Genomic DNA, 53,130 nt, shown 5'->3' with positions numbered 1-53,130 from the left:
GGTATGACAGATGCCGGTGGCCTTGATCTCCACCAGAACCTCGCCGGCCTTCGGCCCTTCGAGGTTCACCTCCATCACTTCCAGAGGCTTGCCCGCCTCAACCGCTACCGCAGCACGTGTCCGCATCTCGTCTCTCCTTGTCCCGGTCATATTTGCCCCGACCGCAAAGGCCGGGTTTCTTGGATACCGGTTTCGTGTCAGGTTTCGCCCGCACCTGACCACACGGAACCGACATTTGTCAAAAAGGGAACGCCAATGCACCGATTTACCCCGATCCTTGTTCTGCTTACCGCCTGTACCGGCCCCATCGAGGAGGTACCTGTATCCGATCCCGCACCGGTCGATCTGAGTTTCTGCAAGGGGGATGATCTGGGAGAGATCGTGGGCCAACCGGTTGCGGATGTAGCGTACCTTCTGCCCGTAGGCGCGCGGGTGATTGACCCTGATTCCCCTGTAACACAGGACTACCGGCCCAACCGCCTGAATGTCTTTGCTGACAAGGCGGGAGTCGTGATCCGGCTGACCTGCGGCTGAACCCGCAGGAACCGGGTCGCCAGTGCCCGCCCGACAGGGCGATAAGACGCGGCATAACTCGACAGGAGGGCCGCATGATCCATATCACCGCACTTGACACCGGCACCGTTCGCGCATGGCAAAGAGGCGCGCCCGATGCCTATGGCAATCCGCCCGAGCGCGCGGTGTCGGATGGCGGTGGCAACCCGTGCCGCCATTGCCTGCGCTACATTCCGCAGGGGGCACCGATGCTGATCCTGGCGCATCGGCCCTTCGAGGGGCTGCACCCCTATGCCGAGACCGGGCCGATCTTTGTCTGCGCCGAGCCATGCGCCCGCCATCCCGAGGATAGCCCGCTGCCCGTGGTGCTGACCAGTTCGTCCCACTATCTGATCAAGGGCTATGCGCGCGACGACCGCATCGTCTATGGCACCGGGCAAATGGTTCCCGCCAGAGAGTTGCTCGTGGCTGCCGAGACCATGCTCAAACGGTCCGATGTCGTCTATGCGCATGTGCGCTCGGCTCGCAACAACTGTTATCAGGCGCGCGTCGACCGGGCCTGATCCGGGTGACAACCGCGCGCGCCTCTGTAGACTGACCTCAAGGGATAGCAAGAGGCGCGCTTGGACGCAGATCTGATACGTTTTGTGGTCGAGGAATCGCTGCGCATCGTGCAGCGCTACCTGTTCTTTGCAGCTGGGGCCTTTGCCCTGTTCTATCTGTTGCTGAGACGGGTGATGTGGTCGCGCAAGATTCAAAAGTGCTGGCCCCAGCTGACTGACTATGGTCGGGACTTAGTGTTTTCCCTGATCTCGGTCGGTATCTTTGCGGTGATCTCGTCGCTGATCTTTTTCATATTTCTCAATCACACCAATATCTATGGCGGGTCGATGGGCAGCCGGGGATGGGGGTATCTGGCCTTCACTTTTGTCTGGATGCTGGCGCTGCACGACACCTATTTCTATTGGATACATAGGCTGATGCATACGCGGGCGTTGTACCGACACGTGCATCTGGTACATCATCGCTCTACCAACCCCTCGCCCTGGACGGCCTATGCCTTTCACCCGATCGAGGCGGTTCTGGAGGTGGGCATACTGCCGATCATCGCCTTTACCCTGCCGGTGCACTGGGCGGCGGTGATGTATTTCTTCATCTTCCAGATCGCCTATAATGTCTATGGCCATCTTGGGTTCGAGCTCTATCCGCGCGGGTTTCACAAGCATTGGTTGGGCCGCTGGATCAACACCTCGGTCGCGCATAACCAGCATCACGGGCGGTTCACTGGTAATTACGGTCTGTATTTCCTGTTCTGGGACCGGGTGATGGGTACGCTACGCAGTGACTATGACGCGGCCTTTGAAAGGGCGACTGGAGCTGCGGTGCCTGTCACCCCGCCGAGGTAAGCGCCAGAAATACATCCTCGAGATCGGCCTGTTCGGTGCGCACGTCGCGGATGCGGATGCCAGCGGAACGGACTGCTTCCAGCACAGATTCTGCGCTGGTGCTCTGGCTGTGATAGCGCAATGCCAGAGTGCCGTCGTCGCGCGCCTCGGCCTCGATCCCCGGGCCTTGCGGCAGATCGGTGATGGGCCCTTCGGGCAAGATCACCATCGCGCGCGCGTCGAGGCGGCCGAGCAGGTTGGCGGTGCTGTCCCGTGCCACCACCTGACCCTGATTGATGATGGCGATCTGGTCGCACATCTCCTGTGCCTCTTCCAGGTAATGGGTGGTCAGGATGATGGTCATGCCTTCGGCGTTCAGTTTGCGTACATTGGTCCAGAGCATTTGGCGCAGCTCGATATCGACGCCGGCGGTGGGTTCGTCCAGCACCAGAACCTGCGGCCGGTGCACCAGCGCCTTGCCCAGCAACAGCCGCCGCCGCATGCCGCCCGACAGGGTACGAGCATAGGCCTCGGCCTTGTCGCTGAGGCCGATCATGGCGAGGATTTCGTCACTCCAGCGCCGTGATTTGGGCACACCGTATAGACCGGCCTGAACTTCCAGCGCGGCACGCGGGGTGAAGAACGGGTCGAGGTTCAGCTCTTGCGGCATCACCCCGATGGCGGCACGCGACTGGCGCGGGTTCTGATCCTGGTCAAATCCCCAGATCGTGACCCTGCCAGAGGTCTTGGTGACCAGCCCGGCAAGGATGTTGATCAACGTGGATTTCCCCGCCCCATTCGGGCCCAGCAGGCCAAAGACAGAGCCGCGCGGCACGCTCAGGTCGATCCCTTTCAGAGCCTGCTTTTCCGGCTGTCCGTGACTGCCGCGATAGGTCTTGGTCAGACCCTCGATCCGGATTGCGTCTTCGGTCATGCGCGGCTCTTGCTCCTGCTCGCCTTGTCGCTCATAAACGGACCTAATCCATGTCCGCAGTGCCGACAACCTGAAGAAAGGCCCCCGCGATGACCATCCAAGCGCCGGAAACCAAGATCGTTGAAAAAAGCCGCGTTGCCTGTGACGGGGGCGAAGGCGCTTTGGGACACCCGCGCGTCTGGTTGCAGATCCCCGAGGATAGCGGCTGGGTCGAATGCCCCTATTGCGATTGCAAATATGTTCTGAAGGGCACAGAGCAAGGCTGATTGCCTGCCCAAACGGGTTCCGCCCAAATCTCGCCCCGATTTTCACTTAGCCGCTTTGCTGTGACCATCGTGGGTAAGTGACATGACAGACATGACCGCTGCTGATACGGGCAACCCGGTTTTTGGTTGGACCGGATTCTTCCTTGCCGCACTGGCCTTGTTCGCGGCGCTTTTCGTGTTCTGGGCCGGGCCGTTTGCACCGCAACAATCCACCGGCGTTTCGCTGGGCGAGCTTGCTGCCGAGATCGGAAAATCGACCTTGAGGGCCGCCGCAGGCATGGAGCAACCCGAACCGGTCGCCCCCACCCGCGACCTGGATGACTACTTGCGTATCGGTGTCGCCATGTTGGGCGGTTTGGCAATTGTTGTCTCGGTGATTGGCATCCTTCGTCATGAAAAACGACGTCCGGCCATCGCCGGAGTGGTCATCGGAACGGGCGCGATCCTGTTCCAGTTTGTTACCGTAGCCTTTTTCGCCCTCCTCGGCGCGTTGGTCATCATGGCGCTGCTGAACAGTTTCTCGGATGTGTTCAGCGGTCTGTTTGGCGGTTAAGGCATGTTCCTGACTGGTCACCCGGCTGACCCTGTGGCAGAACCATCCCTGACCGACAGGGAGAGCGCGCATGAGCAATTTCGGGAAAGGCTGCCATCTGCATCTGATCGACGGATCGGCCTTTATCTTTCGCGCTTTCTTTCAAGCGAGTAACCGCGATGCAAAGTATAACTTCCGATCTGATGGTACGCCGACCGGTGCTGTCAGCGTTTTTTGCAATATGCTTTGGAGCGAACTGAACAAAGACCATGGTAGCGAAGCCCCGACTCACATTGCTGTGATCTTCGACAAGGGCAGTCACACCTTCCGCAACGACCTCTACGACCTTTACAAGGCAAACCGCGAGGCGATGCCCGAAGACCTGCGTCCACAGATTCCGCTGACCCGTCAGGCGACCGAGGCGTTCAACATCCCCTGCAAGGAGCTGGAGGGATATGAGGCTGACGACATCATCGCCACCCTGGCGCATCAGGCGCGCGACGCGGGCGGGCGGGTGACCATCGTCAGTTCCGACAAGGACCTGATGCAACTGGTGGGTGACGGGGTCGAGATGTTCGACGCCATGAAGAACAAGCGCATCGACCGCGATGGCGTGTTCGAGAAATTCGGCGTCTTCCCTGACCGCGTTGTCGATGTGCAGGCGCTGGCGGGCGACAGTGTCGACAACGTGCCCGGCGCCCCCGGCATCGGCGTCAAGACCGCAGCACTCCTGATCAACGAGTTCGGCTCGCTCGAAGATCTTCTGGACCGTGCCGAAGAGATCAAGCAGCCCAAGCGCCGCCAGACCCTGATCGACATGCGCGCCCAGATCGAGCTTTCGAAACGCCTGGTCGCGCTCGATGCGAACACGCCGCTCGACTTCACGCTGGACGATCTGGAACTGCGCGACCCGGATCCAGATACGCTTCTGGGCTTCCTGGCCGAGATGGAATTCCGCACCCTGACCAAGCGGATCGCCGACAAGCTGGGCACCGAAGCTCCGGTCATCACCGAGGCCCCGGCCCCCGCGACAGAGGATGCGCCCGCCCCAGAACAACCGCCCTTTGACGCGTCCAAATACGAATGCGTGCGCGATGCGGCGGCACTGGAAAAATGGATCGCCCAGGCCCGCGAACGCGGCTGGGTCGCGGTCGATACCGAGACCACCGGCCTGAATGAGATGACCGCCGATCTGGTCGGTATCTCGCTGGCGGTAGAGCCGGGCGCGGCCTGTTACATCCCGCTGACCCATCGCGACGGTGACGCGGGTGATCTCTTTGGCTCGGACAAGCTGGCCGAGGGGCAGATGCCGCTGCAAGAGGCACTCGATCTGCTGAAACCGGTGCTCGAGGATCCCGCGATCCTCAAGATCGGGCAGAACATGAAATATGATGCCAAGATCTTTGCCCGCTACGGCGTTGCGGTGTCGCCAATCGACGACACCATGTTGCTGTCCTATGCGATGCATGGTGGTTTGCACGGGCATGGGATGGATACGCTCAGCGAACGCTATCTCAGCCATACACCGATCCCGATCAAGCCGCTCTTGGGTTCGGGCAAATCGGCGATCACCTTTGACAAGGTGCCGATCGACGAGGCGACCGCCTATGCCGCCGAGGATGCCGACATCACACTGCGGCTCTGGCAGCTGTTCAAACCGCAACTACACCGCGCGCAGGTCACCACCGTCTATGAAACGCTGGAACGCCCGCTGGTGCCGGTGCTGGCCGAGATGGAGATGCATGGCGTCAAGGTCGACCGCGAGGTGTTGAGCCGGATGTCGAACGCCTTCGCGCAAAAGATGGCGGGGCTTGAGGCCGAGATTCACGAACTGGCCGGTGAGACATTCAACGTTGGGTCGCCTGCTCAAGTGGGCGAGATCCTGTTCGACAAGATGTCGCTTGAGGGCGGCAAGAAGGGCAAGACCGGCAAGTATTCGACCCCGGCGGATGTGCTCGAAGACCTGGCCACCGAGCATGAAATGCCCGCCCGTATTCTCGACTGGCGGCAACTGAGCAAGCTGAAATCGACCTATACCGACGCGCTCCAGACCCATATCAACCCCGATACCGGGCGGGTGCATACGTCATATGCCATCACCGGCGCCAATACCGGGCGACTGGCCTCGACTGACCCGAACCTGCAAAACATCCCCGTCCGCACCGAAGAAGGCCGCCGCATCCGCGAGGCTTTCGTGGCCGAACCCGGCAACGTGATGGTCAGCCTCGACTATTCCCAGATCGAATTGCGCATCCTGGCCCATATCGCCGATATCCCGGCGCTGAAACAGGCGTTTGCCGACGGGCTCGACATCCACGCAATGACCGCGTCCGAGATGTTCGACGTGCCGCTTGCGGAAATGACGCCCGAGATTCGCCGTCGCGCCAAGGCGATCAACTTCGGCGTGATCTACGGCATCTCGGGCTTTGGTCTGGCGCGCAACCTGCGCATTCCGCGCGCCGAGGCGCAGGAATTCATCGACCGCTATTTCGAGCGTTTCCCCGGCATCCGGACCTACATGGACGACACCATCGCCTTTGCCAAGGAGCATGGCTATGTACAGACCCTGTTCGGCCGGCGCATCCATACACCCGAGATCAACGCCAAGGGGCCACATGCGGGCTTTGCCCGCCGCGCGGCGATCAATGCGCCGATCCAGGGTACGGCGGCGGATGTGATCCGCCGCGCCATGGTGCGGATGCCGGATGCCATTCGCGACCTGCCAGCAAAAATGCTGCTTCAGGTGCATGACGAACTTCTGTTCGAAGTGGCAGAGGACGCTGTCGAGGACACTATCGCCGCAGCTCGCGACATAATGGAGGGCGCCGCCGATCCGGCGGTGCGACTGGATGTGCGGCTGGTGGTGGATGCGGGCCGGGGCGCCAACTGGGCCGAGGCACATTAGCGTCCGCTGCACGCGGTTCGCGTGGCGCCCCGTCAACCTGACCTGGCCGGGTTCAGGTTTCGCTGCGCACCAGGGCGGCGACCAGACGACGGGTCAACGGCGCCACGAACAGCAGCACCACCAGCGCGATGGGCCAGGCCAGCATCCAGGCGCTCATCCATTTGGCGGCCATGCCCGGAGCCACTCCGACAGCTCGGACGGTGGCCACGCATGTCACGATACAAGACATCAGGCCGGACATGATCGCGGCAGAGAGCAGGGGAGCGAACCGGGCGGGAAACATAGATATCTCCTAATGTATTCAAAATACCGCATATAACATCACCATCCGCGATGCAATCGCTTCGGATCAGACGGCGCTGACCCAGGCGATAAAGGCGGGTACGGTCAGGATCGAGACGGCGGTTGAGAGCAGGATCGCCGCCGAAGCGCGCTGTGGCGCCACCCCGTAATGGGCTGCCAGCATATAGACATTGCCCGCCACCGGCAGGGCCGCCGCGGCAATCGCGACCGAGGCCGAGAACGCATCGACCGGGAACACCCACAAGACCGCCAGCGCCACCAGAACCGGGTGGATGATCAGCTTGCACAGGCTCAGCCAGGCGGCGATCTGCACCCGTTCGGCCGAGCGCCCAGCCAGCGAGGCGCCGATGGCGAACAGCGCGCCGGGGGTCGCCGCCCCACCGAGAATGGTCAGAAAATCGTTCAGCGGTCCGGGGATCGGCAGGCGCAGCGATGACCAGATCAGCCCGGCGGAGATGCTGACGATCATCGGGTTCTTGAGCAGCCCCAGACCGATCAGGCGCAGCGTCCCCAGGCTCAGCCGCCCGTCACGCCCGCCATTGATCAGGATCACGATGAGCGAGGAAAACACGATCAGATCGACCGACAGGACCAGCATGACCGGGCCGATCGCCGCCTCACCAAACAGCATGGCCAGCATCGGCAGGCCCAGAAAGCCGACATTGCCGATGGCGGCGCATTGCGCCTCGACCGCCGCGGTCGGCACGTCGAGCTTGCGCAGGAATGCGACCAGTGAGGCGATGCCATAGACCCCGGCGGTGCCCCAGAGATAGCCCATCACCAATTGCCCGTTGAAAATCTCGGCAAAGGGCAGGGTGGCGGCAAACCGGAACAGCATCGCCGACAGGGCAAAGAAAAACACGAACTTGGTCAGATAGGCGGTCGCCTCGGGCGAGAAGAACCGGGTGCGACCGGCCCAGAACCCCAGGCCGATGATCACGAAAAACGGCAATGTGCGCAGAAAGACCTCGACCATGCAAAACTGGTAACATGATTTGACCGGATGACAAGGCCGCTAGCCGCTGCCGATCAGCACCCCGGCGGCCAGCACCAGCGCGCCGCCCACCACAACCTGGAATGCGGCGCGGAAGAACGGCGTTTCCATGTACTTGTTCTGGATCCAGGCAATGGCCCAAAGCTCGAAAAACACGATGAAGATGGCGATGCTGGTCGCGGTCCAGAAATCGGGGATCAGATAGGGCAAGGCATGGCCCAACCCGCCCAGCGTCGTCATGACGCCCGAGGCAAAGCCGCGCTTGACCGGAGAGCCCCGACCCGACAATTCGCCATCGTCCGAGGCGGCCTCGGTAAAGCCCATCGAGATGCCGGCCCCGACCGAGGCAGCGACACCGACCAGAAAGGTGGTCCAGGTGTCCTGAGTGGCGAATGCGGTGGCAAAGATCGGTGCCAGTGTCGACACCGACCCGTCCATCAGCCCGGCCAGTCCCGGCTGTACCCAGGTCAGGATGAACTGGCGATGCGCGGTTGCTTCCTCTGTCGCGCGGGTCTCGTCGTCCAGATGGGTCGATTCAAGATCGGACGCGGTGGCCTGATGCCCCGCCTCTGCGGCGGCCAGATCTCCCAGCAACTTGCGGGTGGCGGCATCGGTCGAGCGGGCGGCGGCGGCCAGATAAAACCGCTCGGCATCGCGCTCCATCGCTGTTGCCTCGGTGCGAATTCGTTCGATCCCGAGGTTTTCGACCAGCCAGACTGGCCTGCGCGCATAATACCCGGCTACATGCTCGCGCCGGATCAGCGGGATCACCGCGCCAAAGCGCCGTTCATGCAGAGCGATCAGTTGGGCCCGGTGTTGATCCTCTTCGGCGGCCATGCCGTCGAACAGTTTGGCCGTGGCGGGGAAATCGGCGCGCAGCATCTCGGCGTAAGAGCGGTAAATGCGCGCATCGTCCTCTTCGGAGGAGATCGCCAAGGCGATCACCTCTTGTTCTGACAGATCGCGAAAGTGTTTGCGATAGGATAGAAACCGCATGCTCGACCTCAAATTAGAATGATTCCAAGATAGCGTGCGCGCCCTTGCTTGCAACCGGTTTCGTCCGAATCGTTGAAACTACAGCCGCCGCAAAATAGGTTAACAAACCGAACATCAGCGGAGACGGAATGACCCAGGCTTCGACCATTCTGCGCACAGGACGCAAATTCGGCCAAGTGCTCAGGGGCGCGCGCGACGTGTTCATGAACGATGGGTTCGAAGGCGCCAATGTCGATGACATCGCGCGGGCGGCCGGTGTGTCCAAGGCGACTCTTTACAGCTATTTTCCCGACAAGCGCCTGTTGTTCGTCGAAGTGGCACAGAATGAATGCCAGTTGATGGCCGAACGTATCCTGTCAATGATCGATGAAACCCGGCCCGCGCGCGAGGTGCTGACCATCACCGCGACGCAACTGGTGGCGTTCCTGATTTCGGATTTCGCTCAGCAGGTATTTCGTATCTGCCTGGCCGAGCGAGAACGCTTCCCCGAACTGGCGCGTGCCTTCTATGCAGCGGGGCCTGAGAACGGCCAGCGCCAGATCTGCGAATATCTGGAAAAGGCGGTAGCGAAAGGCGAATTGGAAATCGATGACATTCCGATGGCCGCAGAACAGTTTTCGGAGCTTTGCAAGACGCGCCTGTGGACGCGTGCGGTATTCGGCATCCAAACGCGGTTTACCAAGTCTGAGATTGATGATGTGGCCTTGGCTGCCGTCGATACATTTCTGGCGCGTTACGGGGCCTGACAGGGGCGAGCGGCCAAATGAAAAACGCCCGCCAGAGGCGGGCGCTTTCCCAAATCCGATCTCGGACCCGATTAGCGGCGCAGGCCCAGACGCTCGATCAGCGACTGATAGCGAGCTTCGTCCTTGCCCTTTAGATAGTCCAGCAGCTTGCGGCGCTGGGCCACAAGCTTGAGCAGACCACGGCGACCGTGGTTGTCTTTCTTGTGGGTTTTGAAATGCTCGGTCAGGGTCGCGATGCGCGAGCTGAGGATGGCGACCTGGACTTCGGGCGAACCGGTGTCGCCGTCCTTGGTGCCATATTCCTTCATCACGCGTGCTTTTTCTTCGGCAGTGATCGACATCGGGGTCTCCTTGTCAGGTTAGAGTGAATGGCGCAGGCCGGGATGTCGTCCAGCACAGGCCCATGGAGAGTTTCCGCATCAGAGCGATTCCGCTGCGGATGCGCGCGTATACGCGGAAAAGAACGAGAGGGCAAAGGCTTTCTGCGGGCGCAGCTCAGGCCGCAGTTCCGGCCAGGGGCAGGTCGCCCGGACGCACCAGTACGATATCATTAATATCGCTCGGCTCGCCACCACGCAGCAGCGCAACCTCGTGTCCATCCACCATGACTCGGCTGATTTCAGGGTTCTCGGCGTCTTTGCTGATCTCAATGTCGGGGCTCTGCCCTTCCGGGCCATCCCAGATTACCATCAAACGGTCTTCCGCTGGATCAAAGTCCATGACCTCGACCGCCTCTACGCCTGACGGCCAATCACTCAAGAGGATATCGTCCTCTCCGTCGCCACCGGTGACGATGTCGCCAGCACCGGCCCAAATTGTGTCGTCACCTTGTCCGCCATTGAGATAGTCGACCTCCTGTTCGGTGTGCGGAAGCATAGCATTGGCTCCACCTTCGAGCCCGAGGATCAGGTCGTTGCCAAAGCCGCCGAACAAGATGTCCCGACCCGCGTCGCCGGACAGGGTGTCGTCGCCATATCCGCCATGCAAAGCGTCGTTGTCGTCGCCACCATCCAGAAGGTCGTCATCCTGACCGCCATAAAGCGTGTCGTCGCCACTGCCGCCTTGCATCTTGTCGTCTCCGAAATGGCCGAACAGGTTGTCATTGCCTGCGCCGCCATCCAGGCTGTCGTCACCATCTTCGCCATGCAACAGGTCGAACCCGCCTTCGCCGCGGATCTCGTCATTCCCGCCGGCGCCATGCAGCGTGTCGTTTCCATCGGCCCCGGCTATGGTGTCGTCCAGATCATACCCGTTGATCTGATCGTCCCCGTCCTCGCCGGTCAGAATATCGCCCTGGTCATCACCGGACTGGACCTGCCCGTTACCGCCGACGATGGCGTCTGCCATCAAAAGAGGTTCAGGCAGCACACCGCCGGAAACCATGCTCAGCGTTTCGGTGCTATCGCTATCCTGCTGGTCCTCTGCCGACAGCAGCTCCTCATCGTCTTCGTCCCCTCCCGTCATGAGAACGACACCGCCAACAGCGGCCAGCCCCAACAGACCTGCGAGCATCAACATCCCACTACTCCAGACACGCGTCGCCCCTGTCCGCAAATATCCCACGATTGCAAGGGGTTCGTCAAAGCTGTTCAGGATGGATGGTTAACGAGTGCCGGGTTCAGGCCAGAGCGCAGGTTGCTGGGCATAGCCGATATAAAGCGGATGCTTGGGATGCCCGTCCTTGGTCAGACCCAGATGGAACAGCGGCAGCCCGGTGCCGCGCAGCAGGCGTTCGACCGCTGGTCCACGGTCCAGATGGGTGCCATGCGTGCCCCAGGCGGCGACGATCTGATCTGCCCATTCGGTGCCCGCCAGGATGGCCGCATCGTTCTCTGGCCCGACCGGATCGGCGGCAGCGCGCATTTTGCGGGGATCGGTGTCGCGCCAGGCAAAGATATTGGTCACCTGAAAGGCGCCAAAGCCCAGCGTGCGCGCCCGCCGCTCGCAGCGTTCAACCGTTGGATCGTTTTGCACCTCGGTCGCGGTCGACGGGTTCAGCATCACGAACAGCGCCTTGCGCCCGGCCGGGTCCCAGACACGGGTCAGGCTGTAGCGGTAGCGCTCGCAGTCGGAATAGATGGCGGTCGACGGTGCGTCGCCCTTGGTATGGGTACGGGTGATCATGGGCGTGCCCTAGCACGCGCTGCGCCTTGCGTCACGCCCCGGAGGTTACTCGGACAAGGCGAAGACCCGCGACGGGTGCAGCTCGCCGGACTTGTATACCCCCACCGCCACCGCGCGCCCCTCGAACGAGGCCCAGGCTTCGTCGCCATATTCGGCGTCACCGGGATAGACCATGCCGGGATTGCCGTTGCGCAGGCGCTGGGCGCCTTCGGGGCTGCATTTCAGCTCGGGCAGGTCGGCCAGACCCTCCTCTAGCGGGCGCAGATAGCTGTCGAGTTCGGGCGTCTTGGCCATCTCGTCGATCTGCTCGATCGTGATGCCGTCCTCGGCCTCGAACGGGCCCGACCAGATGCGGCGCAGTTCGCGCACATGGCCGTGACAGCCCAGCGCGGTACCCAGGTCGCGGGCGATCGAGCGGACATAGCCGCCCTTGCCGCAGGTCATCTCCAGTACAACGTGGTCGGCGTCGGGCCGATCCACCATCAACAGTTCCTCGACCCAGAGCGGGCGGGCGGCCAGTTCCACATCCTCGCCGTCGCGGGCCAGTTTATAGGCGCGTTGGCCATCGATCTTGACCGCCGAGAACTTGGGCGGCACCTGCATGATATCGCCCAGGAACGGTGCCAGCGCTTCCTTGATCTGTTCATCCGTGGGGCGCAAGTCGCTAGAGGCGATCACCTCGCCCTCGGCATCGTCGGTATTGGTGGCCTCGCCCAGACGCACGGTAAAGACATAGGCCTTGAGCGCGTCGGTGATATAGGGAACCGTCTTGGTCGCCTCTCCCAGCGCGATGGCCAGAACGCCGGTGGCCTCGGGGTCGAGGGTTCCGGCATGACCGGCCTTGTTGGCGCCCAGCGCCCAGCGGACCTTGTTGACGACGGCGGTCGAGGTCATGCCGGCGGGCTTGTCCACCACCAGCCATCCCGAAATGTCGCGTCCCTTGCGTTTGCGTGCCATCCTGCCCTCGTCCAGATCTGAGGCGCGCGACCTATCTGATCCGGGCCGGGCTGTCAATTTGTGCCGCGCGGGTGCGATTCAGCGATCGTCGATCGCGACGCCAACGATCGGGCCCATGGAAAAGCCCAGATCGGCACGGTTCAGCGACGGCGCGTAAAGGCGCGAGATATTGCCGTCGAAATAGAGCGCGTTTGGCGTTTTCAGTACATCGCGGAACAGGGTTCCGAATTCGTGAAACGTCACCGAGTTTCCCGAGATCGCAAATACGGCGCGTGTGCCATCGGCGCTGGTGCCAACCCCGTTGCGGATATAGCGCGAGGTCGAATCGGGCAGGAATCGCGGGTGCAGTGCGCCATCGATCACCAGCATCGGCCCGGATTGGGTGGCAAAGCGGCAATCCGGTTTCGCGGCCTGATAGTTGAGTGTCTCGATCACATCCGCCCGGCCCGGACGCAGGCAGAACACCCCGTTCGGCAACAGGCCGAAATTACCCGGCCCGGCATTTGAGATCACCCGCTTTTGTTCGACCCCGTTCTCGACATAATGGCCGACAGGCGAGCGGTCGTCGTGATACATGCCCGCGTTCATGGCAAAGGCCAGCCGCTTCCCTTCGGCCCTCAGGGTCTGATCGACGGTCGAAAACTGACCCAGCAGTGTCCCGTCCGCGTCATTGAGAAACAACCGCAGGTCCGCGTTGCGGGCATCCACCTCGCACACGGTATAAAGGTTGCCGTCATGGGTCAGGTCGCGGCAATCCATCGCCGCTGCCTGACCTGCGCCGGTCAACAGGGCGAGGACAGCCGCCGCCCGGATCACTCGTCCAGATCGCGGCGCACCGCGTCCTGATCGAACAACCGCCTTGTATCGTCGAGCCGGTCGAATGTCTCGTCCAGCCGGAACCGCAGCTCGGGGGTGAATTTCAACCCCAGCTTCTTGCCGATCACCCGGCGCAGCTCTCCCTTGTTGCGGGACAGCAGTTGCACCACGTCCTCTTGCCCCTTGCCACCCAGCGGCAGCACATAGGCGGTGGCGATCTTGAGGTCGGGAGAGGTGCGCACCTCGCCCACTGTGATCGACATCCGGTTCAGGTCGGGGTCATGCACGTCGCCGCGCGCCAGCACCTCGGACAGGGTGCGGCGGATCACTTCGCCGACACGCAGCTGACGCTGCGACGGGCCGGGGCCATCGTGGAACTTGTTCTTTGCCATGGCTTCGATCTAAGCGCAAAGCGAGGCTTTGCCAAGCGGTGCCGAACACGGTAGGAGGCATCACGCGCAGGAAAAGAAGGACCAAGCCATGACCCATATTCCAGGTATCGTGATCACCGGCGCTTCGGGACGCATGGGCCAGATGCTGGTACGGACCGTCACCGACAGCGACAAGGTGCGGCTGGTGGGCGCGCTGGAACGCCCCGGGCACGACTGGATCGGGCGCGATGTGGGCGAGGCGATGGGCGGTCAGGCGCTGGGCGTTGCGGTGACCGACGACCCGCTCGAGGCATTTGCCCAGGCGCAGGCGGTGATCGACTTCACCGCACCTGCCGCGACGCTGGAATTTGCCGCCCTCGCGGCGCAGGCGCGTTGCGTGCATGTGATCGGCACCACCGGCATGACGGCGGAACAGATCGCGGCGTTGGAACCGGCGGCGCGTCATGCGGTGATCGTGCGGGCGGGCAACATGAGCCTTGGCGTCAACCTGCTGGTACAGCTGACCAAGAAGGTGGCCGCCGCGCTGGACGAGGATTTCGATATCGAGGTGATCGAGGCGCATCACCATCACAAGGTCGATGCGCCCTCGGGGACCGCGCTGATGCTGGGAGAGGCCGCCGCCGAAGGGCGCGGCGTGCGTCTGGAAGATGTGGCCGACCGTGCCCGCGATGGCATCACCGGCGCGCGCCAGCGCGGCCATATCGGGTTTCACGCCATTCGTGGCGGCGACATCGTGGGCGAACATGACGTGCTGTTCGCCGCCCCGGGCGAGCGGATCGTGCTGCGCCACGTGGCCACTGACAGGGCAGTGTTTGCGCGCGGCGCGCTCAAGGCCGCGCTCTGGGGTCAGGGAAAGTCCCCCGGCCAATACGACATGGTCGATGTGCTCGGGCTCTGAACCCTGAGCCGTTAAGATTGCACTGTTATTTGGCAGGTGCCCATATCGGTGCCGTTGACCGCAAAACGGAGATTGTGTTTTCCCTTGACCTGCATAGACTTGCTTTCATGGAAAACGCGATTTTTGATGAAATGTGGGGACGGGACGGCGCGCTGCGCGAGGCCTATTCCGATTTCAACGGTTGGTTCGAGCAAGAAGATCCGGGTCGCCTGCGCAAGAAACAGGCAGAGGCTGAACGGCTGTTCCGTCTGACCGGCATCACCTTTAACGTATATGGACGTGCCGAGGCCGCAGAGCGGTTGATCCCCTTCGATATCATCCCGCGTATCATATCTGGCCGCGAATGGTCGCGACTGGCGCGCGGGATCGAACAGCGGGTCCGCGCGATCAACGCCTTTTTGCATGACATCTATCACCGCCAGGAGATCGTGCGGGCGGGTCGTCTGCCAGCCGAGATGATTTCGCGCAATGAAGCATTCTTGCCGCAGATGATCGGGGTCTCGCCGCCGGGCGGGGTGTACACCCATATCGTCGGTATCGACCTGGTGAGGACGGGCCCGGACGAGTTCTTTGTGCTCGAGGATAACGCGCGCACCCCCTCGGGCGTCAGCTATATGCTGGAGAACCGGGAAACCATGCTGCACATGTTTCCCGAGCTGTTCTCGCAGAACCGGGTGCAAGCGGTACAGAACTATCCCCGGCAACTGCGCCGGTCGCTCTCGGCATGTGCGCCCGCCTCCGCCTCGGACAAGCCTACCGTCGCGGTGCTGACGCCGGGCATCTACAACTCGGCCTATTACGAACACAGCTTCCTTGCCGACAAGATGGGTGTGGAACTGGTCGAGGGGCACGACCTGCGGGTGATTGACGGGCGCGTGGCGATGCGCACGACCCGCGGGTACAAGACTATTGATGTCCTGTATCGACGGGTCGACGACGATTTCCTCGACCCTCTCAATTTCCGCCCCGACTCGGCCTTGGGCATACCCGGCATCATGGATGTTTACCGCGCTGGCGGCATAACCATCGCCAATGCTCCGGGAACAGGGATCGCCGATGACAAGGCAATCTATTCCTACATGCCGGATATCGTCGAGTTCTATACAGGGGAAAAGGCACTGTTGAAGAACGTGCCGACCTGGCGCTGCAACGAACCCGACAGCCTGGCCTATGTGCTGGACAACCTGACCGAGCTGGTGGTCAAGGAAGTACATGGGTCGGGTGGTTATGGAATGCTGATCGGTCCTACTGCCTCCAAGCGCGAGGTAAACGAGTTCCGCAAGAAGCTGATCGCCAATCCGGGCAACTATATCGCCCAGCCGACCCTGTCGCTGTCGACCGTCCCGATCTTTACCAAGGCGGGGTTGGCGCCACGCCATGTGGATCTGCGCCCCTTCGTGCTGGTATCGCCTCAGGGGGTCGACATCACCCCCGGCGGGCTGACCCGTGTGGCGCTGAAAAAGGGCAGTCTGGTGGTGAACTCGTCGCAGGGCGGCGGCACCAAGGACACCTGGGTGCTGGAGGACTAGAACATGCTGGGAAAGACCGCCGGCGGGCTCTTCTGGATGTTCCGCTATCTCGAGCGCTCCGAGAATACCGCGCGCCTGATCGAGGCAGGCCAGCGCATCGCGCTGACCAGGTCAGGTTCGGTCGACGATGAATGGACCAGCGTGCTGCAATCGGCCGGCGCATATGCCGGCTATGTCGAAACCCATGGTTCCGAGGTTACCCGCGACGGCGCCATCGACTGGATGCTGCGGGACAAGGACAATCCCTCGTCCGTGCTCAACATGGCCGAAGCCGCGCGCAACAACGGCAAGACGGTCCGGACGGCATTGACGCGGGAGGCCTGGGAAAGCGTCAACGAAAACTGGATGACGCTGAAAGAGGCCCTGAAGCGCAAGGTGCCGGAGCGCGATCTGCCCGACGTTCTGACCCTGATCCGCCAACGCTCGGCCTTTGTGCGCGGGGCGATGCACGGCACGATGCTTCGCAATGACATCTACGATTTTGCCAGGATCGGCACCTTCATCGAACGTGCGGACAACACCGCGCGAATCCTTGATGTGAAATACTATGTGCTGCTGCCTTCGGTCGTTTCGGTGGGCAGTTCGTTGGACAACGTGCAATGGCAGACGATCTTGCGGTCTGTTTCCGCCGAGGGCGGATTTCACATGACCTTTGGCCAGGACCCTCGCCCGCGTGAGATCGCCCAGTTCCTGATCCTTGACCGCCGCATGCCGCGCAGTCTTGCATTCTGCGTCGACAAGATACGGTCGAACCTTGGCTATCTGGCGGACGATTACGGCGTGCGGCTGCGCTGTCATTCGATGTGCGACCAACTGGCCGATCACACCATGTCCCGTGACATCGATGAAATCATCGAAATGGGGCTGCACGAGTTCATCACCGATTTCCTCAAGTCGCTATCCGCCCTCGGTGGCCAGACGGAAATCGATTACAGGTTCTATAACTGACCCATGCGCCTCAAGATCAATCATACCACCCACTACACATATGATGAGCCGGTGCCCTATGCCCTGCAACAGCTGCGCTTGACGCCAAAGACCGGGCATGGGCAGACGGTCCTTGACTGGACAGTGCGCGTTGAGGGTGGCCAGAAGCAGTTGAGCTTCGAGGACCAGCACCACAATACCGTCGATCTGATCAGTTTCGACGCGGGCACGACCGAGATCACGGTGCACTGCGAAGGGACGGTAGAGGTAGAGGACAACCATGGCGTGATCGGCCAGCATGGTGGGTTCATGCCGATGTGGATGTTTCTGCGTTCGACCGATGTAACCCGTGCCGGGCCCCTGGTGCGTCGCTTGGCAAGCTGTGTCGAGGGTGAACCCGGAAGCCTTGCCTGGCTGCATGGTCTTTCAGCAGCGATCCGCGCGGCGGTGGCCTATGAGACCGGACGTTCCGATGTCGGCTGGAGCGCGGAAAACGTGCTGGATGCCGGGCATGGCGTGTGTCAGGACCATTCCCATGTCTTCATTGCTTGCTGTCGGCATCTGGATGTTCCGGCCCGCTACGTGTCCGGTTACCTGATGATGAACGATCGCATCGATCAGGAAGCAACCCACGCCTGGGCCGAGGCCTGGATCGAAGGGCTTGGATGGGTCGGTTTTGATGTCTCGAACGGCATTTCCCCAGACACTCGATATGTCAGGGCCGCAACCGGTCTGGACTATGCCGAGGCTGCTCCGGTATCTGGAACACGATTCGGCACTGCGGGCGAAGCGCTTTCGGTGCAGGTTCAGGTCCAGCAGCAGTAAAGGCATGCGATGACATATTGCGTAGGGATGCGGCTCGAACGCGGGCTTGTCTTCATGTCTGACACGCGCACCAACGCCGGTGTCGACAACATCTCGACCTTTCGCAAGATGTTCACCTTCGAGAACCAAGGCGAGCGTTGCATCACCATCCTGACCGCAGGCAACCTGGCGACCACACAGTCGGTGATCTCGATCCTTGAGGAACGTACCAAGGCACCCGCCGACCGCAAGCCCTCGATCATGGAGGCGCCAACCATGTTTCAGGTGGCGCAATTGGTCGGTCAGACCCTGCGCGAGGTGATTGCCGCGAACTCGGAAGAAGGGCAGCGCGCGGACGCGGCGTTCAACGCGACCCTGATCGTGGGGGGACAGATTGCGGGCAGCCCGCCGCGTCTCTTCCTGATCTACCCCGAGGGGAATTTCATCGAAGCGGGCGAGGACACGCCGTATTTCCAGATCGGCGAGACCAAGTATGGCCGCCCGATCCTGGTGCGCGCCTACGAGCCGGACATGAGTTTCGAGGCGGCGGTCAAGTTGCTGCTGGTGAGTTTCGATTCGACGATAAAGGCCAACCTTTCGGTGGGTCTGCCGCTGGACCTGCAACTCTACGAGGAAGGCAGTTGCGCGCGTGGCCTGTCCCGCCGGATCGACGCTGACGACCCTTATTTCCAGGCCATTTCCTCGGGTTGGGGAACGGCCCTGAAATCGGCCTTTGACAGCCTTCCCGATGTAGAGCTCTGAACACCCGCCGACTGTCGTCGGCGGGTACTGTCGTCATTTCTTGCGGCGCGGCGGTGCATCACCACCCTTGTTCAGCGGCTTTCCCGCTGGCCGTGCAAAGGGCTTGCCCGGGCGGTTGGATTTACCTGCGTCTGCGTTCTTTTTGCGAAACGACTTGCCGGGATCCGATTTGTCCGATTGGTAAGGCTTTGCGCCGCTGCCCAGTGGCTTGCCAGAGCGATTGGGTCTGTCTCCACCACCCTGCGGCTTGTCCGAACGAAAGGGTTTGGCGCCCTTGGGCGCATCCGCACGATATCGTTTTTCTCCCTGCCCGCTCTCGGACTGACGCGGTTTGGCTTCGTCAGCTCGCGCTGGACGGAACGCCTTGGCGCTGCCGGGCTTGGACGGACGCTTGGGCGTATGGTCCGGCCGTCCCTCCGGCTTTGACCGAGCGTAGGCCGGTTTCGACGGCTTGGGTGTCACGGCCCTTGCAGGCCTCGCGCCTTTGTCCCTGGTCCCGCTATCCGGCTTTGGCTTGCTCCGGGGTGCCGCAGGTTCGGAGGCTGGATTTTTCGCTTCCGTCCGGTCCTGGGCCCGGACATCATGCGAAACTTCAGATGCGGTTTCCGTTCTGGGCGCGCGCGGTGTTCTTGGAGCAGGCCGAGCAGGCCGTTCGAAATCACGGTCTCGGCTCTTCTTGGGCGCGCGCGCGCGCGGAGTGTCGGCGGGAGGGCTATCGAGCAGTCGCGCGGTGATCTCACCCTCGACGACACCGGACGGGCCGATCTGGTCGAGGAACCCCTGAACCGCCGCTTCGGCCAGTTCGACATGGGTTTCCTGCGCCTGCATGGTGATCTTGCCGATCTGGCTTTTCTCCAGATTGCCGGCCCGGCACAACAGCGGCAGCAGCCAGCGCGGTTCGGCCCGCTGTTCGCGTCCGACCGACAGCGAGATCCAGCGCGACGGGCCGAAACTGGCCGCCGCCGAGGCCGCGCTGCGCGCGGGTGGCTGGTTCAGTTCCTCGGGCGCGGTCAACCCGGCACGGTATAGACGCAGACAGGCCACAGCGATCTGATCGGGCGTGAATTGTTCCATCAGGCCGGCGGCGATGCGGGTTTCCTCGTCCTCGACCGGATCGGTCCAGAGCGGATCGGAGAGGAGCCGCGCTTCGTCCTTGGCCAGAATGTCCTCGGGCGTGGGGGCCTGGGTCCATTCGGCCTCGATCTTGGCCCATTTCAGCAGGCGCGATGCTTTTTTGGAAATCTTGTCCGGCACGATCAGCGCCGAAATCCCCTTGCGCCCGGCGCGTCCGGTGCGGCCCGACCGGTGCAAGAGCCCTTCGGTATTGGTCGGCAGATCGGCGTGGATCACCAGGTCGAGATTGGGCAGGTCGATGCCGCGCGCGGCCACGTCGGTGGCGACGCAGACCCGGGCGCGCCCGTCGCGCATGGCCTGCAGCGCATGGCTGCGCTCGTCCTGACTCAGCTCTCCCGACAGGCTGACCACAGCAAAGCCGCGATTGGCCAGACGTGCGGTCAGCCGCGCCACGGCGGCGCGGGTATTGGCGAATACGATGGCAGTGGGCGCATCGTGGAACCTGAGCAGGTTGATGATCGCATGTTCACCGTCGCCACCCGAAACCTGCACCGCCTGATACGAGATATCGGCATGCTGGCGTTCGCCCCCAAGCGTCGAAACGCGCGCGGCCTGGCGCTGATAGGTCTTGGCCAGTTCCGCGATAGCCGGAGAGACGGTTGCCGAGAACAGCAGGGTGCGGCGGTCTTCGGGTGCCTCGCCCAGCATGAATTCCAAGTCTTCGCGAAAGCCGAGGTCGAGCATCTCGTCGGCCTCGTCCAGCACCACCGCGCGAATATCGGCCAGATCAAGCGCGCCACGCGTGATGTGGTCGCGCAGGCGCCCCGGCGTGCCGACGACGATATGGGCGCCGCGCTCCAGCGCCCGGCGCTCGGTACGGGCATCCATGCCGCCGATACAGGTGGCGATACGGCCGCCCGCCTTGGCGAACAGCCATGTCAGCTCGCGGCTGACCTGCAGGGCCAGTTCGCGGTTGGGGGCCACGATCAGCGCCAGCGGCGCGGCGGGGGGGCCCAGTGTTTCGGCCTCACCCAGCAGGGTGGGTGCGATGGCCAGGCCAAAGCCCACGGTCTTGCCCGATCCGGTCCGGGCCGAGACAAGCAGGTCGGCGCTGGCCAATGCGGGGTCGGTGACCGCCTGTTGCACATCGGTCAGCGTGTCGAAGCCGCGCTCGGCGAGGGCATCGAGAAGGGGGGAAGTCATCAGGGGAATGTCCAATAGGGCGCGGGACTCACCCCGGCGCAAAGATTGGGCCATCTAACGAAGAGAGGCGCATTTGTCCATGCCTGACGGAACGAATGCAGGGAATACCGGCTATGTCACAATCAGATGGACGACGGCTGGCTGATGGCGCGGCAGACATGATCGGCGCAGGCCAGATCCTGCGCGGCGATGCCAAGCGAGCGGTAAAGCGTGATCGCATCGGTGTCGGGGCGCCCCGGAACCTTGGCCGCGAGCACTTCTCCGATCTCGCCCCTGACATGCGCTTCGGTCATCGCGCCCGTTTCCAGCGCCGAGATGATCTCGCGCGCCTGGGCAAAGGCCGAGGGTCGATAATCGACGAACAGCCCTGATTTCAACAGCAGCGCCTCGTCAATTTCCTGCATCGAAGGGATCGAGGCGCCGACCGCGTTCACATGCGTGCCCGGCCCGATCCAGTCGCCGTGCAGCACAACCGAGGGCGATGAGGTCAGCGTGCAGACGATATCGGCCCCATTGACCGCCTGTTCGGCAGTGGCGGCGGCGGTGAACCTGATGCCGGGATAATGATCGGCCATGCGCCGGGCAAATGCGTTGGCGCGCTCGGGGCTGCGCCCGGCAACCCGGATCTCGGCAATCTCGCGAACCAGCGTCAGCGCCTCGATATGGCTTTCAGCCTGTTCGCCCGTGCCGATCAGCGCCAGCACCCGTGCATCAGGCCGGGCCAGCGCCCGTGTCGCCACCGCGGTTGCGGCGGCGGTGCGGATTGCGGTGATCGCATCGGCATCCAGTGCCGCGCGGGGCTGTCCGGTCTCGGCATCGAACAGCAACACCGTACCGATATGCGAACTGAGCCCCTTGGCGGGGTTGCCGGGAAAAAGGCTGAGAACCTTGATGCCATAGAGCGTGGGATCGCTCAGTGCGCCCGGCATCACACCCAGACGGTTGGTGCCGTCGATGTCCATCACCATGCGCAGCGGCAGGTTGGCCTGTCCCTCGGAGACCCGGATCATCGTCAGTTCCACCACCTCGATGGCGTCGCGCATCGGCAAGTGCTGGCGGATTTCTTCGGCGGTTATGATCTTCATATCAGGCTCTCCTCTCCGGCAGGCCAGATCGCGTGATCGACGGACAGACCCAGCACGTCGCGCAGCAACGCGGTATAGGCGTCGGGACGGGTGACATAGGGAAAGTGGCTGGCCGCCCGGAACCTGTATGCACGTTCAGGGTCCAGCGCGGCGCGCAGGCTCTCGCGCATCGGTGGTGAGATCAGATGGTCGTCATCGCTTTGGACGGTAAAGATGCGGTCGCGGGGCAGGCTTTGCGCGGGCAGGTCCGGCGCGGTTTTCAGCGCCTGCAATCGCGCGCGCAGCTCATCTTCGGGAATGCGTCCGCGCACCTCTTGCAGCAAGAGAGGCGCCAGATCGCGATAGGGGTGGTCGGGTGCCTGCCAAGCGCTCAGCCCGGCCTCGAACCCGGCGCGCAGGTCGTCGATTGGTGTGGTGGCAAGGTCCAGCGCATAGGGCGGCACCTGGTCGATCCCGCGAACCGAGGCCAGCGTGTTGGCCGCCACCAGCCCGCCGCACAGCGCCGGTTCGGTGGCGGTCAGATATTGTGCCAGATAGCCGCCCAGCGACGAGCCGAGAACGGTCCCGCCCTGCATTTCGGCATCCGCGATCATCTGCGACAGATCCGCCGCCCAATCGCTGATCCCGCCCGAGGCCGGATAGCTCACCGCGAGGATCCGTGCCTCCTTCGACAGCACCGCGATCTGTTGCCAGAAGATGTCGGCCCGGCCCAGCGTGCCGGGGATCAGCACCAGCGCGGGGCCGCGCTGTCCTGTCCGGATCACTCCCCAGTCGCGGCCATTCACGAGATGGCGGGTTTCCGGGTGCAGGGCCGCAAACTTGTCGCGTTCGGCTATCAGGTCTCGCGTGCCCACACCTCAGCCCTTTGCCGCCATCTGCGCCAGCGTCAGGCAGGTGCGGGTGGCGGTCGCCATGTCCTGTACCGAAATCCATTCCAGCGGTCCGTGGATGCATTGCATGCCGGTAAAGACATTGGGCGTCGGCACCCCCATCTCGGTCAGGCGCGAGCCGTCGGTGCCGCCCCGGATCGGGACCGAGATCGGCGCGACCCCTTCGGCCTCGGCCGCCGCGCGGGCCAGCTCGACCGGTGTCATGTCCTTTTCCAGCCAATAGCGCATATTGCGGTATTGCGGATAGATCTCGCATTTGATCGCCGCGCGCGGCTCGCCTGCCTGCACGGCGGCGCAGACCTGGCGCAGCAGCTCTCCCTTGGCGGCCAGCCCGTCCCGCTCGAAATCGCGCAGGATGAACTTGATCACCATCTCGGACGAGCCGCCCTCCATATCGGTGGCGTGGATGAAACCGTCGCGCCCGTCGGTGGTTTCGGGGGTCATTGTCGCCTGTGGCAGCGTCTGCACGATCTTCGAGGCGAGGTGGATCGCGTTGACCATCTTCTCCTTGGCCCAGCCGGGATGGATCGACACGCCCGTCACCGTCACCACCGCGCGGTCGGCCGAGAAGCTTTCGTATTCGATCTCTCCCACCTGCCCGCCATCCAGCGTATAGGCGAAATCGGCGCGCAGATCGGCGGGCAGACGCTCACTCACCCCGCGCCCGATCTCTTCGTCGGGGGTAAAGGCGACGCGGATCGGGCCGCGGGCGATATCGGGGTTGTTCAGCAGATGCCGAGCCATGGTCATGACGATGGCCACCCCGGCCTTGTCATCGGCGCCCAAGAGCGTGGTGCCCGAGGCGGTGATCAGGTCGTGACCGATCTTTTCCGCCAGATAGGGGTGTTCGGCGGGAGACAGCACCAGCGCGGGATCGTCGGGAAAGGTGATGTCGCCACCGTTATAGCCGCTGATCACGCGCGGCTTCACGCCGCTGGCGTTGAATTGCGGTGCGGTGTCCACATGGGCCAGAAAGCCGACGGTTGGCCCCGGCGCGGTGCCGGGAATGGTGGCCAGCACGACGCCATAGTCGGTCAGTTCCACATCCTGGGCGCCCATTTCGACAAGCTCGTCACGCAGCAGGTGCAGCATGTCGAACTGACAGGCGGTGCTGGGTGAAGCGGGCGCAGTTTCGTCGCTCTGGCTGTCGATGGCGGCATAGCGCACGAGACGGTCCTGAAGTTCCTGATCGAATGGGTTTTGCATGTCACCTCCTGCGGTTGCCGCGATCAAAGGCGCAGCTCCGGGGCAAGTCAAGCAGGCCGCTACGCTATCACTGAGTGCCGTAAAAAGACGGGCGGACGGGCCAGCATGCTTTACCTCTGGTCTCCGGGCCGCTAGCCATTGCAGGGAACCAGAGGGAAAGGACCGCGTCATGATCGAAACCGTCTCGGAAAACGCCTGTTTCGGCGGTATTCAGGGTGTCTATCGCCATGCCTCTGCTGCAACCGGCTGTGACATGACCTTTGGCCTGTTCCTGCCGGCCGAGGCCAAGGACGGCCCGGTGCCGGTGCTATGGTATCTGTCGGGTCTGACCTGCACCCATGAAAACGCCATGGTCAAGGCGGGTGCGCAGGGATGGGCCGCCGAGCAGGGAATCGCGCTGGTCTTTCCCGATACCTCTCCGCGCGGCAAGGGCGTGGCCGATCACGAGGATTACGATCTGGGCCAGGGCGCCGGGTTCTATGTGAACGCCACGCAAGAGCCCTGGGCGCCGCATTTCCGCATGTGGGATTACGTGGCCGAGGAACTGCCCGCGCTGGTGACCGAACATTTTGCCATCGATTCCGCGCGGCAGGCGATCACCGGCCATTCCATGGGCGGGCATGGGGCGCTGACACTGGCGATGAACCTGCCGGGCCGCTATCGCTCGGTTTCGGCCTTCGCGCCGATCTCGAACCCGACGGGCAGCGATTGGGGCCGCAAGCAGCTGACCGCCTATCTGGGCACGGACGAGTCGACCTGGGCCAAGCATGACGCGACATTGATGATGAAACAGGTGGGCTTTGACGGTCCGATCCTGATCGATACAGGGACCAGTGACCAGTTCATCGACCTGCTTCGCCCCGAGGCGCTGGCCGCCGCCATCGCCGAGCGCCGCCAGCAGGCCACCCTGCGGCTGCAACCGGGGTATGACCATTCCTATTTCTTTGTCTCCAGTTTCATGGAAGACCACGTTTCGTTTCATGCCGAAGCGCTCTATCGCGATTGAGCAGCGGCATGAGCACGTTCGACTATGACCTGATCATCATCGGTTCCGGCCCCTCGGGTCGGGCCGCCGCGATCCAGGCGGGCAAACTGAAACGCCGGGTGCTGGTGATCGACCGCAAGGACCGGCTGGGCGGTGTCTCGGTCCATACCGGCACCATTCCGTCCAAGACGCTGCGCGAAACGGTGCTGAACCTGTCGGGCTGGCGCGAGCGCAGCTTTTACGGGCGCTCCTACCGGGTCAAGGACCGGATCAGCGCCGAGGATCTCAAGGCGCGGCTGCACATGACGCTCGATTACGAGGTCGACGTGCTGGAGCATCAGTTCAACCGCAACCATATCGACACGCTGAACGGGTTGGCCCGCTTTGTCGGCCCGCACGAGATCGAAGTGGCGACCGAGGCGGGCGATACCACGCGCCTAACCGCCGCCAAGTTCCTGATCGCGACGGGTACCAAGACCTATCGCCCCGATTACGTGCCTTTCAACGGCAAGACCGTTGTGGATGGCGACGACTTTCTGGAGATGGAGCGGATCCCGCGCTCGCTGGCCGTGATCGGCGCCGGGGTGATCGGGGTCGAATATGCCAGCATGTTTTCGGCGCTGGATGTGCGGGTGACGCTGATCGAACCGCGCGAGACCTTTCTCGATTTCATCGACCGCACCCTGATCCAGGAATTCACCCATCAGATCCGCGAGAACGGTGTCGACTTGCGGCTGGGTTCTGCGGTGGAGAAGATCGAGGATACCGGCAGCCATATCGAGATCAGCCTGGCCAATGGCCGCCATATCCGGGCCGAGATGCTGCTGTTTGCCGCCGGGCGGATGGGCGCGACCTCGGCGCTGAATCTCGACGCGGTGGGGCTGGAAACCGATCACCGCAACCGGATCACGGTGGATCGCAAGACCTATCAGACATCGGTGCCCCATATCTATGCCACCGGCGACGTGATCGGGCACCCCTCGCTTGCCTCGACCTCGATGCAGCAGGGGCGGGTCGCGGCCTGCCACGCGCTGGAAACCCCGACCCTGCCGGAAAGCCCGTGGTTTCCCTATGGCATCTATTCGGTGCCCGAAATGTCCACCTGCGGCATGTCCGAGGAGGAATTGCAGGAACGCGGCATCCCTTATGAAGTGGGCGTGGCGCGGTTCCGCGAAACCTCGCGCGGGCATATCATGGGGCTGGAACATGGCATGCTGAAGATGCTGCTGAGCCTCAAGACCCGCCGCGTGCTGGGGGTGCAGATCGTGGGCGAGGGCGCGACCGAACTGATCCATATCGGCCAGGCGGTGATGAACCTGAAGGGCACGGTGGACTATTTCGTGCAGAACACGTTCAACTATCCGACCCTGGCCGAGGCCTATCGCACCGCCGGTCTGGACGCGTTCAACCGGATGCCCATCCCCGAGGAGTTCAAGGTGAAGCGCAAGAACGGCAAGGCCGAGACCGCCGACAAGAAACCTTCGGCCAAAGAGAAATGACGACGCTTTATATCGATGCCGATGCATGCCCGGTGAAGGCCGAGGCCGAGCGGGTGGCGACCCGGCACCGGCTGCGCATGGCCGTGGTGTCGAACGGGGGGCTGCGCCCCTCGCAGAACCCGTTGGTCGAAACCGTGATCGTGCCCGATGGGCCGGACGTGGCCGACATGTGGATCGCCGAGCGCGCCGGGCGGGGCGATGTGGTGATCACCGCCGACATTCCGCTGGCCGCCAAATGCGTCGAGGCCGGCGCCCGGGTGCTGCGCCACAATGGCGAGGCCTTTACCCCCGCCAATATCGGCCAGCAACTGGCGATGCGCGACCTGATGGCCGACCTGCGCGCGGCCAACCCGCTGGGCGCGGGCGGTGGCGGCAAACCCTTTTCCAAGGCCGATCGCGCCCGTTTTCTTGACGCGCTGGAGCGCGAGATCCGCGCGGCGCAAAGGGATGCCCAGGGCTGATACCCGGCCCGCAATCCCCTTGGCGGGTGGTATTTGGGGGAAAAGCGACCGCATCCCGCCAGCAGGGGCCAAAACCCCTTGTCAGCCATCCCGACCCCTAGTATAGCGCGCGGGTTCTCGATGAGAATTTGGCGGCGGGGTGATTCCCGCCGTTTGGGTTCGACGAGGGTTTGCGATGCGCGCGGATCCTCCTCTCAACCCCAACGCCTGACAAAAAGGCATGACAATGCAAAGCCAAAATATCCGTATCCGGCTGAAGGCATTTGACTATCGCGTTCTGGACGCCAGCACGCAAGAGATCGTCAACACTGCCAAGCGGACCGGCGCGCAAGTGCGCGGCCCGATCCCGCTGCCGAACAAGATCGAGAAGTTCACGGTTCTCCGTGGCCCTCACGTCGACAAGAAAAGCCGTGACCAGTTCGAGATCCGCACCCACAAGCGGCTCCTGGATATCGTGGATCCGACCCCGCAGACGGTGGACGCGCTGATGAAGCTCGACCTCGCCGCCGGCGTGGATGTCGAGATCAAGCTGCAGTCGTAAGATCGGAGGGTAGAGAATGCGTTCCGGTATTATCGCAAAGAAAGTCGGCATGACCCGGCTGTTCATGGAAGACGGCAAGCAGATCCCTGTGACCGTTCTTCAGCTGGACAACCTGCAGGTCGTCGCCCAGCGCACCACCGAGAAGGACGGCTATACCGCCGTTCAGCTGGGTGCAGGCACCCCCAAGATCAAGCGCGTGTCCAAGGCCATGCGCGGCCACTTCGCCGCACAGAAGGTCGAGCCCAAGCGCAAGCTGGCCGAGTTCCGCGTGTCCGAAGACGCGCTGATCGAAGTTGGCGCCGAGATCTCGGCCGAGCACTTCCTGACCGGCCAGAAGGTCGACGTGTCGGGGACCTCGATCGGTAAGGGTTTCGCCGGTGCCATGAAGCGCCACAACTTCGGTGGTCTGCGCGCCTCGCACGGCGTGTCGATCAGCCACCGTTCGCACGGCTCCACCGGTCAGTGTCAGGACCCGGGCCGCGTGTTCAAGGGCAAGAAGATGGCCGGTCACATGGGTGCTGCCCGTGTTACCACCCAGAACCTCGAAGTCGTGAAAACCGACGCCGAGCGTGGTCTGGTCTTCATCAAGGGCGCCGTGCCCGGTCCGAAGTCCGGCTGGGTCACCGTCAAGGATGCCGTCAAGAAGAAAGCACCGGAAGGCCTGCCCTTCCCGGCTGCTGTGAAATCGGCCGCAACCGAAGCACCTGTTGCCGAAGCGCCCGCCGAAGGGGGTGAAGCATGAAACTCGATGTGATCAAACTCGACGGCTCCAAGGCCGGTGACATCGACCTGGACGAGGCCCTGTTCGGGCTGGAACCGCGTGCGGACATCCTGCACCGCGTGGTCCGCTGGCAGCGCAACAACGCGCAGGCCGGCACCCACAAGGTTCTGACCAAGTCGGAAGTCAGCTACTCGACCAAGAAGATCTACCGCCAGAAGGGCACCGGTGGCGCGCGTCACGGCTCGCGCAAATCGCCGACCTTCCGTCACGGTGGCGTCTACAAGGGTCCGACCCCGCGGTCGCACGGCCACGACCTGACCAAGAAGTTCCGCAAGCTGGGCCTGCGCCACGCGCTGTCGGCCAAGGCCAAGGCAGGTGAACTGGTCGTGATCGAGAACGCCGAATCCGAAGGCAAGACCGCAGCTCTGGCCAAGCAGGTTGCAAACCTGGGCTGGAAGCGCGCGCTGGTCATCGACGGCGCCGCGGTCAACGAAGGGTTCGCCCGCGCCGCGCGCAACATCGAAGGTCTGGATATCCTGCCGTCGATGGGCGCAAACGTCTATGACATCCTCAAGCGTGACACCCTGGTGCTCACCAAAGCGGCTGTCGAAGCACTGGAGGCTCGTCTGAAATGAGCGCGAAAGCACAACATTACGACGTGATCCGCAAGCCGATCATCACCGAGAAATCGACTATGGCATCCGAAAACGGCGCCGTGGTGTTCGAAGTGGCGATCGACAGCAACAAGCCGCAGATCAAGGAAGCGGTCGAAGCGCTGTTCGGCGTCAAGGTGAAGGCGGTCAACACCACCGTCACCAAAGGCAAGGTCAAGCGTTTCCGCGGCCAGCTGGGCAAGCGGAAAGACGTGAAAAAGGCCTATGTGACCCTCGAAGAGGGCAACACGATCGACGTGTCGACCGGCCTCTGAGCGACCCAGCTCTTGCAACAGATCGAACCCCGGCTGCCCCGCGCAGCCGGGGTTTTTCGTTTCGCGGGTTGGTGCGGATGTTTCGGGTTGATCATCCGGCCCGCTCTTGGTTCAGTCCGACGCAGGGCCGCAGGCCCGCATTCATTCAGGGCAAGAGAGATTTCAGATGACAATCGAGGCGGTGGTTTTCGACATCGGCAATGTGCTGATCGAGTGGCAGCCGGAACGGTATTATGACCGCGTTCTGGGCGAGGAGCGGCGGCGGCAGATGTTTGCCGAGGTCGATCTGCATGGCATGAACGACCTGGTCGATCAGGGCCATCATTTCACCGATACGATTTATGGCTGGGCCGAGAAATACCCCGAATGGCGCGATCAGATCCGGGATTGGCACGACAACTGGACCGAACTAGCGTCGCCTGAAATCCCGCATTCGGTGCGCCTGCTCAGGGCGCTAAGAAACAAGGGCGTGCCGGTCTTTGCGCTGACCAATTTCGGGGTGCAGAATTTCGACTATGCCTGCACGGTCTATCCGTTCCTGACCGAGTTCGACCGGGCCTATGTTTCGGGCCGGATGCAGATGGTGAAGCCGCACGCGCCGATCTATGCCGCGGTCGAGGATGATTGCGGGCTGGCGCCCGGGACCTTGCTATTCGCCGATGACCGGGTCGAGAATATCGATGCCGCGCGTATGCGCGGCTGGCAGGTACATCATTTCACCGGGCCTCAGGGCTGGGCCGCGCGCCTGGTGGCCGAGGGGCTGTTGACCGAAGGAGAGGCCGCATGAGCATACCCCATATTCCCTTTGCCGAGGGCGAGGCCAAGCTGGACTGGCTGGAACTGACGCGGGCGCTGGCCGATGGCCACAGCCTGCCCAAGGCGCAGATCGGCGATACGTTCCTATATCGCGATCCCGACACGATGCTGACGCGGTCGGCCTGGATCGACGGGCTGGGCATTGCGGTCAAGACCGCCAATATCTTTCCGCGCAACCCCGAGCGGGGCGACCCGATGATCAACGGGGCCGTGAACCTTTACAGCGACCATGACGGGGCGCTGTCGGCGCTCGTGGATTTCCACCTGGTGACCAAGTGGAAGACGGCGGGCGACAGCCTGCTGGCCGCGCTGCGGCTGGCCGACCCCGACGCGCGCGAGGTGCTGGTGGTGGGCGCGGGCACCGTGGGCCTGTCGCTGTGCGAGGCGTTTGGGGCCGGGTTCCCCAAGGCGGCCCTGAAGATGTGGAACCGCACCCGGTCCAAGGCCGAGGAGGTGGCGGCGCGGTACGACGGGCTGGAGGTGGTCGACGATCTGGCCACGGCGGTGAACCGCGCCGACATCATCGTCACCGCCACCATGTCGAGCGAGCCGGTCATTCGCGGCGAGTGGCTGCGCCCGGGTCAGCACCTGAACCTGATCGGCGCCTATCGGCCCGACATGCGCGAGGCCGATGACGAGGCCATGCGCCGTGCGCGCATCTTTGTCGACAGTTTCGATACTACGGTGGACCATATCGGCGAGTTGATGATGCCGCTGGCCGATGGGGTGATCACCCGCGCCGATGTGGTGGCCGATTACTACGGTCTTGATGCTTTCAAAGCGTCGCGCGACGACATCACAGTGTTCAAGAATGGCGGCGGTGCGCATCTGGACCTGATGACCAGCCGCTACATTCTGGACAAGTGGCAGGGCTGACCCTGCCACACTCTGTTCATGCGGGCACTGGCGCCCGGTTCTCGCGGATCGGCAGGTGGACGATGGCGCTGAAGGCGCCGACGCCGACGCCGATCCACCAGACCATGGTATAATCGCCGTATAGGTCGTACATCCGCCCGCCCAGCCAGACGCCGAGGAACCCGCCCAGCTGGTGGCTGAGGAAGATGATGCCATAGAGCGTGCCCATGTAGCGCAGCCCGTAAAGATGCGCGACAAGGCCCGAGGTCAGCGGCACGGTGGCAAGCCAGAGCGAGCCCATCGCCACCGAAAAGAGGATCACCGACAGTGGCGTGATCGGCAGCAGGATGAATGCGGCTCCGATCACGGTCCGGGCGGTGTAGATACCGGCAAGCAGGTATTTCTTGGGGAAATGCTTGCCCGCCCAGCCCGCCGTCAGGGTGCCTGCGATATTGGCCAGCCCCACCAGCGAGATCGCCACCGCACCCAGCGCCGAGGTGGTGGTGATCCCCATCGAATGCAGTACGCCGCCGGGCAGGATCGGCCCGCACATCTCGGTCACGAAGGCGGGGAAATGCGCGGTGATGAACGAGAGCTGATAGCCGCAGCTGAAAAAGCCCAGAAAGATCAGCGTATAGGACGGATCGCGAAAGGCGCGGGACAGGATCTGGCCCATGCTTTCTTGCAGCTCGGCCTTACTGGCCGGTTCGGGCGCGCGCAACATCGGCAGGGTCAGCACCAGCGCCAGGACCGCCACCGCAAAGACGATGAACACCTGTTGCCAGGGCAGGAAGGTCAGCAGCCATTCCGCCGTGGGCGCGCCGATCACCTGTCCGACGCTGCCTGCGGCGGTGATGAGGGCGAGGCTCATCGAGCGGTTGTCGTCGCTGGAGGCGCGGGCGACCACCGCGAGGATCACGCCAAAGCCGGTGCCCGCGATGCCGAACCCCACCGCCCAGGCATAGATCTGATGTTCGAGCGGTGTGGTCGACCAGGCGCTGAGCACCATGCCGCCAGCATAAAGGAGCGCACCGAGAAAGATCGCCTTGCGGTCGCCGATCTTTTCCGAAATGGCGCCAAAGATCGGCTGGCCGATGCCCCAGGCGAGGTTCTGGATGGCGATGGCCAGTGAGAAATCCGAGCGCAGCCAGCCGAACTCCTCGGCGATCGGGATCTGGAACACGCCGAACGAGGCGCGCACCGCAAAGCTGACGGTGATGATGATGCAGCTGACGATCAGGATCGGATTGATCAGGCGGGCCGAACGGTCCATTGGCGGTCTCCGTGGTATTGTCCGCCGGACCCTAAGCTGAAACATGGCGGCGTCAATTCAGGAGTTTTTCGGGCATCATTAACGAAAATTGATGCGAGCAGCGGTAACGGGCCGCTTCTCAAGGCCGGGCAGGTTGGGTATGGCTGCAAAATGACCGTTGTTTCCGATCTTTACGCCGCCCGTGTGGCCGAGGGCACCCTGCATGCCGATACCGCCCAAGAGGCGGCACTGGCCGAGTTCGACCGGATTCACCAAGCATTGAGCGCCCCGGTAAAACGCGGGTTGTTCCGCAAGGCGCCGCCGCCGCCTCGTGGGGTGTACCTGTGGGGCGGGGTCGGGCGCGGCAAGTCGATGCTGATGGATCTGTTTGTCGAGGCGCTGGGCGATACGGTGCCGGTGCGCCGGGTGCATTTCCATGCCTTCATGCAGGAGATCCACGCCGGCATGCATGCCGCGCGCAATGAGGGTGTCGCCGATGCGTTGGCGCCTGTCGCCGATGCGGTAATCCGCTCGGTCAAGGTGCTGGCCTTTGACGAGATGCAGATCACCGATATCACCGACGCGATGATCGTGGGGCGGCTCTTCGAGGCGTTGTTCGCTGCGGGCGTGGTGGTGGTGACCACCTCGAACCGCGTGCCGGACGATCTGTACAAGGACGGGCTGAACCGGCAGCTGTTCCTGCCGTTCATCGAGTTGATCAAGGAACGGATGCGAGTGTGGGAGATGATCTCTCCCACCGATTACCGTCAGAACCGGCTGGAAGGGAGCCGCGTCTATTTCACCCCGATCGGACCTGCGGCGCGTGGCGAGATCGAGGCGATCTGGCGCGACCTGACGGGTGGTGCAAGCACGCCGCTGATCCTGAAGGTCACTGGTCGCGACGTGGAACTGCCCGCGTTCCGCAACGGGATCGGGCGGGCCAGCTTCTATGACTTGTGCGGGCGGATGCTGGGACCGGGTGACTATCTGGCCATCGCCGGGGCGGTCAAGGTGCTGGTGCTGGAAGACATCCCGCGTCTGAGCCGCAACAATTTCAACGAGGCCAAGCGGTTCGTGACCCTGATCGATGCGCTTTACGAGGCGCGGGTGCGGCTGATCTGTTCGGCGGCGGCCGAGCCGGAGATGCTCTATGTCGAGGGCGAGGGCACGTTCGAGTTCGAGCGCACCGCCTCGCGCCTGCGCGAAATGCAGGACAAGGAGTGGGGTAAGTAGGGGGGCGCAGCCCCCCGGCACAAAATTCGCAGAATTTTGTCGCCTCCCCCCGGAGTATTTGCGGCGGAATGAAGCCTCAGCCGTTTTCGCGCAGGATGTTTCCGGCCAGATAGAGCGAGCCGCAAATCAGGACGCGCGCGTCGGGTTCCACCGCGACGATGCGGGCAAGCGCGGTGGCCACGTCCGGTGCGGTGCTTGCGGCCAACCCGACCGACTGGGCGGCGGCGGCGGTCTGTTCGGCGCTCAGCGTGTTTGCCTCGCCCGGGATCGACACGGCGGTGAGACTGCCCGCCTGGGCGCTGAGCGGGCGCAGATATCCGGTCACGTCCTTGGTGTTGAGCATGCCGCAGATCAGATGGGTGGGGCGTCCGGGCCGGCTGGCCAGCAGAGCGGCCAGCGCCACACCGGCGGCGGGGTTATGACCACCGTCAAGCCAGAGCTCGGCCTGGGGCGCGGATTGAACCAGCGGGCCGGTTTTCAGCCGCTGCATCCGGGCGGGCCAATGCGCGCGGGTGACGGCAGCCTCGCAGGCGGCCTCACCCAGGTTCAGGTGACGCAGCGCCGCCAGCGCCGCGCCGGCATTCTCGATCTGATGAGCGCCCAGCAGGTTGGGTAGCGGCAGGTCACACAGGCCGGTTTCATCCTCGAATACCAGGCGGTCGCGCTCCTGACGCACATGCCAGTGCTGGCCATGAGCCAGGACAGGCGCACCAAGCCGGGCGGCGGTGGCCTCGATCGCCTCCAGCACCTCGTCGGGCTGGGGGCCGACAACAACCGGAACGCCGCGCTTGATGATCCCGGCCTTTTCACCGGCGATCTTGGCCAGCGTGTCGCCGAGATACTGTTCGTGATCCATCGAGATCGGGGTGATGATCGACAGTGCCGGGCGCGCGATCACATTGGTGGCGTCAAGGCGGCCGCCAAGACCGACCTCGAGCAGCGTGTAATCGGCGGGCCTGCGGGCAAAGGCCAAGAGGGCCGCGCAGGTGGTTATCTCGAAATAGGTGATCGTTTCGCCGCCATTGGCGGCGTAACATTCGTCCAGAACGGTCACCAGGTCGGGTTCAGAAATCAGCTCTCCGGCCACCCGGATACGTTCGTGAAACCGGGCCAGATGCGGCGAGGTATAGGCATGCGCACTCAACCCCGCGCCCTCGATCCCGGCACGGATCATCGCCTGGGTCGAGCCTTTGCCATTGGTTCCGGCGATATGGATCACCGGTGGCAGACGGTCTTGCGGATTGTCGAGCGCAGCCAAGAGGCGCCAGACCCGATCCAGCGTCAGGTCGATGATCTTGGGGTGCAGCGCCATCATCCGTTGCAGGATGAGGTCGGAGCCGGGAGTGGTCATGATTTGGCTGGTGCCTCGGGGGTGGCGGTTTGTGTCTTTTTTGCCTCGGGCGACGCTGCCTCGGGCGCGGGCAGGTCGCCGCGCACCGCGGGTGGCAAGTTCAGCAACATGCGGGTGACGGTGATCAGCTCGTCGCGCAGGTCGGTGCGCTTGATCACCCGGTCCAGCATGCCGTGATCCAGCAGGTACTCGGCGCGCTGGAACCCTTCGGGCAGCGTTTCGCGGATGGTCTGTTCGATCACGCGCGGCCCGGCAAAGCAGATCAGCGCGTTGGGCTCGGCGATATGCACATCACCCAGCATGGCATAGGACGCGGTCACCCCGCCCGTGGTCGGATGGGTGAGTACAACGATATAGGGCAGGCCCGCTTCTTTCAGCATCTGCACCGCCACGGTGGTGCGCGGCATCTGCATCAGGCTCAGGATGCCCTCTTGCATGCGGGCGCCGCCAGCGGCCGAGAACAGGATCAGCGGGCGCTTCAGGTCGACCGCCTTTTGTGCCGCCGCGATGATGGCGTTGCCGACATACATGCCCATGGACCCGCCCATGAACGAGAAATCCTGTGCCGCGGCCACGATTGGTGTGCGACCGATCTCGCCGGTGGCGACCAGCATCGCCTCTTTCTCGCCGGTCCCTTTCTGGGCCGCCTTCATCCGTTCGGGATATTTCTTCTGGTCGCGGAAATGCAGCGGGTCGGCGACCGGCTCGGGCACCTCGACCTCGGTAAAGATGCCGCCGTCAAACAGCGCCTGGAACCGGGCGCGCGGCGTGATCTGCATGTGATGGCCGCATTGGGTGCAGACATTCAGGTTATCCGCTAACTCGCGGTGGAACAGCATCGTTCCGCACTCGTCGCATTTCTGCCAGAGGTTCTCGGGCACTTCGCGCCGGGAGAAGATCGAGTTGATCCGCGGCCGGACGTAATTCGTGATCCAGTTCATGTGGACTCCCCGTGATGCTGCACCCGCGTCAAATAAGGTGATGTGCGCGGAAATGCAATCAGCGTCGCAAGGCGAGCCGGGCCAGCAGCCAGGTAACGAACATGGTGGCGAAATCGACAGCCAGCCAGACGCGCAGATGCTCGGCATCGGCCATCGAATAGGGCAGCATATAAAGCGACAGGCCCGACAGGCTGTCAGGCAACGAGACGATCAGCAGGGCGATCATGTTGTTGAACAGATGCAGTGCGACCGCTGGACCCAATGTCCCGGCCCGCGCAGTGATGTCGGCCATAAGGATAGCAAACACCCCGGACCACAGCGCGATGGGCAGCGCGTTGGCGCCTGCCTCTTCGGGCAGATAGTGACCAAGGGCAAAGAGGACCGAGGGCAGCACCATCCAGATCAGCGCCGAACGAAAGCGCGCCGCCAGCGCCTGTTGCACATAGCCTCGAAACAAGACCTCCTCTGCTCCGGTCTGGATCAGCAGCGCCAGGATCGACAGCGGCAGCAACAACAGCCAACGCCCCGGCGGCAGGTTTTCTTTCAGCGGCGCGCCCATGTCATAGGGGGGCAGGATCAAGAGCAGCGCCCCCAGCACCAGCAGCAGGCGAAACACTCGCCAGAACTGTTGCAACGCCAGACGAGGCGGGCCGATGATACCCAGCGGTGCGCGGTGTTGAAACAGCCGTGCGGCGATGCCAACGCCCAGGATGACAAAGCCGAAACTGGCCAGCAGCACCAACAGCCCATCGGCCGTGGTGCCACTGGTGAAGCCGGCAGACCATTCCGGGCTGGCGAGCATGTTGACCAACCCGTAGAGCACCATATTGGCGCCCATCACGATGACCCCGATGGCGATCAGCCCGGCGATCAGTCGCCACAGTTCCGGCCGGGCCCGCCCCGGCGCGACCAGTTGTTCATGCGGGGCATAGGTGCGGCGATCAGGCATCGGGCTCCTTCCCGCCGTTCGGGAGCGGTGCCGGGCGGAGCGATTGGCCGGTGAAGTCGGTGATATTGATCCGTGCCGCGCGCAGGATGTCGCCGGCTTCGACCAGATGTCCTGCCACGGTTTGCAACAGATGCAGCGAGACACCGGCATCGTGTTCGATGACGGCGCGAAACTCCTCGGCACCGATACGCAGGAACCGGCTTTCGGTTTCGGCGATCAGGTCCATCGGGCGCGGCTGGCGCGTGATGATAGACAGATCGCCGATCAGTCGGCCCGGTTCGATCAGTGTTATGGGCCGCTCGCCCGGAGCATCCTCGGGCCAGCGCAGCGCGGCCCGACCCGACAGACAAAGATATGCGGCGTCGGCGGTCTGTCCGCTGGAAAAGATGACCTGTCCAGCCTGCGCCCGATACCATTGCGCCGAAAAGGCCAGTAACCGCTGGTTGCGGGCATCCAACCGCGCAAAGAGCGGTGTCGCGGCGATGATCTTCAGTTTGCGGTCCAGATCGGCGGTGGCACCGGCGGCAAGGTCTGGCTTGGCCCTGGTCACGCCGTCGATGCGGCCGTGCTTGATCTCGACAAAGAGGTCGTAGGCTTCGGGATTGGCGAAACTGTCTTCCATGAAGATCATGATGGCACGGGGCAACAACTCGCGCAGCCGCTGCCTTGTCCGTAGGCGGCTTTCGGAGTCGTGGCTGGCCAGCGCATTGTCCAGTATCAGGATATCGGGACGCTTGATGCTGGCGCGGGAAAACGCGGCGCGCTCCTGAAACACCGTTGGCAGGTTGGCGCCGCCCAGACCGGCGGGCATGTCATAGATCAGCGCGGCAATACGGCGGCGCAGTCCCGCCTCGGCCAGCACTTCGGCGACCGTGTCCTCGATTGCTTCGGCCTGGGCGCCCGCAACAATCGAGACCCGCCCAAAAAGCGCGTTTTCCAGAACCGTCAGCCGGGGGATATAGACCTGTGGATCCACGGCGACGAAATCGCTGCCCACAAGCGTGCGCAGACGGCTGGCACGGTCGCGGCGGATGGCAAGGATCTTGTCCTTGTACTCCTCGGGGAAGGCGGGGCCGATCTGCTCGGCGGTCAACAGAAATGGCACGGTCATCAGCTGAGCGCGTTCCTCGTCGGACAACGCCTCGACGCCGCCGGAGGCGTGGCGGTCGGCAATGTCGAGCAGGCGGAGATAGACCGCGTCCTCCATACCCATGCGCCGGAACAGCGGGTGCTGGGTCCCGTCGCGCCCAAAGGTCTGGCGCAGGGTTGCCACCACACCCAGCGCCATTTCCATTGCCTCGTCGGCCAGACCTTCGTCCCGAAGCATCTGGATGAAACGTCCGTCACCGATCAGTTGTTCTTGCGATATCTCGCGCGCCGGGGCGGCAAAAAGCAGGTTGCCCCCCAGCGGGACCGCGGGGTTGAAACGGTCCGGGTCGAACCGGTGTACCATCGCGGCCAGCCCCCGTTCGGACAGGCGGCGCGCAACGATGTCGCGCTGGGCGACAATCTCGGCGGTGAGGCTCTCATGCAGGCGCGGGTCGATCCGGCTGCGCAGCGTGCGGCGGAACATGAATTCGTCCAGGCCCATCGCCTCGACCAGCTGGAACCACCAGTCGCGGATCTGGTCGCCGTCGGTCAGCCCCGCGAGGCTCGGGTCGACCCAGTCGACATCCAGCGTATCGCCACTGTTGCCGGCCTGGACCGCCTCGACCAGCCGGCGGTCCGGCCTGGCAGGCGCCAAGGGGTCGGTCTGCGGCCGGGTGCGCAGCGGCATCAGCAGGTTGTCACCCAGTGTGCCGTCGAACAGATACGGGCGCGAATGGGCATAGCCGATCCGGGCGGCGATCACCGTCTGGTGCAGCGTGCTGAGGGGATGGCCCGAGATCACCACTTCGCCCCTGCTGGGCAAGATCTCGCGCGTCAGGAGCTGGGCAAGAGCCGCCCGTTCGGCAGGCCGGTCCGAGCGGATCGCCACCCGCGCGCCGGGTGGGATTGTCAGGTCGATATCTTCAAGAATGGTATTTCCATCCTGATCGTGCACCGTCACGTCGCGCAACTCGATGGTGCCGTTCAGACGCGGCACCTCATCAGGTTCCCCATCGAACAGATCAGCCGGTATCATGCCCTGAGGGGCAAAGCGTTCGGTCACCACCTGCCAGCGCAGCGACATGTCCTGCACCTGGTTGTAATAGGTCAGCAGCTCTTTCCACGGGCTGGACAGGTCCTTGTAGGCCGCCAGTGCCGCCACCAGAGCGCCCACCGTGATCTGGCCCTTGATCGCCAGATAGCCACCCACCGAATAGAACAGGAACGGGGTCATCTGCGAGATCAGGTTGTTCAGGAACTTCATGAAGAATTTCTTCTGATAGATCCGGAACCGGATATCGTAGAGCCGCCCAAGCCGGTCGGTGATCTGTGCCAGCCGATAGCGCCAGCCACCATTGGTGCGCAGATCGGCGATACCGGCCGCACTTTCTCCGATTTCGGAACTCAGGCGGCGCACCTGCTGGATGCGGGCCTTGTTCAGCAGGTTGATTTGCCGCTGCAGGCGCGGGATCAGCCAGGCCTGAAGCGGGATCAGCGCCACCGAGGCCAGCCCGAACCAGACATTCTGCATGAACAAGAAGGTCACGATGGTCAGCATCTGGCCGGCCTGGAACACTGGTTGCGCCACCGCATCCCCCATCAGACCGCCCATCGGCTCGGCCTCGGAGGTGATCATCGACACCAACTCTCCCTGACTGGTGTTCGTGTAGTAAGCGCGTGGAAAGCGCATCATCCGCGCGATCAGCTGATAGCGCAGGCGGCGCAGCATCCGCTCGCTCAACACCCCTTTCATGGTGTTGATCTTCATCTTCATCAGCCCGCTGAGGACCACCATCGCGAGAAAGGCAAGGCAGAGCGCGAACAGGTACTCGATCTGGCTCAGTTCGACGCCCCAAAGGTCGATCCGGTCAACCTGTGCGCCGATGGCATCGTTGATGATCCGCTTGGGCAGTTCGAGCGTGGCGTAAAGAAAGGGAAAAGAGATCACCGTCAGCGCCAGCAACGCAATCTGCTGGCGTTTCGAATGTTTCCAGATGAAGGAAAACAAACTGGGCTCCATCACCCACCTCTTGCCGCGGCTGACCCTGAACGACTTTGATGCCGACTGTGCGACCCTGGCCGCCCTTTGGACGGTAAGCACTGACCGGCCCGATTACAAGGTAGCCCCCGCGAGGGGTCGCCGCGGCTGGACGGCGAATTGTTTCCATAACAAGAATTTTTCCCAAGGGATCGAGTTATTGGGTTTATTTAGTTAACATCCTTTCGCTAAACAGAGAAAACAGCGCGACACCAATAGCGGCGGACGGGAATGGGCAGGGTTCTGGACAGATTGTTTCATCTGCGGGAGATGCGGCGCTGGCGCCGGGCTGCCCGCAATGCGCTGTCCACCCCCTTGTCCGAGCTGCGTCGCCAGCGCAACCGGGCGCGCGACCTGCGCACCCATCTGGACCGGCTTATCAACGTGGCCGACGGGCGGCTGGCATTGCCTCTGATCGGCTCGTCCTTCTTTCCCAAGCCGCATGGGACCGACTGGTCCTGGCGTCCCGAGCTGTGGCGAGGGCCGCTGGCATCACCGGGTCTGTCCTCGGTACCGACGCGGTCGACCCTGGGGGGCGAGGTGACGCTGTTTCATGATTGCGAATTCTCCGAGCTGACCCTGCGCCAGCTGCGTAACCTGCGTGAGGCTGACCTGGCGCCCTACGGGTTGCGCATGGATGTTTTCAAGTTCGACGGTTCGTTCCTTTCGCTTGTGATCGACCTGCCTGATACGGCGACAGAGGGGATGACGCGGGCGCATCTGCTGCGGGTCGATACCATCATCGAAAGCGAGAAACCGTTGGAGATCTTTGCCCGTCTCAACATCCGCCACGGCCCCAATACCGAACAGATCGTGCGTGAATTGCCGTTGCACGAACAGGATGTGATGGTGGAATTCGATCTGGCCTATTCGCGGCTGAACGAGAAACGGATCGAGAAGATCTGGCTGGACCTGATCTTTGAAGCGCCCGAGATGAATCAGGTCATTCTGCGCGACCTGACATTCTGCCGCCATCGGCGCGCGGCCCTGTGAGAGGTGACAGAATGAGCGACCTGACCCTGACCAAGATCCGCCTGCGCAACGGTGTGTGGGAGGGGCGGCTGACCGGTGCCCCCACAACCGGCAAACGCCCCAACATCCTGGTCACCCATCTTGATCTGCCAGTCCCGGATGTGGAGCTGGTGGAGGGCACCGACAGCAGCTTCTGGACCCTGACGATCCCGGTTCCGGACTATGCCGTCGCCGATGGGGTGCAAACCTTTCTGATTGTCGATGGTGAAACCGAGACGAAGCTGGGTGACTTTACCCTGATCGCGGGCGAATCCGTTCCCGATGATCTGCGCGCCGAGGTGGAACTGCTGCGTGCTGAGCTTGACATGCTCAAGCGCGCCTTTCGCAGGCACTGCCTGGAGACAGGTTGACCTCAGCACACAGCTGCGCATTCGGTAGGAGCCTAACCGAAAACGGCCGCACCACCGGAAGGTGATGCGGCCGTGATGTCTGGTCTGCTCGGATCAGTCTGCCGGGGCGAACGCCGAGAGACCTTTGAGGATGTCGATGGCATAGGCCAGCTGATAGTCCTCTTGCCGCAGTTCGGCAGTAGCCTCGGCCTTGGCGCGGTCTTCCTCGATCTGGCGGATCTCATCCTCGCTCAGGCTGTCATTGTTCAGGCGTCCGCGCAGATCGGCCTCCGAGCGCGAGCGCGGCGTGACCCGCTCTTCCTCGGCTTCGGGTTGGCGGCGCGGTTGCTCGACCACGATGTCGGGGCTGACACCCAGTGCCTGGATCGAGCGGCCAGACGGCGTGTAGTAGCGTGCGGTGGTCAGGCGCATGGCGCCGTCACCACGCAGCGGCATTACCGTCTGCACCGATCCCTTGCCAAAGCTCTTGGTCCCTACCACGATGGCGCGGCGATGGTCCTGCAAGGCGCCGGCCACGATTTCCGAGGCCGAGGCCGAACCGCCATTGATCAGCACCACGACCGGCTTGCCCTGGGCCAGATCGCCAAGTGTGGCGTTGAACCGCTCGCCGTCTTCGGGGTTGCGACCGCGCGTAGACACGATTTCACCGCTGTCGAGGAAGGCATCCGATACCTTGATCGCCTGCGTCAGCAGACCGCCGGGGTTGTTGCGCAGGTCAAGCACGAAGCCGTTCACCTTGTCGATGCCGCCCGCGGCTTCGACCTGCTTGGCGAGCCCTTCTTCGAGGTTGGGATAGGTCTGGTCGTTGAAGGTGGTCACGCGCAGCACCACGCTGGTGCCCTCGGTGCGGGCGCGCACGGCGGTCAGTTTGATGGTGTCGCGGATGATCGAGACGTCGAACGGCTCGTCCTCGCCCTCACGTACCACGGTGATCACGATCTCGCTGCCCACCGGTCCGCGCATCAGGTCGACCGCCTTGTCCAGGGTCAGGCCCAGCACGCTTTCGCCATCCACATGGGTGATGAAATCGCCCGCCTCGATCCCGGCCTCATCGGCGGGGGTGCCGTCGATGGGCGACACGACCTTGACGAAACCTTCTTCCTGGGTGACCTCGATACCCAGGCCCCCGAACTCGCCTCGGGTCTGCACCCGCATCTGCGCCGCGTCATCGGGCGAGAGATAGCTGGAATGCGGGTCGAGCGAGGTAAGCATGCCGTCAATGGCTGCCTCGATCAATTCGCCTGCATCGACCTCTTCGACATATTGCGCGCGGATACGCTCAAAAATGTCGCCGAACAGGTCGAGCTGCTCGTACACGTTGGAATTTGCCTTTGCCTCTTGTGCGACCAGCGGTCCGGCGACTTGGGTTGTGGCGATGATCCCTGCCAGAGTCCCGGCCAGTCCGGCCAAAACGACTTTTTTCATGCTCGTCTATCCATCCTTGTCGGTTTGGAACCACGTTTCCGGGTCCACCGGGCTGTCGCCCTCTCTGACCTCTATATAGAGCGTTTCTGATCGCTCTGTACCAGAGCCATCACCGCTTGTTGACAGAATCGCGCCGATTTCCTGCGTTGCACCGCCCATCAGGCCCACAGGCGTACCCGCCGGAACCACCTCACCCGCTGCGCCATAGACCTCTTGCAGGCCGGAAAGCACGATCAGCAGATCAGGCTGCGGTTCAAGGATCACGACATTGCCGAGGTCAAGCAGCGGGCCACGATAGCGGATCGTCGCGGCGGTGGGCGTGGCGACCAGCGCGCGGGGACGGGTCGCCACGATGATTCCCTCTCGCGTGATACCGGCGGCATCTGCCTGTCCGGCACGGCGCAGCAGAACCCCCTGTACCGGGAGGGGAAGCTGGCCCTTCAGGGCCGAGATATCAGCCGAAGAGGCGGCGATCTCGCCATCGGCGATCTCGGACAACCCGCTGGCGAACCCTTCGAGCGTTTCGGTGGACGAGACAAGGATGGCGGTGCGGACCGGGTCCTCTGTGAACCGCCGCGGCAGATCGGTGCGGTCGGCGATGGCCTGGCTCAGCTCTGCCCGCGCCTGTTGGATGCCGGTCAACCCCTCTTGCAGGGTGCTCGCGGCGTTCTGTTGCAGCGCGCGCAGGGTTCGCACCTCGGTCAGGTCACGCGCCAGCGCGTTGGCGCGGGCCTGCAATTCCGGGGTCATCTCGGCCAGGGTCATCGCCGAACGCGCGGCACCCAAGGGGCCCGACGGGTGCAGCATCAGCACTGGTGGCGGCGCGGTTTCGATGGTCTGGAGTACCCCGAGAAGCTGCGCCACCTCACCCTCGCGCGCATTCAGTTCCGCGGCCAGTTGCCCCTCGCGGACCGAGGCGCGGCGCAGCCCGTCGCGCATTGCGGCCAGCCCCGCCTCGTAGGCCTGCACGGTGCCGGTCAGGGCGCGTACGCGGTCGCGGGCGCTTTCCGCCTCGGCCAGCGCGACCGAGGCCTCTTCGAGCATTCGCGCTGCCGCCTGTGCCGCCTCGGCAGGGTCACCTTCGGCCGGGGCCATGGTGGACCAGAGCATGAGAGACAGCAAAAGCGCGGTTCGGCGGATCATGTGATCAGGCTCTCTCCGGTCATTTCGGGCGGTTTGGGCAGGCCCATCAACGCCAGCACGGTGGGGGCCAGATCGCTGAGCCGCCCATCGCGCAGGGTCGCGCCCTCCGGGCCGCCGACCAGTGCCACCGGCACCGGGTTCAGCGTGTGGGCGGTATGGGGTCCACCGGTTTCGGGGTCGATCATCATCTCGCAATTGCCGTGATCGGCGGTGACGATCATGGCGCCGCCGGCCCGTTCCAGCGCGTCGATGACCCGTGCCAGGCCCTGATCCACCGCCTCGCAGGCCTTGATCGCGGCTTTCAGGTCGCCGGTATGGCCGACCATGTCGGGATTTGCGTAATTGGTGACGATCAGATCATAGCCCGCGCCGATCGCCTCGACGAACTTGTCGGTCACCTCGGGGGCGCTCATCTCGGGTTGCAGGTCATAGGTCGCCACCTTGGGCGATTTCGGCATGAAACGATCCTCGCCCGGTTCCGGGTCTTCCTTGCCACCGTTGAGGAAGAAGGTGACATGCGGATATTTCTCGGTTTCGGCCAGACGGAACTGGCGCAAGCCGTGTTGCGCCACCCAGGCGCCCAGCGTGTTGACGATGTCGCGCTTGGGAAACACGGTGGTCATATAGGCATTGTGGCCGTCCGAATACTCGACCATGCCCAGCAGCGCCGACAGCGCGGGGCGGGGCCCGGTGTCGAAATCGGCAAAGCCCGGCTCGCCGATGGCACGCAGGATCTCGCGGGCCCGATCCGCGCGGAAATTGAGGCAGAACAGGCTGTCGCCATCCTGTACCCCCTCATAGCCGGTCAGCACCGAGGCGGTGATGAATTCGTCGGTTTCCGACTGGTTATAGGCGTGGTCGATGGCCGAATGGGCAGAGGTGACGCGACGCCCCTCGCCCTTGATCATCGCGTCATAAGCCTCCTGCACGCGCTCCCAGCGATTGTCGCGATCCATCGCGAAATAACGCCCGGTAACAGTGACGATGCGGGCGCCCTGGGGCAGGCGGTCTTCCAGCTCGGCCATATAGCCGTAGGCGGATTTCGGGGCCACGTCGCGCCCGTCCGTTATGGCGTGCAGGGCCACCGGTACCCCGGACTCGGTGATTGCCTGCGCTGCGGCGACGATATGGTTCAGATGTCCGTGTACACCGCCATCCGAGACCAGCCCCATCAGATGCGCGGTGCCGCCCGAGGCCTTGGTCGCGCCGATGAAGTCGCGCAGGGCGGCATTGTCGAAGAACGAGCGGTCCTCGATCGCCAGGTCGATCTGTCCAAGGTCCATGGCGACCACCCGGCCCGCGCCGATATTGGTGTGTCCCACTTCAGAATTGCCCATCTGGCCGCTGGGCAGGCCCACATCCGGACCATGGGTGATCAGCCGGGCATGCGGCCCCCTGGTCATGATCATGTCGAATGTCGGGGTCTTTGCCAGATAGGGCGCGTTTGCGGTCTTGTCGTCGGACAGGCCCCAGCCATCGAGAATGCACAGGACGACGGGTTTGGGGGCGCTCATGTTCGGACTCCGGCAACTGCTCTGGCTGCCTTCTATCCTGTGCCCGGCGGGGGGTGAACCGTCTTTTTCCGCGCAGTCGGGACGTTAGCGTTCACGGCGATAGTGCCGGTGGCAGGCCAGACATGTGGCCATCAGATCCGGCAGGCTGCGGCGCAGCGCCGGAAGAGTGTTGGGGCGCAGGTCGCGCGCGGCGCGCGCGGCGGCCTGGGCCAAGGCGGAAAACTGGCCCCAGTCCTGCCAGATCAGGCTGCGCGCGCGGCTGTGCCTGTCCATATGAGGTTCCGAGAAGCGTTCGGGCAGCGTATCGAGCACGTCGACCAGATCCGCCTGTGCCGCGCGGGCCGTAGGCCGGTCAAAACGGCGGCGCTGGGCGATCATGTCCATCAGCACCCCAAGCGTTGCCTTGGCCTGGCGCATGGTGGCCTGACGCGCGAGCACCGCCTCGTCCCGGACCACCGGCTCATCGGCGCCCAGAGGTGGCAAACCCGAAAGCAAGGGCAGGCAGACCAGCAGAGCGCCCAACAGGCACAATCGCCTGAAGAGACGGCGCAACATATCGGTCTGGATCGGTCGGGGCATGAGCCAGCCCTTTCTGCTTGTTGGCTCTGTCGCGGCTCCAGCATCGGTGCGGCAGGTTACCGGGTGGTTAAACCTGGCGAATTCCCTCAGCCCGCTGGCGAAGCGTTTTTGCTGTCGGGCCTGCCGTGCTTGCGGCTAGTCTGTTCGCATGACCCTGACACCCCGTCTCGATATCCTGGGCGCCGCCCTTGCCGATTCCAGCCGTGCGCGGATGCTGTGCGAGCTGATGGACGGCCGCGCCTATACCAACAAGGAACTGGCCAGCGCCGCTGGCGTCACCCCGCAGACCGCCACCGCGCATCTGCGCCGGCTGGAGGAGGCGGGGCTGATCCGGGCCACCCGCAGCGGGCGGTGCCTGTATCACCGGATTGCCGGGCCCGACGTGGCCGATGCGCTGGAAACCCTTTCGGCGCTGGCGCCCAGCGATCACCTTTATCGCGCGCAACAGCGCAAGGGCGCGCGGCTCAAGATGCTTGAGGCGCGCAGCTGTTATGACCATCTTGCCGGGCGGCTGGGTGTCGCGATTACCCAGGCGTTGTTGGATCAGGGCGATCTTGTGCCGGACGGGGCGCAATACCGGGTCATTCCCTCCGAGCGTTGGGGCAAGCTGGGCGTGACCCTCACCGGGCGCGCGCCGCTGGCACGGCCCTGTCTGGACTGGACCGAGCGGCTGTCACATGTGGCGGGGCCGGTGGGGCGCGAGATGCTGTCTCATGCGCTGGCGGCGAATTGGCTTCGGCGTCTCCGGGGTGAGCGCGGGTTGGATGTGACACCCGCCGGTGCAGCAGCGTTGCGCCAGATCCTCGGCATCAGATGGGAAGGCGGAACATGCTGCCGGCACTGACATCCGACCGCTTCACGACCCAGACAGGCTGGCGGGTGCTGGTGCAGGTGCCCGAGCCGGATTGCCCTAGGGTGATCGCGGCGGTAATCGCCCAGGACCCGCTGGTCTGGGGCGACTATGACCGGGTGACCTTTGCCGCCCCGGGGCAACAGAGCTTCCGCTCGCTGCCCGGCGGCGCCAATGCGCCCACCGCCGATGCGGTGAGCGTGCCCTGTCTGGAGCTTTCGTTTTTTCTGTCGGGGGATGCCGCGCGGCTCGACGCAGTGCTGAACGCGATCTATCATGTTCACCCCTATGAGGAGCCTGTGGTTCTGGTGGTTCCGGCTCTGCGAACCTGTCATATCCGGGGCTTGGACGAGGATAATTCGAACCGGTTCTGGAACCGCGAGGCGGCTGACTGGGTGCCGGACACACATCGCCGCGATGTGGCCGGGCCACCCCAATCACAGGGAACTGTGTCGCGACAGGCTTGATTTGCCCGCGATTTCCGGCAAGCTGGGCGTATGAACATGTCGCCTCCCAGCCCGTTCTCTGCCGGTCAGGCCCCGGCGCAGGTTGCCTTTGACAGACGCGAAATGGCCGTCATCCTTGGTCTATACGGGCGCATGGTTGCTGCGGGAGAATGGCGCGACTACGGCATTTCGATGCTGAGCGACATGGCCGTATTCTCTGTCTTTCGACGGACTGCCGAACATCCCCTTTACCGGATCGAGAAACGTCCGCGCCTGCGCAACCGTCAGGGCATGTACGCGGTGGTCGGAATGGACGGGCAGGTGCTGAAGCGGGGGCAGGACCTGAAATCGGTGCTGCGGGTGCTGGAGCGCAAGCTGATCCGGGTGGTCAACCCGGACTGATTATTCTGCATTCGAGCCGGGGATGCCTCCGGCGGGAGTATTTGCGACCAGAAAGAAGCGTCTCAGCTTTTGCCTGCGTGGCGCCTAGGCGTTGTCTTTGAGCAGGCGCTGTTTCTGCCGGTTCCAGTCGCGCTTGGCCTCGGTCTCGCGCTTGTCGTGGATCTTCTTGCCCTTGGCGATGCCAAGCTTCATCTTGGCGATGCCCTTGTGATTGAAATAGAGCACCAGCGGCACCAGTGTCATGCCCTTGCGCTGGGTTGCGTTCCACAGATTGGCCAGTTCCTTGCGCGAGACCAGCAGCTTGCGCCGCCGCCGTTCCTCGTGCTTGAACATCTTGGCCTGCTCGTAGGGCGGGATATAGGCGTTCACCAGCCACAACTCGCCGTTTTCCACGGCGGCATAGCTGTCGGCGATGTTGGTGCCGCCCGCACGCAGCGCCTTGACCTCGGACCCCTCCAGAATGATGCCGCATTCGAGATCGGACTCGATCGCGTAATCGAACCGTGCCCGCCGGTTTTCGGCGATCACCTTGTAGTTGGGGTCTGAGTTCTTCTTGGCCATGGGGCGCAGATGTAGGCGGCTTGGGCCGCCCTTGCAAGCGCGCCTGTGTGCAAGGGCGGCTGGTTTCAGCTGTTGGGGCGCACGCGCGCTGCGGTCTTGTTGGCGAATGCCTCCAGCCGTTCGCGGGCGGCGGGCTGGGTGTTGACGATGCCGCCGACATAGGCCTCGGCATAGGCGGCGTCCAACCCGGACATGTTCTGCATGTGGCTGATCGCGGAACAGATAGCGAAGTTGGTCAGCGGAAGGTTGCCCGCGATCTTGTTGGCCAGTTCCATCGCCATGTCAAAGCTCGACCCGTCGGTGATGTATTGTGCCAGACCCAGATCGGCGGCCTCTTGTCCCTGATAGACACGGCCGGTCAGGATCATGTCGATCATCCGATATTTGCCGATCATGTCCGACACGCGGATCGTGGCGCCGCCCCCGGTAAAGATACCGCGCTGGCCCTCTGGCAGGGCGAAATAGGTGCTCTGGTCCATCACCCGGATATGGGCGGCGCTGGCCAGTTCCAGACCGCCGCCGACAACGGCGCCCTGAAGCGCGGCGATGATCGGCACACCGCCATATTCCATCTTGTTGAACGCCTCGTGCCAGCGCAGGCAGACATGCATGAAATCGTCCGCGCTGCGGTCGGCCTTCCAGTGTTCGACAAGGTCGAGACCGGCGCAGAAATGATCGCCTGCACCGGTCAGCACCACGGCGCGCACGCCCTTGCGATGAGCCGTGCTGAAGAAGGTGACCAGCTCTTCGATGGTGGCGACATCCAGTGCGTTGCGCTTGGTCGGGCGGTTCAGCGTCACGATGCAGACGCCATTGTCGCGCAGGTCGAGGTCGAGGTTGGTATAGCCGGAAGTTATATCCTGGGTCACGGGCATGTCCTTTCGAATGGGGGCGGGCCCGGTTTGCGGGCCGGTATCGGGTTCTGGATCAGAGTGTTGCGGTCAGCAGGCTGTCGCCGGTATCGGTGATGCGGCTGTGCTCGGCGGCACATTCGACCAGCACCTGCTGGGCAAAGATATCGGCGGTGGCGATCTTGGCCTGCAGGAATTCGGCATCGCCGCCCTTGGCCAATTCGGCCTCGGCGGCCAGCGCCGACAGGCCAAGCTGCCAGCCTGTGGCCAGATTGCCGGTCAGCATCAGAAAGGGCACGCTGCCGGCATAGGCGCGGTTGGGGTCCTGCCCGGCGGTTGCCAACAGATGGTCGAGGCTGGCGGTAAAGGCCAGGCGAGCCTCGGCCAGGCGCTGGGCGATCCGTTGCGCTGCCGCGCCACCGTTGGACAGCTCACCCTCGGTCGCGGCGATCATCTCGGCAAAGCGGCGCGCGGTACGGCCGCCATCGCGCAGCACCTTGCGACCCAGCAGGTCATTGGCCTGAATGGCGGTGGTGCCCTCGTAGATCGGCAGGATGCGGGCATCGCGATAGAATTGCGCCACGCCGGTTTCCTCGATAAAGCCCATGCCGCCGTGGATCTGGACACCCAGCGAGGCGACCTCGACCGCGCGCTCGGTGCAGAACCCCTTGACCAGCGGCACCAGGAATTCGGCCATGGACTGCGCCTCGGCACGCACCGCTTCGGGTCCATGTTCGGCCAGGTCGAGCCAGCCACCGGTGGCAATGGCCAGCGCGCGGCCACCCTCGGTCAGGGCCCGCATCCGCAGCAGCATCCGGCGGACATCGGGGTGCTGGATGATCGGCACCGCATCCTGGGCCGAGCCATCTACGGGTCGGCTTTGTACCCGGTCACGGGCATAGGCCAGCGCATGCTGATAGGCGCGTTCGGCAATCGCAACACCCTGCACACCCACCGCATAGCGGGCCGAGGTCATCATGATGAACATGTAGCGCAGGCCGCTGTTCTCCTCGCCCACCAGATAGCCGGTGGCATTGTTGTATTCCATCACGGCCGTCGGGCTGGCGCGCACGCCCAGCTTGTGCTCCAGGCTGACGCAGCCCAGCGTGTTGCGCAGTGCGGTCTCGCCGCCCTCACCTTCGAGCAGTTTGGGAACCACGAACAGGCTCAGCCCGCGCACCCCTTCGGGCGCGTCAGGGGTGCGGGCCAGTACCAGATGCACGATGTTTTCCGATAGGTCATGTTCGCCAAAGGTGATGAAGATCTTGGTGCCGCTGATCGCATAGGTGCCGTCATCCTGCGGTACCGCCTTGCAGCGCACCCGGCTCAGGTCACTGCCCGCCTGCGGCTCGGTCAGGTTCATGGTACCCGACCAGCGCCCGGTGATCAGCTTGTCGAGATAGAATGCCTTTTGTGCCTCGGACCCGGTGATCGACAACGCGTCGATGGCGCCGTTGGTCAGCAGCGGGCAGAGGCCAAAGCTCATGTCGGCGCTGTTGACGATCTCGGTCGCGGCGGCGCCAACCACCTTGGGCAGGCCCATGCCGCCATGTTCGGTCGGGTGGCTAAGGCTTTGCCAGCCCATTTCGACGAACTGGTCATAGGCGGCCTTGTAACCCTCGGGCAGGACGACCCGGCCATTTTCCAGCCGCGCACCCTCGGTGTCGCCGATGGTGGAAAGGGGGGCGATCATCTCGGCGCAGAAACGGCCGAACTCTTCCAGCGCGGCGCGGGCATCGTCCAGCTCGATCTCGGAATAGGGTTGCAGCGCTTCGACCTGTGGCCATTGCGAGAGGTGTTCGATGGCGAACATGATGTCACGGACCGGCGCCTGATAGGTCATTCCCAATTCTCCATTCCTGTTTCAATGTGCCAGCTAGAGGAGCCGAAACTTGCGATCAACGTCATTGTGAGACAAATTCCTTTCCGATCGCGCCAAACCATTGAGGGGCCCGGACCATGCGCAGACCGGATACCGCCAGCCTGGCGACCGTGTCGCAGCCGTTTATCGAGGATTGGCTGTCGGCGTTGCGCCGCTGCTCGGCCGAGGCCGAGATGGCCAGTTTTCTGGAGCGATCGGGGCTGGGGGCGATCCATGACCAGCCCGGCGCGCGGGTGACGCTGGACCAGATCGTGCGCCTCTACAAGATCGCCGCTGTCGAGACCGGCGACGAGATGACCGGATTATGGAGTCGCCCGATCCGCCATCGGACCTTGCAACATCTGCTGGCCACGGTGCGGGAAAGCGGCTCGCTGCCCTCGGCACTGCACCGGTTTTCGACCTTCTGGAACCTGCTTCTGGATGATTTCCAGTTCGAGTTACGTACCGGCGCTGCGCAGATCGACCTGATGCTGCTGCCGCAGGGCGATGACCAGGTGCAGCGCTTTGGTCACATGCTGATCCTGAAACTGGCGCACGGGCTGCTATCCTGGCTGGCCGGGCACGAGGTTCCGGTGCGGGCGGTGCATTTCGCCTTTGACCGCCCGAGCTTTGCCCAGGATTATTCGGTGATCTTTCCCGCACCGGTGCATTTCGACGCTTCGGCCTCGGGCCTGTCCTTTGATCTGGCGCAACTGTCGCCGCCACAGACACGCAGCAGCGCCGAGATGGATGCCTTTCTGGCGCGGGCGCCGCGCGACTGGATCTTCACCAGCTATCACGAGCACAGCCAGTCGTTGCGGGTGCGCGCCTTTCTGTTTCGTTCCGACTGGGTCGGCTGTTCCCTGTCCGACACGGCGCAGGCGTTGGGCATGAGCAGGCGCACCCTGACCCGGCGGATGGAAGAGGACGGAACCAGCTTTCAGGCGATCAAGGACGCACTGCGCCGCGACATTGCCATCCGCGACCTGCGCGAGGGCCGCAAGAGCATCGAGGAGATCTCGCAGGATGTGGGGTTCTCCTCGGCGGCGAATTTTCACCGGGCGTTCCGCCGTTGGACCGGTTCGACCCCCCGCTCTTACCGGTCGGGGGCGGACCCCTCCAACACGTTATAGACGGCAAGCGCTGCCATGGCCGGCAGACGCAACTCAGTTTCGATCCGTGCCAGCACCATGGCGGGATAGCTCTGTGTCTGGTCGAGCAGGTTTACCGTGGCCACCGTTCTGCCGCCCAGCACGACGGGCAGATTGACCACCGCATCACAGCCCAGCGATGCGATCAGCGGCTGATCGGGGAACACGGCGGCGATCTCGGCCCCGCTATTGGCGACAAAGCTGCATTGCCCTTCGATCACCTGCCGAAACCAGGCATCCCGCGTAACGGGTTTGCGGCCCGAAACCGGATCACTCTGGGGCATGTTGGAATAGACCCGCAGCGCCTGACCGGCATCAAGGTCGATCAGCGTGATCGTGAACAGCCGGGCCGGAGCGTGGGATTGCGCAAGTCGGCAGAGCGCGTCCAGCGCCCCGGTGCCATCCGCCGCCAGGGCCAGGCAGTTGGCGAAGGTCCGAAGGTCTGTCTCTATCATGCAGTTGCTCATTCCCGATGCAGGGACCTGTGAAGGATGTCAGAGCAGTGGTTAGGGGCGATTCCAGCCCGGGTCACGTGATATGCCCTGATGACCTGACTGAATCGGCGACTCGATTCACGACCCTTCCTCCGGGCAAATGGTGGCGCTCTCATGATGGACCACTATATATAGCGTACACCTTGAAAATTCTGCCGGGCACCGGACCACACGGGCGACTGTGGATAGGGTCAGCAGGCTCTGCAGCGCTATTTGCGAGTAAGATAAGTAATTGAATTAGATGTAAAAAATAAGATATTTGCCTGTTTTGTGAGATTTTTGTGAAATTGGGGTTGCGGGTCCCGGGAGGAGAACGTAGATAGCCCCTCACCGGCGCTGCTGAGGCAGGGTTGGACGGAGCGAGCGGCCTCGGCCACGGACTTCGAAATAAAAAATGAGGTGAGGTCGACGCGGTTTGCGCCAGAAAGATTTGGTGCTACGTGTTGGCTTTTTGTCTCGCGCTGTTTGACATTGATGGATGACTGAAGAGATATGTGGGCGGTTTGGTTCGTTTCGACGGATTGAATGTCTGTATATCGCGCTCTTAGGGTTTATGCCCGATGATAGAGTG

55 protein-coding genes and 1 pseudogene are annotated in these 53,130 nt (G+C 63.3%); 28 read left to right on the top strand and 28 right to left on the bottom strand.

Features of this window, described 5'->3' with window-relative positions:
- Positions 1-126: pseudogene (locus tag AC2FNY_RS19105) on the bottom strand (S-(hydroxymethyl)glutathione dehydrogenase); the annotation flags it as partial.
- A gap of 129 nt (positions 127-255) precedes the next feature.
- On the opposite strand from AC2FNY_RS19105, the gene AC2FNY_RS19100 reads away from it, so the two are divergent.
- From AC2FNY_RS19100 to AC2FNY_RS19090, 3 genes are all read left to right on the top strand, one after another.
- Complete coding sequence (locus tag AC2FNY_RS19100; RefSeq protein ID WP_234139105.1) at positions 256-534, top strand: I78 family peptidase inhibitor; 279 nt, start codon at positions 256-258, stop codon at positions 532-534.
- Between the two features lie 74 nt (positions 535-608).
- Entirely contained in the window at positions 609-1,076 is a 468-nt protein-coding gene (locus tag AC2FNY_RS19095; RefSeq protein ID WP_496803421.1) for a DUF1203 domain-containing protein, read from the top strand.
- Positions 1,077-1,136: 60 nt separating this feature from the next.
- The gene (locus AC2FNY_RS19090) at positions 1,137-1,919 is read left to right on the top strand and encodes a sterol desaturase family protein (protein ID WP_496803420.1); all 783 of its coding nucleotides are present in this window, start codon (positions 1,137-1,139) and stop codon (positions 1,917-1,919) included.
- Here the strand turns inward: AC2FNY_RS19090 and AC2FNY_RS19085 are convergent.
- Positions 1,903-2,832, bottom strand: coding sequence for an ABC transporter ATP-binding protein (locus AC2FNY_RS19085; RefSeq protein WP_234139102.1), 930 nt, complete (start codon positions 2,830-2,832; stop codon positions 1,903-1,905). The genes AC2FNY_RS19090 and AC2FNY_RS19085 overlap by 17 nt on opposite strands.
- A gap of 89 nt (positions 2,833-2,921) precedes the next feature.
- On the opposite strand from AC2FNY_RS19085, the gene AC2FNY_RS19080 reads away from it, so the two are divergent.
- The 3 genes from AC2FNY_RS19080 (at position 2,922) to polA (ending at position 6,535) form a co-directional block, all read left to right on the top strand.
- On the top strand, positions 2,922-3,098 hold the full coding sequence (locus AC2FNY_RS19080; protein ID WP_234139101.1) for a zinc-finger domain-containing protein: 177 nt from the start codon (positions 2,922-2,924) through the stop codon (positions 3,096-3,098).
- An 82-nt stretch (positions 3,099-3,180) separates the two neighbouring features.
- Positions 3,181-3,651 carry a hypothetical protein gene (locus AC2FNY_RS19075; RefSeq protein WP_234139100.1) on the top strand — a complete coding sequence of 157 codons (471 nt, stop codon included), beginning with the start codon at positions 3,181-3,183 and terminating at the stop codon, positions 3,649-3,651.
- 70 nt (positions 3,652-3,721) lie between these two features.
- A complete protein-coding gene (polA, locus tag AC2FNY_RS19070) occupies positions 3,722-6,535 on the top strand; it encodes a DNA polymerase I (RefSeq protein WP_496803419.1) in 2,814 nt (937 codons plus the stop codon).
- A gap of 52 nt (positions 6,536-6,587) precedes the next feature.
- Here polA and AC2FNY_RS19065 read toward each other — a convergent pair whose 3' ends face one another.
- From AC2FNY_RS19065 to mbfA, 3 genes are all read right to left on the bottom strand, one after another.
- Positions 6,588-6,818: a DUF2798 domain-containing protein gene (locus tag AC2FNY_RS19065; RefSeq protein ID WP_234145787.1), complete on the bottom strand. Its 231-nt coding sequence runs from the start codon at positions 6,816-6,818 to the stop codon at positions 6,588-6,590.
- A gap of 66 nt (positions 6,819-6,884) precedes the next feature.
- The gene (locus AC2FNY_RS19060) at positions 6,885-7,814 is read right to left on the bottom strand and encodes an AEC family transporter (RefSeq protein WP_234172256.1); all 930 of its coding nucleotides are present in this window, start codon (positions 7,812-7,814) and stop codon (positions 6,885-6,887) included.
- A 39-nt stretch (positions 7,815-7,853) separates the two neighbouring features.
- Positions 7,854-8,828 (bottom strand): iron exporter MbfA, encoded by a 975-nt coding sequence (gene mbfA / locus AC2FNY_RS19055; protein WP_496803418.1) that lies wholly within the window; start codon positions 8,826-8,828, stop codon positions 7,854-7,856.
- Positions 8,829-8,956: 128 nt separating this feature from the next.
- Here mbfA and AC2FNY_RS19050 point away from each other — a divergent pair, with 128 nt between their 5' ends.
- Positions 8,957-9,574 (top strand): TetR/AcrR family transcriptional regulator, encoded by a 618-nt coding sequence (locus AC2FNY_RS19050; RefSeq protein ID WP_234139095.1) that lies wholly within the window; start codon positions 8,957-8,959, stop codon positions 9,572-9,574.
- A gap of 71 nt (positions 9,575-9,645) precedes the next feature.
- Here the strand turns inward: AC2FNY_RS19050 and rpsO are convergent, their stop codons facing one another.
- The 6 genes from rpsO to rbfA form a co-directional block, all read right to left on the bottom strand.
- Positions 9,646-9,915, bottom strand: a complete 270-nt coding sequence (rpsO, locus tag AC2FNY_RS19045) for a 30S ribosomal protein S15 (RefSeq protein WP_234139094.1) — start codon at positions 9,913-9,915, stop codon at positions 9,646-9,648.
- A 154-nt stretch (positions 9,916-10,069) separates the two neighbouring features.
- A complete protein-coding gene (locus AC2FNY_RS19040; RefSeq protein ID WP_496803417.1) occupies positions 10,070-11,086 on the bottom strand; it encodes a calcium-binding protein in 1,017 nt (338 codons plus the stop codon).
- A gap of 90 nt (positions 11,087-11,176) precedes the next feature.
- Positions 11,177-11,698, bottom strand: a complete 522-nt coding sequence (locus AC2FNY_RS19035; protein WP_234139092.1) for a DUF1643 domain-containing protein — start codon at positions 11,696-11,698, stop codon at positions 11,177-11,179.
- A gap of 45 nt (positions 11,699-11,743) precedes the next feature.
- Positions 11,744-12,655, bottom strand: coding sequence for a tRNA pseudouridine(55) synthase TruB (truB, locus tag AC2FNY_RS19030; protein WP_496803416.1), 912 nt, complete (start codon positions 12,653-12,655; stop codon positions 11,744-11,746).
- Between the two features lie 78 nt (positions 12,656-12,733).
- The gene (locus AC2FNY_RS19025) at positions 12,734-13,414 is read right to left on the bottom strand and encodes a phosphodiester glycosidase family protein (protein WP_496803415.1); all 681 of its coding nucleotides are present in this window, start codon (positions 13,412-13,414) and stop codon (positions 12,734-12,736) included.
- A 53-nt stretch (positions 13,415-13,467) separates the two neighbouring features.
- Positions 13,468-13,863, bottom strand: coding sequence for a 30S ribosome-binding factor RbfA (gene rbfA / locus AC2FNY_RS19020; protein ID WP_496803414.1), 396 nt, complete (start codon positions 13,861-13,863; stop codon positions 13,468-13,470).
- Between the two features lie 88 nt (positions 13,864-13,951).
- Here rbfA and dapB point away from each other — a divergent pair, with 88 nt between their 5' ends.
- From dapB to AC2FNY_RS18995, 5 genes are all read left to right on the top strand, one after another.
- Positions 13,952-14,761 (top strand): 4-hydroxy-tetrahydrodipicolinate reductase, encoded by an 810-nt coding sequence (dapB, locus tag AC2FNY_RS19015; protein WP_496803413.1) that lies wholly within the window; start codon positions 13,952-13,954, stop codon positions 14,759-14,761.
- 107 nt (positions 14,762-14,868) lie between these two features.
- Complete coding sequence (locus AC2FNY_RS19010) at positions 14,869-16,290, top strand: circularly permuted type 2 ATP-grasp protein (protein ID WP_234139088.1); 1,422 nt, start codon at positions 14,869-14,871, stop codon at positions 16,288-16,290.
- A gap of 3 nt (positions 16,291-16,293) precedes the next feature.
- Positions 16,294-17,238 carry an alpha-E domain-containing protein gene (locus AC2FNY_RS19005; RefSeq protein WP_234139087.1) on the top strand — a complete coding sequence of 315 codons (945 nt, stop codon included), beginning with the start codon at positions 16,294-16,296 and terminating at the stop codon, positions 17,236-17,238.
- A gap of 3 nt (positions 17,239-17,241) precedes the next feature.
- Positions 17,242-18,042: a transglutaminase-like domain-containing protein gene (locus AC2FNY_RS19000; RefSeq protein WP_234139086.1), complete on the top strand. Its 801-nt coding sequence runs from the start codon at positions 17,242-17,244 to the stop codon at positions 18,040-18,042.
- Between the two features lie 9 nt (positions 18,043-18,051).
- Positions 18,052-18,783 carry a proteasome-type protease gene (locus AC2FNY_RS18995; RefSeq protein ID WP_234139085.1) on the top strand — a complete coding sequence of 244 codons (732 nt, stop codon included), beginning with the start codon at positions 18,052-18,054 and terminating at the stop codon, positions 18,781-18,783.
- Between the two features lie 33 nt (positions 18,784-18,816).
- Here the strand turns inward: AC2FNY_RS18995 and AC2FNY_RS18990 are convergent, their stop codons facing one another.
- The 4 genes from AC2FNY_RS18990 to pepT form a co-directional block, all read right to left on the bottom strand.
- A complete protein-coding gene (locus AC2FNY_RS18990) occupies positions 18,817-21,060 on the bottom strand; it encodes a DEAD/DEAH box helicase (protein WP_496803412.1) in 2,244 nt (747 codons plus the stop codon).
- 122 nt (positions 21,061-21,182) lie between these two features.
- Complete coding sequence (locus tag AC2FNY_RS18985; protein ID WP_496803411.1) at positions 21,183-22,145, bottom strand: ornithine cyclodeaminase family protein; 963 nt, start codon at positions 22,143-22,145, stop codon at positions 21,183-21,185.
- On the bottom strand, positions 22,142-22,999 hold the full coding sequence (locus AC2FNY_RS18980) for an alpha/beta fold hydrolase (RefSeq protein WP_496803410.1): 858 nt from the start codon (positions 22,997-22,999) through the stop codon (positions 22,142-22,144). The genes AC2FNY_RS18985 and AC2FNY_RS18980 overlap by 4 nt, the downstream gene beginning before the upstream one ends.
- Before the next feature lie 3 nt (positions 23,000-23,002).
- Positions 23,003-24,241, bottom strand: a complete 1,239-nt coding sequence (gene pepT, locus AC2FNY_RS18975) for a peptidase T (protein ID WP_234139081.1) — start codon at positions 24,239-24,241, stop codon at positions 23,003-23,005.
- 172 nt (positions 24,242-24,413) lie between these two features.
- On the opposite strand from pepT, the gene fghA reads away from it, so the two are divergent.
- The 9 genes from fghA (at position 24,414) to AC2FNY_RS18930 (ending at position 31,068) form a co-directional block, all read left to right on the top strand.
- The gene (gene fghA, locus AC2FNY_RS18970) at positions 24,414-25,247 is read left to right on the top strand and encodes an S-formylglutathione hydrolase (RefSeq protein ID WP_496803422.1); all 834 of its coding nucleotides are present in this window, start codon (positions 24,414-24,416) and stop codon (positions 25,245-25,247) included.
- Positions 25,248-25,255: 8 nt separating this feature from the next.
- On the top strand, positions 25,256-26,725 hold the full coding sequence (gene sthA / locus AC2FNY_RS18965) for a Si-specific NAD(P)(+) transhydrogenase (protein WP_234139080.1): 1,470 nt from the start codon (positions 25,256-25,258) through the stop codon (positions 26,723-26,725).
- Complete coding sequence (locus AC2FNY_RS18960; protein WP_234165223.1) at positions 26,722-27,186, top strand: YaiI/YqxD family protein; 465 nt, start codon at positions 26,722-26,724, stop codon at positions 27,184-27,186. The genes sthA and AC2FNY_RS18960 overlap by 4 nt, the downstream gene beginning before the upstream one ends.
- A gap of 226 nt (positions 27,187-27,412) precedes the next feature.
- Complete coding sequence (gene rpsJ, locus AC2FNY_RS18955) at positions 27,413-27,727, top strand: 30S ribosomal protein S10 (RefSeq protein WP_005621947.1); 315 nt, start codon at positions 27,413-27,415, stop codon at positions 27,725-27,727.
- 16 nt (positions 27,728-27,743) lie between these two features.
- The gene (rplC, locus tag AC2FNY_RS18950; RefSeq protein WP_011049497.1) at positions 27,744-28,469 is read left to right on the top strand and encodes a 50S ribosomal protein L3; all 726 of its coding nucleotides are present in this window, start codon (positions 27,744-27,746) and stop codon (positions 28,467-28,469) included.
- The gene (gene rplD / locus AC2FNY_RS18945; protein ID WP_234139078.1) at positions 28,466-29,083 is read left to right on the top strand and encodes a 50S ribosomal protein L4; all 618 of its coding nucleotides are present in this window, start codon (positions 28,466-28,468) and stop codon (positions 29,081-29,083) included. The genes rplC and rplD overlap by 4 nt, the downstream gene beginning before the upstream one ends.
- Complete coding sequence (locus AC2FNY_RS18940) at positions 29,080-29,376, top strand: 50S ribosomal protein L23 (protein WP_093029010.1); 297 nt, start codon at positions 29,080-29,082, stop codon at positions 29,374-29,376. The genes rplD and AC2FNY_RS18940 overlap by 4 nt, the downstream gene beginning before the upstream one ends.
- A gap of 166 nt (positions 29,377-29,542) precedes the next feature.
- Complete coding sequence (locus AC2FNY_RS18935) at positions 29,543-30,163, top strand: HAD family hydrolase (RefSeq protein WP_496803409.1); 621 nt, start codon at positions 29,543-29,545, stop codon at positions 30,161-30,163.
- Positions 30,160-31,068: an ornithine cyclodeaminase family protein gene (locus AC2FNY_RS18930; RefSeq protein ID WP_496803408.1), complete on the top strand. Its 909-nt coding sequence runs from the start codon at positions 30,160-30,162 to the stop codon at positions 31,066-31,068. Before AC2FNY_RS18935 ends, AC2FNY_RS18930 begins: the two co-directional genes overlap by 4 nt.
- Before the next feature lie 16 nt (positions 31,069-31,084).
- On the opposite strand, the gene AC2FNY_RS18925 is transcribed toward AC2FNY_RS18930, so the two are convergent.
- Entirely contained in the window at positions 31,085-32,320 is a 1,236-nt protein-coding gene (locus tag AC2FNY_RS18925) for an MFS transporter (protein WP_234139075.1), read from the bottom strand.
- A gap of 150 nt (positions 32,321-32,470) precedes the next feature.
- On the opposite strand from AC2FNY_RS18925, the gene zapE reads away from it, so the two are divergent.
- The gene (gene zapE / locus AC2FNY_RS18920; protein WP_496803407.1) at positions 32,471-33,532 is read left to right on the top strand and encodes a cell division protein ZapE; all 1,062 of its coding nucleotides are present in this window, start codon (positions 32,471-32,473) and stop codon (positions 33,530-33,532) included.
- A 76-nt stretch (positions 33,533-33,608) separates the two neighbouring features.
- Here the strand turns inward: zapE and AC2FNY_RS18915 are convergent, their stop codons facing one another.
- The 4 genes from AC2FNY_RS18915 to AC2FNY_RS18900 are packed head-to-tail and all read right to left on the bottom strand — an operon-like array spanning position 33,609 to position 39,882.
- A complete protein-coding gene (locus AC2FNY_RS18915; RefSeq protein WP_496803406.1) occupies positions 33,609-34,883 on the bottom strand; it encodes a bifunctional folylpolyglutamate synthase/dihydrofolate synthase in 1,275 nt (424 codons plus the stop codon).
- Positions 34,880-35,824, bottom strand: coding sequence for an acetyl-CoA carboxylase, carboxyltransferase subunit beta (gene accD, locus AC2FNY_RS18910; RefSeq protein WP_496803405.1), 945 nt, complete (start codon positions 35,822-35,824; stop codon positions 34,880-34,882). The genes AC2FNY_RS18915 and accD overlap by 4 nt, the downstream gene beginning before the upstream one ends.
- Positions 35,825-35,882: 58 nt before the next feature.
- Positions 35,883-36,773, bottom strand: a complete 891-nt coding sequence (locus AC2FNY_RS18905; protein WP_496803404.1) for a CPBP family intramembrane glutamic endopeptidase — start codon at positions 36,771-36,773, stop codon at positions 35,883-35,885.
- On the bottom strand, positions 36,766-39,882 hold the full coding sequence (locus tag AC2FNY_RS18900; RefSeq protein WP_496803403.1) for an ABC transporter transmembrane domain-containing protein: 3,117 nt from the start codon (positions 39,880-39,882) through the stop codon (positions 36,766-36,768). Before AC2FNY_RS18900 ends, AC2FNY_RS18905 begins: the two co-directional genes overlap by 8 nt.
- 249 nt (positions 39,883-40,131) lie before the next feature.
- On the opposite strand from AC2FNY_RS18900, the gene AC2FNY_RS18895 reads away from it, so the two are divergent.
- Together AC2FNY_RS18895 and AC2FNY_RS18890 are read left to right on the top strand one after the other, a co-directional pair.
- Positions 40,132-40,893, top strand: a complete 762-nt coding sequence (locus AC2FNY_RS18895; RefSeq protein WP_234139069.1) for a DUF6478 family protein — start codon at positions 40,132-40,134, stop codon at positions 40,891-40,893.
- An 11-nt stretch (positions 40,894-40,904) separates the two neighbouring features.
- The gene (locus tag AC2FNY_RS18890) at positions 40,905-41,282 is read left to right on the top strand and encodes a hypothetical protein (protein ID WP_234139068.1); all 378 of its coding nucleotides are present in this window, start codon (positions 40,905-40,907) and stop codon (positions 41,280-41,282) included.
- Between the two features lie 93 nt (positions 41,283-41,375).
- Here the strand turns inward: AC2FNY_RS18890 and AC2FNY_RS18885 are convergent, their stop codons facing one another.
- The 4 genes from AC2FNY_RS18885 to AC2FNY_RS18870 all read right to left on the bottom strand — a co-directional run bounded on the left by AC2FNY_RS18885 (position 41,376) and on the right by AC2FNY_RS18870 (position 45,943).
- Positions 41,376-42,707: a S41 family peptidase gene (locus tag AC2FNY_RS18885; RefSeq protein WP_234139067.1), complete on the bottom strand. Its 1,332-nt coding sequence runs from the start codon at positions 42,705-42,707 to the stop codon at positions 41,376-41,378.
- Positions 42,708-42,713: 6 nt separating this feature from the next.
- On the bottom strand, positions 42,714-43,850 hold the full coding sequence (locus AC2FNY_RS18880) for a murein hydrolase activator EnvC family protein (RefSeq protein ID WP_496803402.1): 1,137 nt from the start codon (positions 43,848-43,850) through the stop codon (positions 42,714-42,716).
- Positions 43,847-45,364 (bottom strand): 2,3-bisphosphoglycerate-independent phosphoglycerate mutase, encoded by a 1,518-nt coding sequence (gpmI, locus tag AC2FNY_RS18875; RefSeq protein WP_496803401.1) that lies wholly within the window; start codon positions 45,362-45,364, stop codon positions 43,847-43,849. The genes AC2FNY_RS18880 and gpmI overlap by 4 nt, the downstream gene beginning before the upstream one ends.
- A gap of 84 nt (positions 45,365-45,448) precedes the next feature.
- Positions 45,449-45,943, bottom strand: a complete 495-nt coding sequence (locus AC2FNY_RS18870) for a cytochrome c (protein ID WP_496803400.1) — start codon at positions 45,941-45,943, stop codon at positions 45,449-45,451.
- Positions 45,944-46,091: 148 nt separating this feature from the next.
- On the opposite strand from AC2FNY_RS18870, the gene AC2FNY_RS18865 reads away from it, so the two are divergent.
- Genes AC2FNY_RS18865 through AC2FNY_RS18855 form a run of 3 tightly spaced genes read left to right on the top strand, consistent with a single transcriptional unit; the run spans position 46,092 to position 47,641 of the window.
- The gene (locus AC2FNY_RS18865; RefSeq protein WP_496803399.1) at positions 46,092-46,787 is read left to right on the top strand and encodes an ArsR/SmtB family transcription factor; all 696 of its coding nucleotides are present in this window, start codon (positions 46,092-46,094) and stop codon (positions 46,785-46,787) included.
- Entirely contained in the window at positions 46,772-47,260 is a 489-nt protein-coding gene (locus tag AC2FNY_RS18860) for a YqfO family protein (RefSeq protein ID WP_496803398.1), read from the top strand. Before AC2FNY_RS18865 ends, AC2FNY_RS18860 begins: the two co-directional genes overlap by 16 nt.
- Positions 47,261-47,290: 30 nt before the next feature.
- A complete protein-coding gene (locus AC2FNY_RS18855; protein WP_234139061.1) occupies positions 47,291-47,641 on the top strand; it encodes a DUF2794 domain-containing protein in 351 nt (116 codons plus the stop codon).
- Positions 47,642-47,725: 84 nt separating this feature from the next.
- On the opposite strand, the gene smpB is transcribed toward AC2FNY_RS18855, so the two are convergent.
- The 3 genes from smpB to dmdC all read right to left on the bottom strand — a co-directional run bounded on the left by smpB (position 47,726) and on the right by dmdC (position 50,896).
- On the bottom strand, positions 47,726-48,202 hold the full coding sequence (smpB, locus tag AC2FNY_RS18850; RefSeq protein WP_234139060.1) for an SsrA-binding protein SmpB: 477 nt from the start codon (positions 48,200-48,202) through the stop codon (positions 47,726-47,728).
- Positions 48,203-48,267: 65 nt separating this feature from the next.
- The gene (gene dmdD / locus AC2FNY_RS18845) at positions 48,268-49,071 is read right to left on the bottom strand and encodes a methylthioacryloyl-CoA hydratase (RefSeq protein WP_496803397.1); all 804 of its coding nucleotides are present in this window, start codon (positions 49,069-49,071) and stop codon (positions 48,268-48,270) included.
- Positions 49,072-49,129: 58 nt separating this feature from the next.
- On the bottom strand, positions 49,130-50,896 hold the full coding sequence (gene dmdC / locus AC2FNY_RS18840) for a 3-methylmercaptopropionyl-CoA dehydrogenase (RefSeq protein ID WP_496803396.1): 1,767 nt from the start codon (positions 50,894-50,896) through the stop codon (positions 49,130-49,132).
- 116 nt (positions 50,897-51,012) lie between these two features.
- Here dmdC and AC2FNY_RS18835 point away from each other — a divergent pair, with 116 nt between their 5' ends.
- Positions 51,013-52,047: an AraC family transcriptional regulator gene (locus AC2FNY_RS18835; protein ID WP_496803395.1), complete on the top strand. Its 1,035-nt coding sequence runs from the start codon at positions 51,013-51,015 to the stop codon at positions 52,045-52,047.
- Here the strand turns inward: AC2FNY_RS18835 and AC2FNY_RS18830 are convergent.
- Positions 52,011-52,520 (bottom strand): GAF domain-containing protein, encoded by a 510-nt coding sequence (locus AC2FNY_RS18830; RefSeq protein ID WP_496803394.1) that lies wholly within the window; start codon positions 52,518-52,520, stop codon positions 52,011-52,013. The genes AC2FNY_RS18835 and AC2FNY_RS18830 overlap by 37 nt on opposite strands.
- Positions 52,521-53,130: the final 610 nt, after the last annotated feature.

The organism is Ruegeria sp. BHSC223, from assembly GCF_059613025.1.
This window is presented reverse-complemented; position numbering and strand designations above follow the sequence as displayed.

Excerpts from the sequence above, each read along its gene's own strand:
- AC2FNY_RS18880 (WP_496803402.1), bottom strand. The coding sequence starts at position 43,850 with ATGATCCGCCGAACCGCGCTTTTGCTGTCTCTCATGCTCTGGTCCACC.
- smpB (WP_234139060.1), bottom strand. The coding sequence starts at position 48,202 with ATGGCCAAGAAGAACTCAGACCCCAACTACAAGGTGATCGCCGAAAAC.
- AC2FNY_RS18870 (WP_496803400.1), bottom strand. The coding sequence starts at position 45,943 with ATGCCCCGACCGATCCAGACCGATATGTTGCGCCGTCTCTTCAGGCGA.
- AC2FNY_RS19100 (WP_234139105.1), top strand. The coding sequence starts at position 256 with ATGCACCGATTTACCCCGATCCTTGTTCTGCTTACCGCCTGTACCGGC.
- dmdC (WP_496803396.1), bottom strand. The coding sequence starts at position 50,896 with ATGACCTATCAGGCGCCGGTCCGTGACATCATGTTCGCCATCGAACAC.
- AC2FNY_RS19000 (WP_234139086.1), top strand. The coding sequence starts at position 17,242 with ATGCGCCTCAAGATCAATCATACCACCCACTACACATATGATGAGCCG.
- AC2FNY_RS19095 (WP_496803421.1), top strand. The coding sequence starts at position 609 with ATGATCCATATCACCGCACTTGACACCGGCACCGTTCGCGCATGGCAA.
- rplD (WP_234139078.1), top strand. The coding sequence starts at position 28,466 with ATGAAACTCGATGTGATCAAACTCGACGGCTCCAAGGCCGGTGACATC.
- rpsJ (WP_005621947.1), top strand. The coding sequence starts at position 27,413 with ATGCAAAGCCAAAATATCCGTATCCGGCTGAAGGCATTTGACTATCGC.
- AC2FNY_RS18925 (WP_234139075.1), bottom strand. The coding sequence starts at position 32,320 with ATGGACCGTTCGGCCCGCCTGATCAATCCGATCCTGATCGTCAGCTGC.
- AC2FNY_RS18960 (WP_234165223.1), top strand. The coding sequence starts at position 26,722 with ATGACGACGCTTTATATCGATGCCGATGCATGCCCGGTGAAGGCCGAG.
- rplC (WP_011049497.1), top strand. The coding sequence starts at position 27,744 with ATGCGTTCCGGTATTATCGCAAAGAAAGTCGGCATGACCCGGCTGTTC.
- AC2FNY_RS19060 (WP_234172256.1), bottom strand. The coding sequence starts at position 7,814 with ATGGTCGAGGTCTTTCTGCGCACATTGCCGTTTTTCGTGATCATCGGC.
- AC2FNY_RS18895 (WP_234139069.1), top strand. The coding sequence starts at position 40,132 with ATGGGCAGGGTTCTGGACAGATTGTTTCATCTGCGGGAGATGCGGCGC.
- AC2FNY_RS19085 (WP_234139102.1), bottom strand. The coding sequence starts at position 2,832 with ATGACCGAAGACGCAATCCGGATCGAGGGTCTGACCAAGACCTATCGC.
- AC2FNY_RS19035 (WP_234139092.1), bottom strand. The coding sequence starts at position 11,698 with ATGATCACCCGTACCCATACCAAGGGCGACGCACCGTCGACCGCCATC.
- AC2FNY_RS18985 (WP_496803411.1), bottom strand. The coding sequence starts at position 22,145 with ATGAAGATCATAACCGCCGAAGAAATCCGCCAGCACTTGCCGATGCGC.
- AC2FNY_RS19080 (WP_234139101.1), top strand. The coding sequence starts at position 2,922 with ATGACCATCCAAGCGCCGGAAACCAAGATCGTTGAAAAAAGCCGCGTT.
- AC2FNY_RS18855 (WP_234139061.1), top strand. The coding sequence starts at position 47,291 with ATGAACATGTCGCCTCCCAGCCCGTTCTCTGCCGGTCAGGCCCCGGCG.
- AC2FNY_RS18915 (WP_496803406.1), bottom strand. The coding sequence starts at position 34,883 with ATGACCACTCCCGGCTCCGACCTCATCCTGCAACGGATGATGGCGCTG.
- AC2FNY_RS18890 (WP_234139068.1), top strand. The coding sequence starts at position 40,905 with ATGAGCGACCTGACCCTGACCAAGATCCGCCTGCGCAACGGTGTGTGG.
- rpsO (WP_234139094.1), bottom strand. The coding sequence starts at position 9,915 with ATGTCGATCACTGCCGAAGAAAAAGCACGCGTGATGAAGGAATATGGC.
- AC2FNY_RS18860 (WP_496803398.1), top strand. The coding sequence starts at position 46,772 with ATGCTGCCGGCACTGACATCCGACCGCTTCACGACCCAGACAGGCTGG.
- gpmI (WP_496803401.1), bottom strand. The coding sequence starts at position 45,364 with ATGAGCGCCCCCAAACCCGTCGTCCTGTGCATTCTCGATGGCTGGGGC.
- AC2FNY_RS18900 (WP_496803403.1), bottom strand. The coding sequence starts at position 39,882 with ATGGAGCCCAGTTTGTTTTCCTTCATCTGGAAACATTCGAAACGCCAG.
- AC2FNY_RS19050 (WP_234139095.1), top strand. The coding sequence starts at position 8,957 with ATGACCCAGGCTTCGACCATTCTGCGCACAGGACGCAAATTCGGCCAA.
- accD (WP_496803405.1), bottom strand. The coding sequence starts at position 35,824 with ATGAACTGGATCACGAATTACGTCCGGCCGCGGATCAACTCGATCTTC.
- AC2FNY_RS18835 (WP_496803395.1), top strand. The coding sequence starts at position 51,013 with ATGCGCAGACCGGATACCGCCAGCCTGGCGACCGTGTCGCAGCCGTTT.
- AC2FNY_RS19010 (WP_234139088.1), top strand. The coding sequence starts at position 14,869 with ATGGAAAACGCGATTTTTGATGAAATGTGGGGACGGGACGGCGCGCTG.
- truB (WP_496803416.1), bottom strand. The coding sequence starts at position 12,655 with ATGGCACGCAAACGCAAGGGACGCGACATTTCGGGATGGCTGGTGGTG.
- rbfA (WP_496803414.1), bottom strand. The coding sequence starts at position 13,863 with ATGGCAAAGAACAAGTTCCACGATGGCCCCGGCCCGTCGCAGCGTCAG.
- pepT (WP_234139081.1), bottom strand. The coding sequence starts at position 24,241 with ATGCAAAACCCATTCGATCAGGAACTTCAGGACCGTCTCGTGCGCTAT.
- AC2FNY_RS19005 (WP_234139087.1), top strand. The coding sequence starts at position 16,294 with ATGCTGGGAAAGACCGCCGGCGGGCTCTTCTGGATGTTCCGCTATCTC.
- AC2FNY_RS18885 (WP_234139067.1), bottom strand. The coding sequence starts at position 42,707 with ATGAAAAAAGTCGTTTTGGCCGGACTGGCCGGGACTCTGGCAGGGATC.
- mbfA (WP_496803418.1), bottom strand. The coding sequence starts at position 8,828 with ATGCGGTTTCTATCCTATCGCAAACACTTTCGCGATCTGTCAGAACAA.
- AC2FNY_RS18830 (WP_496803394.1), bottom strand. The coding sequence starts at position 52,520 with ATGATAGAGACAGACCTTCGGACCTTCGCCAACTGCCTGGCCCTGGCG.
- AC2FNY_RS18905 (WP_496803404.1), bottom strand. The coding sequence starts at position 36,773 with ATGCCTGATCGCCGCACCTATGCCCCGCATGAACAACTGGTCGCGCCG.
- AC2FNY_RS18940 (WP_093029010.1), top strand. The coding sequence starts at position 29,080 with ATGAGCGCGAAAGCACAACATTACGACGTGATCCGCAAGCCGATCATC.
- AC2FNY_RS19025 (WP_496803415.1), bottom strand. The coding sequence starts at position 13,414 with ATGGATTGCCGCGACCTGACCCATGACGGCAACCTTTATACCGTGTGC.
- AC2FNY_RS19075 (WP_234139100.1), top strand. The coding sequence starts at position 3,181 with ATGACAGACATGACCGCTGCTGATACGGGCAACCCGGTTTTTGGTTGG.
- zapE (WP_496803407.1), top strand. The coding sequence starts at position 32,471 with ATGACCGTTGTTTCCGATCTTTACGCCGCCCGTGTGGCCGAGGGCACC.
- polA (WP_496803419.1), top strand. The coding sequence starts at position 3,722 with ATGAGCAATTTCGGGAAAGGCTGCCATCTGCATCTGATCGACGGATCG.
- AC2FNY_RS19040 (WP_496803417.1), bottom strand. The coding sequence starts at position 11,086 with ATGCTCGCAGGTCTGTTGGGGCTGGCCGCTGTTGGCGGTGTCGTTCTC.
- AC2FNY_RS18995 (WP_234139085.1), top strand. The coding sequence starts at position 18,052 with ATGACATATTGCGTAGGGATGCGGCTCGAACGCGGGCTTGTCTTCATG.
- AC2FNY_RS18865 (WP_496803399.1), top strand. The coding sequence starts at position 46,092 with ATGACCCTGACACCCCGTCTCGATATCCTGGGCGCCGCCCTTGCCGAT.
- AC2FNY_RS18990 (WP_496803412.1), bottom strand. The coding sequence starts at position 21,060 with ATGACTTCCCCCCTTCTCGATGCCCTCGCCGAGCGCGGCTTCGACACG.
- dapB (WP_496803413.1), top strand. The coding sequence starts at position 13,952 with ATGACCCATATTCCAGGTATCGTGATCACCGGCGCTTCGGGACGCATG.
- AC2FNY_RS18930 (WP_496803408.1), top strand. The coding sequence starts at position 30,160 with ATGAGCATACCCCATATTCCCTTTGCCGAGGGCGAGGCCAAGCTGGAC.
- AC2FNY_RS19065 (WP_234145787.1), bottom strand. The coding sequence starts at position 6,818 with ATGTTTCCCGCCCGGTTCGCTCCCCTGCTCTCTGCCGCGATCATGTCC.
- AC2FNY_RS18935 (WP_496803409.1), top strand. The coding sequence starts at position 29,543 with ATGACAATCGAGGCGGTGGTTTTCGACATCGGCAATGTGCTGATCGAG.
- sthA (WP_234139080.1), top strand. The coding sequence starts at position 25,256 with ATGAGCACGTTCGACTATGACCTGATCATCATCGGTTCCGGCCCCTCG.